This window comes from Amycolatopsis keratiniphila subsp. keratiniphila, assembly GCF_001620365.2.
Classification (GTDB): Bacteria; Actinomycetota; Actinomycetes; order Mycobacteriales; family Pseudonocardiaceae; genus Amycolatopsis; species Amycolatopsis keratiniphila.
This window is the reverse complement of sequence record NZ_LQMT02000031.1, coordinates 56,262-112,923: the sequence shown is the minus strand read 5'-3', so window position 1 is coordinate 112,923 and position 56,662 is coordinate 56,262. Positions and strand designations below refer to the sequence as shown.

Here is a 56,662-nt window from a genome sequence, read left to right as displayed (position 1 = left end):
AAAAGGACTGTCCAAGGCTTACAACTCCTTGACATAATCGGATGTATGGATCTGGTATCGATCGAGGAAATCCGTGACGCGGCGAGCCGTGTCAAAGGCGTCGCGGTGCGCACACCTCTGCTGGCACAAGGGTGGGCGCCGTTGTGGCTCAAACCGGAAAGCCTTCAGCCGATCGGCGCTTTCAAGGTGCGAGGGGCCTACAACGCGATCGCCGCGCTGACCGAAGATCGGCGCGCTCGCGGCGTCGTCGCGTTTTCCAGTGGCAACCACGCGCAAGCGGTCGCCTACTCGGCGAAGCGTTTCGGGATTCCCGCGGTGATCCTGATTCCGGATGTCGCCCCGCGCGCCAAGGTCGAAGCCACCAAGGCGCTCGGCGCCGAGGTCATCGAAGTCCCGATCGACGCCCAGGAGTCCTCCGCGCTCGCCGTCGCCGAGGAACGGGGGCTCACCATGATCCCGCCGTTCGACCACCCAGACGTCATCGCCGGACAGGGCACCGTCGGCCTGGAGATCGCGGAAGACCTGCCGGACGCCGGCGTCGTCCTCGTCCCGCTCAGTGGCGGCGGGCTGGCCTCGGGCGTCGGCACGGCGATCAAGGCGCTGCTGCCGGACGCGAAGGTCATCGGCGTCGAGCCGGAGCTGGCGGCCGACACCGCCGAAGGCCTGCGCGCGGGCAGGCGGATCGAGTGGCCGATGGACCTGCGGGCGCGGACCAGCGCCGACGGCCTGCGCGCCCAGCCGTCGGACCTGACCTTCGCCCACCTCCAGTCGGTACTCGACGACGTCGTCACCGTTTCGGAGGAGGAGATCCGGAACGCCGTCCGGACGCTGGCGCACCGCGCCCGGCTGGTCGCCGAGCCGAGCGGCGCCACCGCGACCGCCGCGTTCCTCTCGCACCGCGACGCGCTGCCGCCGGGCAAGGTCGTTTCGGTCGTTTCGGGCGGCAACCTGGACCCGGCGACCCTCGCCGACCTCCTCGCTTAGGACGACACGCGTGATTGGGTGGACGACACGACGTGATGTCCGTCTGATCACGCGTGTCGTCCGTCTGATCACGCGTGATGCCCGGGACGGACGTGTGTCGGGGGCGAGTCGACCCCGCAATGGAGGCATTCGCCGGGGTGCGGTGACTCGTCGGTGTCTTCGGCCGAGGGGGTGTCTAGGACACCGTTGTGGATGCCGAGCGCGATCAGCCCGCCCCCGATCGCCAGCGCCGCGCACACCAGCAACGCGGTCCGCCAGCCCGCGGTCAGCGCGACCGGATCGGTGTACGCGGCGCCGGACAGGCCGGCGACGGCGGGCAGGACGGCGATCGCGAGCAGGCCACCGGACCGGGCGATGGCGTTGTTGACCCCGGAGGCGACGCCGGCGTACCGGTCCGGCGCGGCGGCCAGCACCGTCGCGGTCACCGGCGCGACGACCGTCGCCAGCCCGGCGCCGAACACGACGACGGCGGGCAGCACCGATCCCAGGTACGAAGATCCCGGCCCGACACGCATCAGGAGGAGCATGCCGACGCCGACCAGGATCGGTCCGGCGACCAGCTGAGTCCGCGGCCCGATCTTCTGCGCGAGCGCGCCCGACCGGCCGGAGAACAACAGCATGATGACGGTGATCGGCAGCCCGGCGAGCCCGGCCGCGGTCGGCGAATAGCCCAGCGACACCTGAAGCTGCATGACCATCAGCATCATCACGCCGCCGAGCGCCGCGTAGACGACGAAGGTCAGCGCGTTGGCGAGGCTGAACGTCCGGTCGCGGAACAGTTTCGGCGGCACCAGCGGATCGGCCGAGCGGTGCTGGATCACCAGGAACGCCACCAGCCCGGCGACACCGAGCACGATCGCCACCAGGACGACGACGTCACCGATACCGCGTCCGGGCGCCTCCACGAGCGCGCCGGTGAGTCCGGCGAGACCGATCGCGCCGACGGCGGCGGCGAGGAAGTCGGGATGCCCGGTCGCCTCCTCGTCGCGGGACTCCGGCACGTAGCGCCGGGCGAGCAGCACGCAGACGGCGGCCAGCGGCAGGTTGATCAGGAACGCCAGCCGCCACGACCACACCTGTACGAGGACGCCGCCGAGCAGCGGGCCGATCGCCGCCGCGATACCGCCGAGCCCGGACCAGGCGCCGATCGCGCGGGCCCGGTCGTCGTGGGCGAAGGACGCTTGGAGGATCGCGAGGGAGCCCGGTGTGAGCAAAGCTCCCCCGATCCCTTGGAGGATCCGGGTCGCGACGAGCATCTCGGTGGTCGTCGCGGCGGCGCACAGTCCGGAGGCGACACCGAACCAGACGACACCCACGATGAACATGCGACGGCGGCCGTAGCGGTCGCCGAGTGATCCGGCGACGAGGATCAGCGCGGCGAGCGCGAGCAGGTAGCCGTCGAGGATCCACTGAATGCCCGCGACGGACGCATCGAGTTCGTCGCCGATCCTCGGGAGCGCGACGTTGATGATCGTCCCGTCGAGCATCGCCATACCCGAGCCGACGATGGTCGTGGCGAGCACGCCGCGCGCCACCGGCGTCCCCCACCGGATTCCCGCCGCCGTGTCAGTCATGGGATGACTGAATCACGACGATCGGTACCCCGGCCACCGGGAAATCGGCGCGGATTCCGGGAAAGCGATCCTTCCCGGAATTACCTGACTCGTCAGGGAAGCAACGTGGTGACGAATTTGTAACGGTCACCCCGATAGATCGCCCTCGCGAACTCGACGGGTTTTCCGTCGGTGGCGAAGGAATGCCTCGAAAGGAGCAACATCGGCATTCCGACGTCGGCGCCGAGCATCTCCGCCTCGTGCGGTCCGGCGAGGGCGGTCTCGATCGTTTCCTCGGCCCTTTCGAGCTCGACGCCGTAGTGCTCCCTCAACACGGCGTACAGGGAGCCACCTGCGGAAACGTGTTTGCGCAAACCGCGGAACCGGCCGAGCGGGAGATGCGTGGTCTCCAGCGCCATCGGCTGCGAATCGGCGAGCCGAAGACGGCGAAGGCGAAGAATCTTCGCGCCCACCCGGATTCCGAGCAGTTTCGCCAGATCGGCTTCGACGGGCAGTTCGTCGATCTCCAGGAGCTTGGAAGAAGGCTTGAGGCCCTGCTTGCGCATGTCCTCGGTGTAGGACGACAACTGCAGGCGCTGCGCGAGTTTCGGTTCGGCGGCGAAGGTGCCCTTGCCCTGCACGCGGTGGAGCCTGCCCTCGGCGGTGAGGTCGGCGAGCGCCTGCCGGACGGTGGTGCGCGAAACGGTGAATTCCCCCGCCAGTGCCCGTTCCGTCGGAATCGGCGAGCCCGGGGGCAACGCGTCGAGCAGATCGAGCAGATGCTGTTTCAGCGCCCAGTACTTGGGTTCGCGCTGTCCGCGCATCCCCGCCGTAGCGCCCGCCTCACTCGCGGTGGTTGTCTCCAACATGACCGACTCCCTAAGCCTTCCCACTCGAACGCGCACCGTCCCCGCTAGGAAACGTACCCTTCTCCACAAACGTCCATTCGGGCTAGCATTGGTCTAGACCTACTCGGGGGACGAAGTACGTCCCGGTGGAAGGGAACGAGATGACCGAACAGCGCCCCGGCGAGCACATGGCCGCGGAGATCTCCCAGCAACCCGCCATTCTGGCAGGAATCGTGGAGCGACAGGCCGAAATCGCCGAGGTGGCCGAAGCCATCTCCAAGCGCCCGCCCAGGTTCGCACTGCTCGCCGCCCGGGGCTCCAGCGACCACGCCGCCCTGTATGCGAAGTACCTGATCGAAGTACTCCTCGGTCTCCCCTGCGGTCTCGTCTCGCCCTCCACCGCGACTTTGTACGGCGCCCGTCCCGATCTGCGGGACGTTCTCTTCATCACAGTAAGCCAAAGCGGTGGTTCTCCGGATCTCATCGAGGTCACCGAAACCGCGCGTCGCCAGGGAGCGCTGACCGTCTCGGTCACCAACACCCCCGAATCGCCGCTGCGCGCCGCCGCCGAACTCGGCGTCGACATCGGCGCGGGGCTGGAAAAGGCCGTGGCCGCCACCAAGACCTACTCGGCCACCTTGCTTTCGCTTTACCTTCTGATCGACGCGGTCCGCGGCGGCAAGGGCGAGGACGCGGAGAAGCTGGGCGAGCTCGCACAGCAGACCCTCGACGGCTCCGTCGAAGGCGTGCAGCGCGCGGTGGACCGCTACCGCTTCGTCGACCGGGTGCTCACCACCGGCCGCGGCTACTCCTACGCCTCGGCACTGGAAGGTTCCTTGAAGCTGGCGGAAACCAGCTACCTCGCGGCCCGCGCGTACAGCGGCGCGGACCTGTTGCACGGCCCGGTCGCCGCGGTCGACGGCGAGACCGCCGTGCTGGCCGTGACGAGCCAGGGCCACGGAGTGGGCGCGATGCAGGAGGTCCTCGAGGCCGTCGGCAAACGCGGCGCGGACGTGCTGGCGGTCGGTTCGGCTTCGGCCGACGTCCCGGCGGCGCTGCGGATCGGCGTCGCGCCGTCCGCCGAAGAGGTCGCCCCGATCCTGGAGATCCTGCCCATCCAGCGGATCGCGCTCGGCCTTTCGCTGGCGCGCGGCGGTGACCCGGACAGCCCCCGCGGGCTGCTCAAGGTGACCAAGACCCGGTGAGTCACGTCGTTGGAGTGGACGCCGGAGGCACGTCGACGCGAGCGATCGTCGTCGACGCCTCCGGTGCCGTCCTCGGCACCGGGCGCGCGGGCGGGGCGAATCCCAACTCCCATCCACCGCACGAGGCCGCGTCGCGGATCGCGAGCGCGGTCACCGGCGCGCTGGGCGAACTCGACCCGGCCGCGACGGCGGCGTGCGTCGTCGGCATGGCGGGCGTCAGCAAACTGAGCGATCCGTCCATCGCGGAGATCTTCGAAGCCGCTTGGAAGGACGCGGGAATCGGTCCGGTGCGGACGGTTCCCGATCCGGAGGTCGCCTACGCGTCGGCGACCTCCTCGCCCGACGGTTCGGTTCTCGTCGCGGGCACCGGGTCGATCGCCGGCCGGATCCGCGGCAGGCGCATGGTTTCCACCGTCGGCGGCTACGGCTGGTTGCTCGGCGACGAAGGTTCGGCGTACTGGCTCGGCCGTGAAGCCGTTCGCTCCACTTTGGATGTTCTGGGCCGCGGTGGCGAACCCGGTCCGCTCGCGCGCGCCGTGCTCACCGAAGCGCTCGGACCGTCCGCAATGGACCCCGCGGCCGGAGCCTCGCTGTGGCGCGCGCTCATCACGAGCGCCAATTCCGAAGCACCGATCCGGCTCGCGAGATTCGCCCCGTTCGTCAGCGAGGCCTACCGCGAAGGCGACCCGGCGGCGGACGAGATCACCACCCGCGCGGCCGCGTTGCTGGTGACGAACGTCATGACCGCGCGGGATCCCGGGGAGAGGACACCGGTCGTCCTGGTGGGCGGCGTGCTGTCACCGGAGGGCCCGGTCGGAGCGAAGGTCCGCGCCGAACTCGCCGGTCTCGATGTCCTGACCAGCACCGACGGTGTGCTCGGCGCCGCATGGCTCGCCGCCGTCGACGCCTACGGCGAAGGGGCACCGCGGCCGGTGTCACCCTGAAAAAACACCCGGGACAAGCCCGAAAAGACCAAACCATCGACTCCGGGGCCGAACTCCGGGTACCGTAGGACCCGGCCCCCGGACCCTCCCCCCTCGCCGGGGGCCGCCTTATGTCCTGGGCAGCCCACCAGGCGCGGAATCCGAGGGATTTTCGTTTTCCTCCACCACCCGAAGACCGGGATGTTCCGGCGGCAGCGTGCGGTAGAGCACCCAGCCGCTCACGGCGACCGTCACCGCGACCAGCGGCCAGGACAGCACCGTCCGCGCGATGCCGAGCGCGACCACCTGCCCGCTCCACCACAGCGAGCCGTACACGGCGACCCGCAGGGTGTACTGGAGGAAGACCCACACCCAGCTCGCCCGCGAATACGCGCGCAGCAACGCGGGATCGCGGCGCCAGCGGGTCTTCTGCCCGATGACGAGCCCGACCACGACGCCGAGCAGCGGCCACCGCACCACGATGCTGGCCGCCCACAGCAGCGCGCTGGCCACATTGGACAGCAGCTGGATGAGGAAGAAGTCTTCGGCGCGGCCGGTGTGCAGGGCGATCAGCGCGGCGGCGATCACCGCGGCGAGGCTCACCACGACCGCGCGGGCCTTGTCGCCCCGCGCGACCCGGTACCCGCCGAGCAGCACCGCCACCCCGATGGCCGCACCGGAGCCCCAGGCGATCGACTGGCCGGCGATCAGCCAGCCCAGGACGAAGGCCGCGGGCGGGATGCTCGCGTCGATGGCGCCACGCCGCCCGCCGAGGATCTGGGCGAGCGACTCGCGCGGGGGTCGTGAGGTCACCCATACAGCCTGCCGGATCTATGAGCCCGAACACCCGGGCGGGGAGACGTTCGCCACATACCGTGTCCGGTTTACGCCCGCTTGAGGGGAATCTCCGCAGCCCAGGAGTGTACATCCCGGTAATGGAGATGCATGGACGTCCGACAAAATAAGAGACTGTGTCAACGGGCTGAACCACGGGTTTCGGCCAGGTGGGATTGCAGGGGCGCTCTCAGCTGTTAGTTGTGGTGTACAAGTACCAACCGGGGGCACACGGACGGAAGGGGACCCAACGTGTACGGATTCGACAGCTACGTGGCGATAGGTGACAGCTTCACCGAAGGACTCAACGACGACTTGCCCGACGGCACCTTCCGGGGCTGGGCGGACAGGCTGGCGGAGATCCTCGCCGAAGGCAGGCCCGACTTCCAGTACGCGAACCTGGCCCTCCGCGGGAAGATGCTCGACGAGATCCTCGAAGAGCAGCTGCCCATCGCCCTCGAAGTGAAGCCCGACCTGGTCACCCTGTGCGCGGGCGGCAACGACATCATCGTGCCCGGCGCGGACGTGGACGCCGTCGCCGCGCGGCTGGAGGCGGGGGTCGCCAAGCTGCGCGAGGCCGGGATCCCGGTGCTCATCTTCAACGGGCCGGACACGAAGTACCTGTCCGTGATGCACGTCCTGCGGGGGAAGGTCGGCATCTACAACGCGCATCTGTGGGCGATCGCCGACCGGCACGGCGCCAAGATGGTCGACATGTGGGCGATGGCCCCGCTGCACGACCGCCGTGCCTGGAGCGACGACCGGCTGCACTTCACCCCCGAGGCCCACCGGCGGATCGCGCTGCGCGCGGCCGAGGTCCTCGGCGTCCCGGTCGCCGACGACTGGCGTGAGCCGTGGCCGGCGTCCGAGCAGCCGAGCACCTGGATCACGTCGCGTCGTTCGGACCTCGAATGGACGAAGGCGCATCTGCTGCCGTGGATCCGGCGTCAGCTCAAGGGTGAGTCGATGGGCGACGGCCTGTCCCCGAAGCGCCCCGAGCTCGCACCGCTGCTCCCGCTGGAGCAGATCGAGTCGGGGACCGTCACCCTCCCCGCCAAGGATCTGCGGGAGATCCACCACCACGCGAGCTGAACCGCGGAAGTACGTGAAGGCCCCCTTCATTGCGTCTAGCGCAGTGAAGGGGGCCTTCACGTACTTCTAAGGCGGCATCACCCGAACGGGTCATGTCCCGTTCGTCCGATGCACCCACGCCTGACGCGGCTTACAGTCCCTTCATGCCCGGTACACGCTGGAGCCGCTTGCTGCCTACAGCGCTGCTGGTCACGCTCGCCTTGACGGCGATCACCGTCTGGTCGGCCTCGGACGACATCGAGGCCGAGCTGGCCGCGCGCGCGAAGGCCGCGCTCGCCGACGTCGGCGTCTCCGGCGGTCAGGTGAGCTTCTCCGGCCGCGACGCGAGCCTCACCGGCTTCCCGCCCGACAAGGCCGCGCAGGCGATCGACGCCATCCAGCGGATCGACGGGGTCCGGACGGTCGAGATCTCCGGTGACACCGCCCCGCCCGCCGGCCCGGTGACCACCAGCGGCGAGCCGTCGAGCCAACCCCCGCCGAGCCCGCCGCCCAGCACGACGCCGACCTCGGCCAAGCCGACGGACAAAGCCGGGTTCCAGGCCGAGATCGACCGCCTGCTCGCGGCCACGCCGATCACCTTCGAACCGGACACCACCGACCTCACCCCGGACGGCGAACGCGGCGCACTGGAGATCGCCAAGCTGCTCACGGACGCGCCCCGCGACCTGAAGTTCCGGATCACCGGGTCGGTCGCGACCGGTTCGGACCGGAAGCTCGCGCTTAACCGGGCGCTCACGGTGGAGCGGCTGCTGGAGCGCAACGGGGTCAAACGCGACCAGGCGTACTCCCCTCAGCGCAAGAACTCCGACGGCGCGAGCGGCGAGGGCCGCCGCGTCGACATCACGGCGGAACAGAGGTGATGGCCTGATGCTCTGGCTCTTCGGGCAGATCTGGCTGTGGCTGCTCATCTCGTTCGCCCTCGGCTGCGGTGTCACCTGGCTGCTGATGCGCGGCGAACGACGCGAGCGGCCCGCGGCGGAACCGGTGGCCCCCGAGCCGGTGCGCGAGTTCCCGGTCGAGCGCGAGCCGGATCCCGAGCCCGTGCCCGAGCTGCTCTCCACCGAACGGACGCAGTTCCTGCCGCCCGCGCGGATCCAGGACGACGACGAGCCGTACGACCAGGAGGCGGAAGGCCACCGCGAGGGTCAGCTGATCCCGGAACCGGTGCGGGCCTACCACCCGGAGCAGCGGGAACCGGCCGCCCGCAACGGTGAGGGCGCGCACGAGCCCGAACCGGTCTGGCCGAGCGACGAGGACTGGCCGCCCGCCAGGGAGGCGCCCGAGCACCGGCCGGGGCAGGGCGGCTGACACTCGCCTGGTAAATTCGGCTACGCACTGTGAGCGGGACGCCGGGTACGTTTCTTCGATCGGGAGCTCCGGCACACGAAGGAGGCTCCGATTGGCGCTCCCCTATTGGACGCCGCACAACCTGCTGCCTCCTGGCCGCCATCCCGCCGATCTGGCCGATGTCTACGAGCGGCTGGTCTTCGACGCGCCACACCAGAACGACCGTGAAATCCTGTTCAGCGCGCTGAACAGCTACCTGGGTGTCGCCCGGCGGATCATGCCGACCGGCCGCGCGTGGATCGGCGGCGATCTGACCGCCAGGACCCCGCATCCGCCGCGCGGGCTCGACGTGGTGCTGTTCCCGGACGAATGGGGCGCGCTCAAACGGCTGGACGACGCGGGCCGCTCGGCGCTGTACGGGCTGCTGACCTTGCGCGGGGTCATCGTCGGCCAGCCCGCGATGTATCTCGACCAGGTCCAGCCCGTCGGCGGCATGCTCGACGGTTTCCTCTGCCGCCCCGGCGACGAGGAGATCTGGGAAGAAGTGTGGGCATCGGGTGGCAGGGGAATTCCGGAAGTGATCTGGTGAGGAACGAATTCCGGCGTATCGCCGACGAGATCCCCGGCGGCACCTGGCTCGACGACCTCGCCCGCGCTTCGGCGATGGCCGCGTACGCGAAGTTCGAGCGGACGTCGCGTTCGCCGCTGCTCCGGGTGTCCGTGATCGGCGAATCGCATCTGGACGCGTACACCTTTTCCGACATCAGCCGCGCGTTGCAGGACGCGACGGCGAAGATCGGGCACATCATCCGCAATCCGTCGGGCGAGGTGACCTTCGTGCAGCCCGCGGACCGGGAGAAGGCCCCGCTGATCCAGCGCGGCCAAGCGGGTAACGCGATCTTCTTCGGCTTCCCCGAACCGGCGCTCGACGACGCGCTGATCCACGACGGGATCGAGTCGCTGTCCGAACGCGCGGTCAAGGAACTGTGCGACTTCCTGCCGGCCAACGGCTCCGACGACGGCGCGCTGGACGCGGTGCTGCTGCAGCGCGACACCGTCCGCAACGCGGTCAGCGACATCGTCAACGCGGTCAGCAAACACGCCGGGATCGGGATGGCGCTGACCCCTACGACCGGCGACGAACTGACCCGCAGCATGACCACCGAGCAGGCCCGGATCCTGTCCGGGAGCCTGCGCGAGTCGCGCGAGGCCGTCGGCTACGAAACGGTCAGCGGCAGGCTCGACGGGGTCCGGACCCGGCGCCGGATCTTCTATCTCGAACGCGAATCGGGCGGCACGATCCAGGGCGCGGTCGCGCCGGATCTGCTCGACGAGATCAAGGAGAACCTGGACCGGCCGGTGACCGCGCGGCTGCGCGTCGTGCGCACCACGACCATCGACGGCCGCCGCGGCCGCCCGGTGCACGAACTGCTGGAGATCACCCCGGAAGTGAACCTGTTCGATCAGTGATCGGGTTTCCGACAATTCTCGTCAGAAAATGTCGATGACCGCTTGATCATCGTGGAATGATGACTTTTTCCGGCAGGTAACAATTTCGGCCATTGCCCCGAACGATGGGTTAACGTCTTCGGACGGAAGCCTCCGAAAGGGCACGTATGCCGACCGATCCACCTCTCCCGCACCCGCCTGCCACCCGCTACGGCTCCGGGTTCGCCGCGCACGGAACACGGCACCGCAAACCCAAGAACGGCCTGGTCATCGCAGGTTTCCTGGTCGGACTGGCGGCACTCGGGGTCGCCTTCGTCCCGGTCGCCGGGATCGCCGCCTGGCCGCTCGGCGTGATCGGTTTGATTCTTTCCGTGATCGGTTTGACCAAAATCAAGAAGGGCGAAGCGGACAAGAAGGGAATGGGGATCGCGGGGCTCGCGCTTTCCATCGCCGGGCTGCTGGCCGCGGGCGGGTTACTGGTCTACACCAGTTTCTTCGCCACCGGCGAGTCGGGCTTGCACATCCCGGCCGTCGCCGGGGACAAGAACACCGTCGAGTTCGTTGTCAGCGCCTCGGGCGGCGCGACCGTCCGGTTCGGCTCGCTCAACGACCAGCGGACCGAGACGACCCCGGCCAGCACCGACGAATGGCGCGGCACGGCGTCCTTCAACTCGGGCGACTACCTGCTCACCGTCACCGCGGACACCCGGAACTCGTCGGTCAGCAACCAGATCGCCTGCACGATCCTGGTCAACGGCCAGAAGGTGGCGGAGAACAAGGGGCAGACCATCGCCCTGTGCACCGCCGGCACCGGCTGACCACCCGCCTGGCGGCCGGCCGGTATCGCCCCCACCTCCACCGGCCGGACCGCCACGAGCCGCTCCTGGCGGCTCTTCAGACGGGCCGAGAAGGGCCCGCCCGAGCGCCGATCCCTACCGCATGCCCCTCCCCTAGGGCTCGATCGACGCTGAACCGGACCCTACGCGCGTGTGCGGCGAGGCCACTAAGAATCCGCTAAGGATCACTCACGGACTTTCGCCGAGGTCCGTGAGTTCCGCACGGACCAATGCCGCGAGTTTCGGATTGGCGTCCGCGAGGATCTTCAGCGCGAGCGCGAACTGCTCGCGGGCACCGTCCACATCCGACCCGGCCCGCAGCACCCGGCCCAAGGTCAACCGCAGTACACCCTCCTGGAGGACGAACCGCCTGCTGATCGTCAGGTCCACGGCCTCCCAGACGTACCGTTCGGCCGCGGCGAGTTCGCCGATCCGCATGCTCAGTTCGGCGAGATTGTTCAGCGAGACGACGACGTAGCTGTCGTCGCCGAGGGTCCGGTCGATCTCCAGCGAGGCGACCTGATGCCCGATCGCCTCGATGAACCGCCCGGCCCGCTTTTCGGCCTCGGCGCAGTTGTTGAGTGCCTGCCCGCGGAGTTCGAGGTCGCCGGTGCGCTCGGTCTCCTCGACCGCCTGCCGCAACGTCCTGATCGCCTCGTCGTACCGGCTGAGCAGGGTCAGCGCGGAGCCGAGGTGGATGTTCGCCGAGACCATCAGCCTGCTGTCGCCGATCGCGCTCGCGAGTTCCAGCGCGCGTTCGGCGTCGGCGAGGCAGCCCTGCGGCAGTTCGAAGGTGAGCGCGATGGCGCACCGCGAGATCAGCATCCAGCACCGGCCGAGGACGTCACCGGATCGCTCGGCGGCCTCCAGCCCGATCCCGACCAGCCTCGTCCATTCGTCCAGCAGCGGGTACACCGCGCGATAGGTGTGCGCGACCCTGGCCAGCCGCCAGACGTCGTCGTGCCGTCCGGCGGCGCGGGCGGCTTCGAGGACTTCGAGCAGGTTCTCCCATTCCGAGGTGAACCAGTCCTGCGCGTCGTCGAAGGAACCGATCGGCGGCGTCTGCGCGTCGGTCAGCACGTCGGTGAAATCGAGGGGGTCGACGATCCGGAGCATCTTGCGCCGGGCCCGGTCGCCGACGGCCTGATAGAACCGCACCGAACGCGACAGCACGGCCTCCCGGTCGGCCTCGTCGAGTTCGTTCTCGGCAAGTTCGCGGAGGAACAGCCGGACCAGATCGTGCGGGACGAAGGAATCGCGGCCGGTTTCGGCGAGCAGGTTGTGCGCGGCCAGCACCCGCAGATGCCGCCGCGCCTCGGCGACGGTGATCCCGCCGATCGCGGCCGTCAGATGCGAACCGGCCGAAACGCACTGGACGACGCCGAGCCGCAGGAAGGTGTCCGCGACCTCGGACGGCAGGCCGCGGAACGAGACGTCGAACGCCGCGCGGACCCCGTCGTCCGGCCCTTCGACGTCGAGCGCGGCCAGCCTGGTGCGCTCGTTGCCGAGCTCGTCGACCAGATCCTGCGCCGACCACTGCGCACTGGCGGCGAGCCGGGCCCCCGCGATCCGCAGCGCCAGCGGGAGATAACCGCACAACCGGGCGAGCGCGTGGTTGAGGTCGTAGCCGGCGGGCCCGGCGAGTTCCTCGATCAACCGGACGGCGTCACCGGGCGCGAGCGTGCCGAGCACCCGGAGTTTGGCGGCGTTGGACACGGCGAGCCCGTCGAGGCGGGAACGGCTGGTCACCAAGGCCATCGACCGCGAACCGGGCGGCAGCAACGGCCGGACCTGCTCGGCGGAGCGGGCGTTGTCGAGGATCACCAGCATCCGGCGGCCGGCGATCATCGACCGGTAGAGGGCGACGCGTTCGTGGACCTGTTCCGGGACGCCCTCGGCCGGGACGCCGAGCCCGAGCAGGAACTGGGTGAGCAGCTCCGCGGGCTCCAACGGCGGATGCTGCGGGTCGAAACCGCGCAGCGCGGCGAAAAGGATCCCGTCGGGGAAGCGGCGGGCCGCCCGATGCGCCCACCACACCACCAGGCTGCTCTTGCCGATCCCGGCGGTCCCGGTGACCACGCCGACCGCGGTCTCGCCCGCTTCGGCCCGCTCGGCGAGCTCGTCGAGCCAGGCCAGGTCCGCCTCGCGCCCGGCGAGGTTCGGCACCGCGGGCGGCAGCTGCTGGACGGGCGCCGTCTCGGACTTCGGTTCCGCGACGACCTTGACCGGCAGGTCGTCGTTGAGGACGCGTTCGTGCAGCCAGCGCAGGTCCGCGCCGGGTTCGACGCCGAGGGTGCGCAGCGTCGCCCGGGACACCGTGCGGTAGAGCTCGAGCGCGTCTCCGCGGCGCCCGGCGTGATACAGCGCGCGCATCAGCTGACCGGCGGTGCGCTCGGCGAGCGGGTTCGCGCGAATCAGCGGGCTGAGCTCGACGATCAGTTCCGCGTGCCTGCCGAGTTCGAGATCCGCGTCGACCCTGGCACCGTGGACGGCGAGCCGCAGATCCTCCAGTTCGGGGGCGCGGACCGAACCCGGCACGCCGGCCAGCGCGGGCCCCTGCCAGAGCGAGAGGGCCTCCGCGAGCAGTTCGGACGCCTTGTCCGGCTCCTCCGTCGAAGCCCGCTCCAACAGGGACCGGGCACGGTGGACGTCGATCCGGTCGGGCTCGACCGTGAGCTGGTAGCCGGGCGGCGCGGTGAGGATCCGGGCGCCGCGCGGGTGGTCGCCCTGGATGTCGCGGAGCACGCGGCGCAGATGCGAAACGTTGCCGTGGACGATCGTGCGGGCGGTGGCGGGCGGATCGTGACCCCAGAGCGCGTCGATGATCTCGTCGAGCGCGACGACCTTGTTGACCTTCAGCGCCAGCAGCGCGAGCAGGCCGCGGACGCCGGGTCCGCCGACGGGGACCGGCCGGTCGCCGTCGAGGAGGCGCACGGGACCGAGGAGCTGGAAGCGGGCAGGGGAACCGCTTTCGGCCATGACAAGCCCCCCTCCCTCCGATCTCTCCCCTTACCGGAGTAGCCAACCTACCGCGCGAAGGGCCCGCCAACCAGAACGCGGCAGGTCGTGAAGGCTCGATACGGACAAATGCCCCAGATTTCTTCTGTCCACTGTGGACTTGCTGGGGCGCTCGTGTCCTGAAGGCCCCCTTTGGGACGTTGAACGTCTCAAAGGGGGCCTTCAGGACAAAGGTGCTCAGCGCCGGGGCTCGCCTGAAGTACATGAAGGCCCCCTTCACTGCGCTAGACGCAAGCAAGGAGGCCTTCACGGAACGAAAAAAGGCTCCGTGCCATCAGTCCCGATCTGATGGCACGGAGCCGGGGGATGTCCGACTTGGGCCGCCTGGGGGCGCGACCCACATCGGACATCGGCGTCCACGTCCGTCCGGGTGGGCTCACCCCGAGCGAAGAACCCGTTCGGTCGTCGACAACACCTACGTGAGCGAGCCCACTGGCCCGCTCACGTGGCGACAACGTAACAGGGCGCACACCGACGGCTACAAGCACCCCGTCATGGCCTTCGCGACCTGCTGTTTCGCAAATCGGGTCAGCGCGTCAGCGGGGTCGAGTCGCGGCCGGCGATGAAGGCGGGACGCGGTTCGATCGCGGCGTACGGCTCCTGCAACGCGTTCTCGACGCTGTTGAACACGACGAAGATGTTCGACCTCGGGTACGGCGTGATGTTGTTGGACGAACCGTGCATCACGTTCGAGTCGAACCAGAGCGCGGAACCGGCCTGCCCGGTGAACTGGTCGATGCCGTATTCGGCGGCGAGCGCGGTGATGTCCTCCTCGCTCGGGACGCCGACCCGCTGCTCTTTCAGCGAACTCTTGTAGTTGTCTTCCGGGGTTTCCCCGGCGCACTGCACGAAGGTCCGCTGCGAACCCGGCATCACCATCAGCCCGCCGTTGAACGGGTAGTTGTCCGTGAGCGCGATGGAGCAGCTGACCGCGCGGGGCACGGGCATGCCGTCCTCGGCGTGCCAGGTCTCGAAGTCCGAGTGCCAGTAGAACCCGGTGCCCTTGAAGCCGGGCATGTAGTTCACGCGGCTCTGGTGGATGTAGACCTCGGAGCCGAGGATCTGCCGGGCCCGGTCGAGCACGCGCGGGTCGCGGACGAGTTCCGCGATCAGCTCGCTGGTCTCGTGGACGTCGAAGATCGAGCGGACTTCACCGGTCTTGGCCTCGGTGATCACGCGTTCGTCGCCGCTGTGGTCCCCCGACGACATCCTGACGAGTTCCTGCCAGTAGGTCTGGACCTCGCCCGGCGACAGCAACTGGTCGACGACGGTGTAACCACGCGTTTCGTGGTTGGCGAGCGTGGCCGCGTCCAACGGACCGTCGGCCTCGGTGCCCCAGACGGTGGGGTGCGTCCTGGGCAGGTGTTCGGGCTTACCCGTGATGCGGGTCGGGTAACTGTCGTCGACTCGGGTGTCGGTCAGCGTCAATGCAGTCGCCTCCTCGAGCGATTTCTAGGGTTCGGTGACGAGCGGGTACACGCCGTTTTCGTCATGTACCTCACGGCCGGTGATGGGCGGGTTGAACACGCAGACGCACTTGATCTCGGTCTTGGGCCGGACCTGGTGCTTGTCGTGGTCGTTGAGCAGGTACAACGTGCCCGGCTTCAGCTGGAAGACCTCGCCGGTCGCGGTGTTTTCGAGCTCGCCTTCACCGGAGGTGATGAACACCGCTTCGATGTGGTTCGCGTACCAGAAGTCGTTGACCGTCCCGGCGTACAGCGTGGTCTCGTGCACCGAGAAGCCGACGCCTTCCTTGGCCAGCACGATGCGCTTGCTGCGCCAGTTCGGGGTCTTGATGTCGGCGTCGGTGTCGGTGACCTCGTCGAGGGTTCTGACAAGCAACGGAAAACTCCTTCTCGTTCCTGGTTGGGGCGGTCAGTTCAGGACAGTGGCGACGGCCTCGTCGATGATCGACAGACCCTTCGTGAGCTCGTCGTCCGTCAGGGTGAGCGGCGGCAGGACCTTCATGACCTCGCCGTCGGGGCCGGAGGTCTCCATCAGCAGACCGCGCTCGAACGCGGCGGCGCAGACCTTGCCCGCGAGGTCGCCGTTGGCGAACTCGATACCCCGGGCGAGGCCGCGGCCCTTGGCGAACAGGTTCGCGTCCGGGTACGCCTCGACGATGCCCTGGAAGGCGGCGGCGATGCGCTCGCCCTTGGCCTTCGTCGACTTCTCCAGCTCGTCGTCGCTCCAGTAGACGCGGATCGCCTCGGTCGCGGTGACGAACGCCGGGCTGATGCCGCGGAAGGTGCCGTTGTGCTCACCCGGCTCCCAGACGTCGAGGTCCGGGCGGATCAGCGTCAGCGCCATCGGGATGCCGTAACCGCCGATGGACTTCGAGAGGCAGACGATGTCGGGTTTGATGCCCGCGTCCTCGAAGCTGAAGAACGGGCCGGTGCGGCCGCAGCCCATCTGGACGTCGTCGAGGATCAGCAGGATGCCGTGCTTCTTGCACAGGTCGTCCAGCGCCTTGAGCCACTCGATGCGGGCGGCGTTGATGCCGCCTTCGCCTTGCACGCCTTCGACGATCACGGCGGCGGGTTCGTTCAGGCCGCTGCCGGAGTCTTCGAGCAACTTCTCGAAGTAGAGGAAGTCCGGGATGGAGCCGTCGAAGTAGTTGTCGTACGGCATCGGGGTGGCGTGCACCAGCGGGACACCCGCGCCGCCGCGCTTCATCGAGTTGCCGGTCACCGAGAGGGCGCCCAGCGTCATCCCGTGGAAAGCGTTGGTGAAGTTGATGACCGATTCCTTGCCGGTCACCTTGCGGGCGAGCTTCAGCGCGGCCTCGACGGCGTTCGCGCCACCGGGGCCGGGGAACACGACCTTGTAGTCGAGATCGCGCGGCTGGAGGATCTTCTCCTGGAACGTCTGGAGGAAGTCCCGTTTCGCCACGGTGAACATGTCGAGCGCGTGCGTCACGCCGTCACGGGCGATGTAGTCGATCAGCGCCCGCTTCAGCGCCGGGTTGTTGTGCCCGTAGTTGAGCGCGCCGGCCCCCGCGAAGAAGTCGAGATAGGCCTTGCCGTCTTCGTCGTACAGGTAGCTCCCCTGGGCCCGGTCGAACACCACGGGCCAGCCACGGCTGTAACTGCGTACTTCGGATTCGAGTTCCTCGAAAATGCTCATCACGTTTTCTTTCTCCCTGAGATCCCCGGATTTACGTTCTATTGACTGCTGAGCGGACCGATTCGGTACAGGTCCTCCTGCTCATGCGTTCCTTCCTCGGCCGGGAAATCCGTCGCGGAGAACAGATCCTGGCGTTCCACGGTGGTGTCCCACCGCTTGGCGAACGAGGCGAACAACCGGATCGAAGCCTCGTTGTCCGGGGTGATCGTGGTTTCGAGGTACCGCACGCCCTGGGCGGTCAGACGGCCGAACAGCTCGTCGAGCAGGGCTCCGGCCAGGCCTTTTCCTTGCTGGGACGCGTCGACCGCGACCTGCCAGACGAAGCCGGTGTCCTGCTTGCGGTATCCGATCACGAAGCCGACCGGGACGCCGTCGACTTTCGCGACGACCGAGGTGTCGGCGAAATCGTGGCACCACAGCAAATAGGCATAAGGCGTGTTGAGATCGAGCTTCTTCGAATCGCGGGCGATTCTCCAGAGCGCGGCACCGTCTGCCTTGGTCGGAGTTTCGATCAAGTGCTTTCCGGACATGTCCAAGAAACGTACCCGAGGATTCGGGCGCGGTCAGATCCGCGCGGCAGCGGCAACGCGGCTACCTGCAACAACCTCGAAACACACGTGAGAAAGGTAACTGTAACGTTTGAAGCGCAGCACGTGTGGGTAAGGCCGCTTCGGTGCGGTCTCACTGCACGTGACGATACCAACCGTTACCACTTCGTCGCACGGTCAGGACGCGATTCGGGTTCCGATTCCGCTATTCACGACGGCGCTTGCGACCGGCGAGTGAACCGATCGGCGTCCAGATGGCGGGCAGGACGAGCAGCAGGCAGACGACCAGCCACCACACCGGTGCCTCGCCGCGCCGCCAGCCCGCGACGACGCCGCCGAGCCAGCCGAAGAGCGGATCACGCACCGGTGGCAGGAACGCGGCGAACAGCAGGGCCGCCACCACCAGCACGCCGAGCACCGTGAGCACCATCCGCCACGTCTTCCGCAACGTCATCAGGCTGACCACCAGGAACACGACGGCGCCCGCGGCGACCGGCACGCCGACCCACTGCAGGACCGGGCCGCCCTGTCCACCGAGGACGAAGCCCGCCAGCACGGTGATCAGCGCGGCGAGCACGTTCCACGGTGACGGCAGGGTGGCCGCACCCCGCGTGATCCACCACGCGCTGCGCCCGGCGGCCTTGGCGAAGGTCGCGGCGGGCTGGACCGATTTCGGCACCCGGGTCGCCCCCGCGGCCGCGTTGAGCCCGGCGGCGCCCGCCTTGACCAGCGTCTTCGTCAGGAGCATCGTCCCGCGTTCGTGCTCGAACCGTTCGCCGGAGACCTGGCACGCCTGGAACGCGCGCTGGGTCTGTTCGTCGGTTTCCGGCTCGTTCTCGATCATCCGGCGGAACCGTTCCGACGGTTTCCCGTTCCCCTTGGCCGTTTTCGCGTCGTGTCCGCAATGGAGGCCGACACAGGGCAGTTCCTCGCGCGCGATCTCCAGCTGCCGCACCCTGGCGACCACCATCGCCGTCACCGGCATGCTGATCGGCAGGGCGGCTTTCCCTTCGACATCGGCGAGTTCGCCGTCGAGACCGAGGAAAGCCAGCTCCCCGGCCAATTGCGCGCGCAGGGCGTCCGCTTCCTCTTGGGACAGACCGTCTTCCGTGCCCGGCTGGCGCCAGCCGATCCCCTTGAAGGTGTCCCGCACCTGCGCCCGGAACGCCTCGCGCCCGACGACGTCCCGCAGCAGCCGCAGGCGTTTCGGGTCGAGCAGGCACTGCACCAGCCAGCCCGCGCCGTCGACGCGGCCCCACATCCAGTCGTTCGCGCGCCAGGAAGCCTTGTAGAACGCGCCGAAGTAGTCGGCCTGCATCCCGGTGAGCTTGTCCCAGGAGCGGCGGCGCTTCATGTCCATCAGCGTCCGCGAATCCGCGCTCACCTGGACGAGATCGACCCGCTGGTCGACCGACGGCGGCTGCGCGAGCAGTCCCCGGGTCGCGATGTGGAGACGCACCAGCCGCGAGGTGACGATGGGATCTCCGGCGCTCGTGTCGTCCGATGTGAGTCCTGTCCAGGCCAGCAACGTGCTGACCGTATCGGCGGCCTCGGTGTCGGGTTTCGCTTGTGCCAGCGGCAAAAGGATCGGCGTCGCCTGCCGGAGCGCGGCGACGACGAGCGGCCACGCCTCCTTCAGCGTGTCCGACCGGCCGAGGCCCGCCCATTCCGTGGCAAGGCCTTCGATCCACGCGGCGAGCGTGACGTCGGCCGACGGCGGGCCCTGTTCGGCGACCCAGCCCGCGAGCCGTTTCCCGCGCGCGGCCTTGTGGCGCGCTTCGTGCAGCAGCACCCGGCAACGGTTGAGCTGCACCGCCTGCGCCGGCGACGGATCGAGCCGGAAGCCCGCGTTCACCAGCTGGAGGCCGGTGGCCACCGAATCGTCGAGTGCGGTGGTGCGGAAGGCGACCAGGTCCGCGAGGTCGCAGGTGTCCTTCGGCGGCTCGGTGGGCAGGCCGTCGCGCAGCCCGGCGGCCGCGGCCGCGCGCAGCTGCGCCGCCGTGCCGGACGCCCACTGGCGGCCTTGATCCTCCACATCGGACAGTGAAAGCCTGCGGGTCGCCTCGCGGACCAGCGCGGTGGCATCCTCCTGCACCCGGCGGTCGCGGTAGTCGTTCATCAGCCGCTGGTCGACCAGCGTGTCCGGCCCGCCGCGCACCCCCATCGCGGCAAGGGAGACCCGGGTCCCCCTGGTGCGGACGACGGCGTCGTTGTGCCTGGTCAGGTCTTCCAGTTCGGCGCTGATCGTCTGGCTCAGCACGGTGCCGACGACCTTGCTCATCGCGCTGCCCAGCAGCGGCGGACGCTCGGGATCGACCGCGACCCGCTCGGCCTCGCGTTCGGCCGTCGGCACCACGTAGAGCAGCAGCCGCCGGACGTCCGAATGCGACTGCCGTTCGAAGATCTCCCGCAGCGCCGGCCGCAGCGGCTTGTTGAGCAAGACACCACCGTCGGTGAGCCAATGCGACCGCGTGACGTCGGTGTACTTCGTCATGTCCGGATGCAGCGGGCCGGTCTTCTCGCCGATCGGCATCCGGGAGAGCTCGAACGCACCGGGGAACGACGCGGTGGACCGCGCGGCGAGCGCGAGCGGACCGACGACGTCATCTGTCCACAAAGGAGCGTCGAAGCGGAACAGCAGGCGATGTTCGGTGTCCCGCACCAGGTTTCCGAGCGCGTCGTCGAAGCGGGTCGTCTCGCCGTCGATCATCGTGCCGGTGAGCAGCACGGTGATGTCGGGACAGTCCGGTTTCACCGTCGCCTTGTCGGTGATCCGGTGCAACGCGTCCTTGAGATCGCCGAGCAGCACCTTGTCGCCGTCGAGCAGCGAACGCGGTTCCTTCTCACCGGGGTCGCGGATCAGGTTGTCGAGCGATCCCGTGCTGATCCACGTGTCGCGCAGCACCTGCGGGCTCGACCGGAAGGCCTCGGCCAGCCCGAGGCACGCCGCGTTGATACCGCCCGCGCTCGTGCCGGTGAGCACGTCGAGCGAGACGGTGGCGTTGAGCAGGTCGAGCAAGGCCCGGTACGGGCTCTCCGATTGCGGTGTTCTCGACGCCTGCAACAGATGCGAGGTCTCGGTGGCGACCCCGCCCATCCAGACCGCGAGACTCGCCCCGCCCACCATGGTCATCGCCAGCCGGATCTCCTGCGGCCACGGGCTCCCCGCGTCGGCCATGTGCGCCCTCCCCAAGGCTTTGGTGCAGGGGGCACTCTAGCCCGGACGGCGGACCCGGTGTACCGCCGAAGAGGCAGCCATCCGCGCATTTCGTCCTCTGAATGCGGGAAGGGGTCAAGCGGCGAAGTGCTCCAGCAGGAGAACCTGGGCCTCACCGACGGCGAAACCCAGGACGGCGCCGGTCGCGATCAGGATCCATTCGTCCTGCTGGAACGCCGGCCGCAGCAGGCCCTCGAATTCGCGCGGCGACAGCTCCTTCATCTTCGTCACCAGCACGTTCCGGATGTCCATCGCGTCGGTCGCGTAGTCCTCGATGTACCGCATGGTCTCGGGAAGCTTGTCCATGATCTTCTCGGCGATGTTCAGCTTCATGTCCTGATACCGCCTGCTGCCGACGGCGAACACCACCAGCGGTTTCCCGACGCCGACGCGCCGCCCCAGCTGTTCGTCGAGCTGCCGTTGGATGAGCCCGAGCACCCGGTCCGACAGCGGGCCGCGCAGCACCGCCTCGATCACGTTGTGCGGGGTGATGATCTCCTTCGCGATCAGCGCGCCGTACGCCTCCGCGACCTCGCCGCGCCGCTTCAGGAACAGCCCCTGCCAGCGCACGCCGAAGTACCGGCGTTCCTCGATCGGATAGAAGATCATCCGCAGCGCCAGCCAGTCGGTGAACCAGCCGGTGAAGAGCCCGAACAGCGGCATGATCAGCGGGAACTTGAACAGCACCCACGCGATCATCTGGATGACGCCGATAAGCCCGCCGAAGAAGATGCCGGAGCGGGCGATGAACTTGAACTCCTTGTCGCCCGCTTCCTGGAAGATCCGGTTCAGCAGCCGTTTGTCCTTGACCAGTGCGGTGACCACCATGCCCTTGAGGTCGAACACACTGTCCACATCGGACTTGATGAGTTCCAGCACGGCCGCGACCATCCGCGGCGTCTCGGCCTGGACGCGCTGGATCACCAGCCGCTGCATCCCCACCGGCAGGGATTCCCACAGCCCCGGCTGGTAGTGGGCGGCGACGTCGCGCACGATGTCCTCGACGGCCGCCTGTAGTGGTTTTTCGATCTCCTTGGCGATTCTCTGCGGATCGAGCCGGGCGACGACCTCCGCCGGTTTGATCAGCTGCTCGGTCATCGTGTCGCAGGCGATACTCGCCATCCGCGCGGCGCGTTTGGGCACGATGCCCTGCCAGCCGAGGAAGGGTTTGATCCCGATGAACTCGACCGGCTGGAACATCATCCGGATCGCGACGAGTTTGGTGGTGTAGCCGATCAGGGCGGCGACGATCGGGATGGAGACGTAGATCGGCCAGTGCTCGCCGAAATCGGCGAGGATCCCGTCGAGGAACGCACCCATGCCGGGGTCAACCGGCGCTCGGGTCGCAGGCCTGCCAGAACTGGGCGCCGAGCCGGGAAATGTGGACCGTGCGTTTGACGAACTTGGCCCGCTTCACCGACTTCTCCGCCTCGCGGACGGTCTCGTCGGTCAGCAGGATCTCGTACTGCGTCTCCAGCGCGGGCACCTCTTCGTCCAGCTCGACCAGGCCGAGCCCGATCAGCCTGGTGAGGTAGCCGGGCACCTGGTCCGGCAGCGACACCCCGGCCGCCTTGCCGACGGTGGAGGCGTTGCGCAGCACGAACCGCCCGGCGGCGCCGAGGCTGGTGCGCTCGGCGACGTCGACGGCGGGGAACGGCGAGCCGTCGGAGAGCGCGGAAAGGATGCGGGCCTCGTCCGGGGTGAGCTGCCGCAGGATGATCGCGTAGAGGTATTCGCGCGCCCGCTCGCGGCCGAAGCCGATCGAGTGGTTGAGCAGTTCGGCCATCGCCGCGCGGAGCGGTTCGAGCTGGGCGCGGGTGTGCACGAGGGTGATGGTGGCCTCGACCGGCCGGGAGCCGTTGGTGTCGGGCCGGTTCATCGCGGACGCGGCGGTGAGCGCGGCGTGGTACGGGTCGTCGACCTCGTCGAGACGGCGGCGCAGCTCCGAGAGCAGCTGCCGCTCGCCCTGTTTGACGATCTGTTCGGCGATCTCGACGCCGGGGAGTTTGCGGGTGAACTCGAAACCCGTGCGCGCGGCCCAGCCCGCCAGCTGTCCCGCTCGTTTGGCGAAAGCGGCCAGGTCTTCACCGGCGGGTCGATCGTTGCTCACGGGCACTCCCCTCGCGTTCGCGCTGATGCTACCTGCGAGTAGGCCGAATGGCCGAAAATGTGATGGACCTGGGTGTTTGGATGGTCACCATGAGCTTCACGCGCTGGGGTCCGCCGATCGACGTCCTCCCGCTGTTCGCGCGGGAGGAGCAAGCCCTGCTGGACGTGCTGACCGGTTTGGACGCGGATCAGTGGGCCGCGCCGACGGTGTGCACGGGCTGGACGGTGCACGATCTCGCCGCCCACATCCTGGGCGACAAACTCGGCAGGCTGTCCCGCGATCGCGACGAGTACCGGACGACGGCGCCCCGGGAGGGCGAGCGGTTCGGGGACTTCATCGACCGGATCAACGACGAATGGGTGGTCGCGTGCCGCCGGCTGTCACCCGAAGTGCTGTTCGCGATGCTGGTGGACAGCACCTCACAGATCGCCGAGATGTTCGGCCGCGCCGACCTCGACGCCGTCGGCGACCCGGTGAGCTGGGCCGGGGACGAGCCCGCGCCGGTGTGGCTCGACGTCGCCCGCGAGTACACCGAGTTCTGGGTGCACCAGCAGCAGATCCGCGAGGCCGTCGGCGCGCGGCCGCTGGACGATCCGGACTTCCGCGGGCCGGTGGTCGACACCTTCATGCGGGCGCTGCCGCATACCCTGCGTGACGTCGACGCCCGCGCCGGCAGGCAGGTCGCGTACACCGTCACCGGTCAGGGCGGCGGGAAGTGGACGGCACGGCGGACCGCGGACGGCTGGGAACTCGACCGCGTCGCGCCGACGTCACGGGCACCGCTGGCCTCGGTGACGACGGACGCGGACACGTTCTGGCGGCTCTGCACCCGGAACCCGGCGGACCGCGCCCGCGTCACCGCCGAGGGCGACGAAAACGTTTGCGCAGCCCTGCTCGGGATGACTTCGATCATCACATCAGCGTCTGTGGGTGAACCCGCGTCCGCGATCGACGTCGGCAGGNNGCCCTGCCACCGCGATAGCGGGGCCTACGGCCGGGGCGGGTTCACACGCTCGGTCATTTTTCAGGCCCACCTTCAGCTCCGCCATCACATCAGGTAACGGCTCACCTTCTCCGGCCGGATGACGAGCCGCACGAGATCGAGGGTCTGGATCCCGGCGAGCTCGCCCGCGTGGGCCGGGTCTTCGAGGTCCCAGTAGCGCTCGGCGAGCCGGGCGGCCAGCTCGTGCGCCCCGTCGGGCTCCACCGTGGCGCGGCCGGAGACGGAGACCCAGCGCTCTCGTTCGCCGACCGGCGCGGCCACGATGATCGACGCGCGGGGATCGTTCTTCAGCCGCCGCACTTTGGGTGACTCGCGGGGCGTGAAGAGCTGGATCGTGCCGTCGGCGGTGGCCTCGAACCACACCGGCCGGACCGGGCCGTCGGCCACGGTCAGGAATCCGTGCAGGGGGCGGCGAAGGAATTCGAGGTCGTCGGGAGTCAGCATGAGCTCGATTCAATACGGAGAGCTCGGACGTGCCCATAGGCGAATGCCCGGATCACCTGTCCATTCGTCTAACCTCGGCCGCGTGGACGTGTTCAGTGACCTGATCCGCGGTGTGCGGTCCCACGGCTCCTTGTTCGGCAGTACGACGCTGTCCCCGCCGTGGAATCTGCACTTCGTGGACGGCGCGCCGCTGACCCTGTGCGCCGTGCTCACCGGGGCGGGCTGGATCGTGCCGGAGGATGGTCCGCCCGAGCCGCTTCGCGCGGGCGAGTCGGTCGTCGTGCGCGGTCCCGCGACCTTCTCCTTCGTGGACGAGATCGGCACCTCGGCTACCCCGCTCGCGTGCGGCGAGCACTGCGCGACGCCCGAGCAGGGTGGGACCCGGCACCGGCTCGGCTGGGTCGACGACCCCGGCGGCGAGACGACCTTGATCGTCGGCGCGTATCCGGTACGCGGCGAGATCGGCCGCCCGCTGCTGGACGCGCTGCCCGTCGTGCTGAGGGTGGACGCCGGCGGCGCGGGTGACCCGGTCTTGGAGCACCTCGCCGCCGAAGCCGCCGTCGACGCCCCTGGTCAGCAGGTGGTCCTCGACCGGCTGCTGGACTGGATGCTGGTCTGTTCCCTGCGCGAGTGGTTCGACCGGCCGGGCGGTGAGCCGCCGGCGTGGTGGTCCGCGCAGCGGGATCCGGTGGTCGGCGACGCGCTTCGCCTGCTGCACGCGGAACCGGCGGCACCGTGGACGGTCGGCTCGCTGGCCGCGCGGGCCGGGGTCTCGCGGTCGACGCTGGCCAAGCGGTTCGCCGATCTGGTCGGCGAACCGCCGCTGACCTACCTCACCCGCTGGCGGATGACGCTCGCGGCGGATCTGCTGACCGGCGAGCAGTCCGCGACCATCTCGGATATCGCCCGCACCGTCGGCTACTCCGACGCCTTCGGGTTCAGCGCGGCGTTCAAACGCGTGCGGGGCGTCAATCCCAGCGAGTTCCGTCGCGGGGTCCCTCAGCGCAGCTGATGCCTGGACTTCTTGGCCTGCTTGCGCAACTGCAGGATCCGGGCGCCGCCGACGAGCGCGACCAGCGCGCCGCCGGCGATCACCGAGAACAGCATCGCGACTGCCAGCGGCATGCTGCCGGACATGCCCAGGAAGTGGACGGTGGCCGTGTCCTGGTTCTGCAGGATGAACACGAGCAGGAACACCAGCACGATCAGCGCCACGATGACGGCGATCCAGGTGCCGCTCACCCGCGTCCGTTTGAGTTTCGGCCCGGCCTCGAATTTACCGCTGTGGCGTGCGCCGCCCGCGGTATCGGACGGCTTGACGGGAACCTGGGCGGCGCCCTCCTCCGGCTGCGTCATGCTGGACAGTGTCCGCCGAAGCGGGCTTGATCGCGCTCTCAAGCGTCCGAACGGGTGACCTCGTCCGCCGCGCGCAGCACGCGCAAGGTGTTCTTCCCGGCCAGTTTCGCGCAGTCCTCTTCGCTCCAGCCACGTTCCAGCAGCGCGGCGAAGAGCACCGGGTACTTCGAAACGTCTTCGAGGCCTTCGGGCAGCGTCGCGACTCCGTCGTAGTCACCGCCGAGTCCGATATGGTCGACTCCGGCCACTTCGCGCGCGTGCTCGATGTGCGCGACGACGTCGTCGATACCCGCCTTCGGCTTCTCGGGACCGCCTCGCTCCGCGGTGAACTTCGTGCGCTGGTCGATGTTCCGGTAGTCCTTGCCCGCGGCTTCCATGTCCAGGCGCAGCCGGTCGTCCCACTCGGCGACCTTCGGCGAGATGAAGCCCGGCACGAACGTCACCATCGCGACGCCGTCCTTGGCCGCCAAGGTTTCCAGGACGTCGTCGGGGATGTTGCGGGGATGGTCGTTGACCGCGGTGCAGGAGGAGTGGCTGAAGATCACCGGCGCGGAGCTGACCTCCAGCGCGGCGCGCATGGTGCTCGGCGCGACGTGCGAGAGGTCGACGAGCATGCCGATCTTGTTCATCTCGCGGACGACGTCGCGGCCGAAATCGGTGAGCCCGCCGTGCTCGGGCTCGTCGGTCCCGGAGTCGGCCCAGGTGGTGTTGTAGTTGTGCGTCAGTGTCATGTAGCGGACGCCGAGACGACGCAGGATCCTCAGCACGCCAAGGGATTCGGCGATGCTGTGGCCGCCCTCGGCACCCAGCAGCGAAGCGATCTTGCCGTCGCGGAACGCGGCCTCGGCCTGGTCGGCGGTGTCCACCAGGGCCAGGCGATCGGGGTAGCGCTCGGCCATCTGATGCACGATCTCGATCTGTTCGAGCACCGCCGTCACCGCGCTGTGCCCCTCGAACTGACAGGGCACGTAGACGGACCAGAACTGCATCCCGAGCCTGCCTTCGGCGAGCTTCGGGAAGTCGGTGTGGAGATGCGGCTGACGGACCGTGAGATCCGTGCCTGCCACGGCCTCGACCGGATCGGGCCCGGTCGTCACCCGCAGCTCCCATGGCAGATCGTTGTGCCCGTCCGCGAGGAGGACCCTGTCGAGCAGGGCCTGGGCGCGGACGAGGTCCCCGTTGGTCATCGGACGATTTTACGTTCGCGTGCTTTGCTCTCCACGCTGCCCGTTGAGCCACCCCGCGGCCGCTACCAAACCGTTGCCGGTGACCTGGTGCCCTCCGGGGTGCCGGTGGGCGGCGACGTCCGCGCCGCGTTCGCGAAGGTCGCGGACGAGCTTTTCGGCAGAACCCAGCGGAGCCATCGGATCTTGTTCGCCGTTCGACAGGAAGACGCGCGTCCCGGACAGGTCGTTCCGCGGCGGCTCCGGCAGCGGCGACATCGCCGCGAACAGCGCGGACTCCCGGACGGCGTCCGGGCGGAGCAGGGTCACCGCGGCGGCGATGTTGGCACCGTTGGAGAACCCGATGGCGACGAGCCGCCGGTCGCCGAGGCCGTACTCCTCCCGCGAGGCGAGCACGAAATCGGCCAGCTGGTTCGCGCGGAAGACGACGTCCTCGTGGTCGAAGACACCCTCGGCCAGCCGTCGGAACCACCGCGCCGCACCGTGTTCCGACACCGGCCCGGCCGGCGCGAGCAGCGCCGAGGCCGGGCTCAGCTGCCGGGCGAGCGGCACGAGGTCGTCCGGCCCGCCGCCGGTGCCGTGCAGGAGCAGCAGCACCGGCTCGTCGGTCGCTCCCTCGACGTACTTGTGCTCCAAGGTGCTCATCGCGGGTTGTTCTCGCCCGGGAGGTCCAGCTTCGGCAGCATGGCCTCGATGTCCTCGCGCTTGGGCTCCAGCCACGGCGGGAGTTTCAGCGCGCGGCCGAGTTCGAGCAGCGGCTCGTCGATCGCGAAGCCGGGTTCGTCGGTCGCGACCTCGAGCAGGGTGCCGCCCGGCTCGCGGAAGTAGATCGAGCGGAAGTACTGACGGTCCAAAATGGACGTCACGTTCACGCCGTCGTCGATGAGCTCGTCGCGCCACGCGGCCTGGGTCTCTTCGTCCGGCGCGCGCCAGGCGACGTGGTGCACGGTGCCCGCGGCCACCAGCCCGCGCGGAGCGTCGGGGGTCACGAGGACGTCGACGAGCGCGCCTGGGCCGCCCTCACCGGCGGAGAACCGGAGGCGGTTGCTGTCCTGGTGTTCGAAGGACAGGCCGAGGCCGTCGGTCAGCATTCCGGCGGTCGCGTCCTCTTTGGACACCGACAGCGTGACGGAGTGCAGGCCGCGGATCGCGTGCTCGGCGGGCACGAGCTTCGTGTCCCACGGGTCGCGCGGGTCGCCCTGCGGATGCGCGACGAGCGCGAGCTTCAGGCCGTCCGGGTCGGCGAAGGTGAGCGTCTCCTCGCCGTCGGAGTTCCGGATCTGGCTCGTCTCGACACCGCTCGCGGCGAGGTGCTGCTTCCACCAGCCGAGCGAGGCCTCCGGCACGGAGAACGACGTCGTGGTCGCTTGTCCGGTGCCGTGGCGGCCCTTCGGCGCGTCCTTCCACGGGAAGAACGTCATCAGCGAGCCGGGCTTGCCGGACGCGTCGCCGTAGTAGAGGTGGTAGGTGCCGGGGTCGTCGAAGTTCACGGTGGTCTTCACCAGCCGCAGGCCGAGGGCCCGGGTGTAGAAGTCCGCGTTGCGCTGGGGGTCGCCACCGATGGCGGTGACGTGGTGCAGGCCCGAAGTCTTGATCGACATGGTGCCCTCCTCTGGAGCCGGTGAAATCAAGCTAGCCCGATAACCTCTCGCGCGCAAGATATATTCCTGGAAGAGTTCTTGGTGTACTCTCGCCCGCGTGACAGCCGAGGAACCGCAAGACGACGAAGTGGTCACGTGGTGGGGCCTGGTGATCGAGGGCTACCTGGCCACGCAGAACAAGCTGATGGGCGAGATCGCCGAACGGTTCGGCCTGGCGCCGGCGTCGTTCGACATCCTGCTGCGGCTCGTGCGCTCACCCGAGCACCGGATGCCGATGACGCGGCTGGCCGTCGAGGCGGCGTTGTCCAGCGGCGGGTTCACCAAGGTCGCCGACCGCCTGGTCGCCGCGGACCTGATCTGCCGGGTGCCCAGCCCGGACGACCGCCGGGTCACCTTCGCCGCGCTCACCGAGCACGGCCTCGACGTCGCGGAAAAGGCCCGGGAGGCGTGCGCGGAGATCCTGCGGCGCATCGTTCTGACCCCGCTGGGTGACGACGCGCACGCGCTCGCCGAAGCCATGCGCACCCTCCGCACCGTCAACGGCTCCTGAGTTCCGCCTTCAATCACGCGAGTTCGCCGCTCAATCACGCGTGTTCGCCGTCTGATCACGCGTGTCGTCCATCCGGTCACACCGGCTCGGCGTGCCACATCGGCGAACTCGCGTGATTGGAGGCGGAACTCGCGTGATCAGAGGGCGAACTCGCGTGATCAGACGGACATCAGCCGGGGAGGGGTGAAGCGGGATCGGGCTGGTAGGCCCGGACCTCGTACATGTCCCGCACCAGTTCCCGGATGACGTTGCGCCGGATCTTCCCGGTCGCCGTCTTCGGCAGTTCGCCCAGCTCGACGATGCCCCGCGGCCGTTTGAACGACGCAAGCCCGGCCCGGCAGAACTCGATCAGCTCGTCCGGGTCGAGCCGGTGCCCCGGCACGCCGACCACGCACGCGACCGGTTTCTCGATGCCGTCGGCGTCGAAGGTGGCCACCACCGCGACCTCGGCGACCGCCGGATGTTGCCGCAGCCTGTCCTCGACCTCGGTGGGCGAAACCCAGATCCCGCCCGGTTTCAGCATGTCGTTGAAGCGCCCCAGACAGGTGTAGCTGCCATCGGCGTTGCGCACGAAGCTGTCGCCCGTTCGCAGCCATTCGCCCTGGAAGACCTGCTTCGTCGTCTCGTACCGGGCCCAGTACCCGGTCGCGATCGACGGCCCGGCGACGAACAGCTCACCGGGCTGCCCGTCCGGCACCGGATCGCCGTGCTCGTCGCGCAGCGCGATCTCGTAACCCGGCACCGGCGTCCCGGTACTGCCCGGGCGGACCTGGCGCGGCCGGTTGGACAGGAAGATGTGCAACGCCTCGGTCGAGCCGATCCCGTCCAGGATCTCGACGCCGAACCGGTCGCGAAACCGTTCGTACAGCACGGCCGGCAGCGGTTCGCCCGCCGAAACCGCTTGGCGCACCGAGGCGAACGTGTCGTCGGGGATGTCGCTCGCGAGCAGCGCGGCGTAGAAGGTCGGGACGGCGAAGAACAGCGTCGGCCGCTCCGCACGGGCCCTGGCGGCGATCAGTCCCGGGGTCGGCCTCGCCGGTTCGAGCAGCGTCGTCCCGCCTGCCGCGAGCGGGAAGAACGCCGAATTCCCCAAGCCGTAGGCGAAGAACAGCTTCGGGACGGAGAGAAACCGGTCGTTCGGCCCGATGTCCAGCACGCCGCGCGCGTACGTCTCACAAACCGCGCGGATGCCGGCGTGCCGGTGCATCGCGCCCTTCGGCTTGCCCGTCGTCCCCGAGGTGTAAAGCCACAGCGCGGGCGAGTCCTCCCAGGTCGGCGCCGGTTCGAAGCCGACGTCGTCCATTGTGGACAGATCGCCCCACTGGTGCGTGCGGATCCCGGACGGCAGATCGGCCGCCTTCGCCCTGTCCAGCACGACGTCGGTGACCTCCGGCGCCAGCCCGAGCGCGACCGTCGCCTGCGACGCGAACTCGCCGGAGACGCACAGGACCCTGGCCCGCGAATCGGCCAGCATCTTGCCCAGGTCCAGCCCCGTGACCATGGTGGACACCGGCACCGCGACCGCCCCGGCCAGCATCGCGCCGAGGATGCCGGTGAGCAGCTCGACGTCGTCGGCCATGCAGAACAGGACCCGTTCCTCCGGGCGGACACCGATCGCCTTCAGCCCCGCCGCGACCCGGCGGGTTTCGGCCGCCAGCCCCGCGTACGTGAGACTTCGCCGCGGGGAAACGACCGCGTCCTTCGCGCCCCGCCCTTCCGCCAGATGCCGGTCGAGCAGGTAGCTCGCCGCGTTGAACCCGGTAGCAGCAGCGGTCACGGGCGCACCTCTATCGCTCAGCTCAGGTAAACGTATTCGTAGTCGAACGGTTTCCCATTGATGCCCTGGCGTGGCGGCGCCACCCAGCTCGCGATCTTTCCTCGCTCGTACACCGGGTGCATCAGCGATCGGACGAAGGTCAGGTCTTCGGGAGTGGGCAGCCACTTGCGTTTGCCGGCCAGCCAGGTCCGCTCGTCGACTACGGTGCCGTCGGGCGTCACATGGTGGCCGGAGTTTATGCCGACTTCGCGATTGAATCCAGGGTGCGGGAGGACGAATCGGAAGTCGATACCCGCCTCGTCCAGGATCTTGTTCCAGCGGTTGACCCCGGTCTGGCAGTCGGCGCGGTACTCCTCCCGCAGGTCGAGGTTCAGCAGCAGGATGGCCGCGTGTTCCTCGGTCTCCCAGGTGCCGTCGGCTTTCGGCCGGGACAGCGATCCGGCGGCGTCGGTGAGCTTGTGGTCGTCCTTGCGGCGAGGCTCCTGCCAGCGGCCTTTCAGCCCGGCGGTGTAGTAGTTCGCCGCGTTGGTCGACGTCTCCCCGCCGAACAGGTCGAGCGAGACGGTGTAGTGGAAGTTGAGGTAGCGCTGGATCACGTCCAGCGGGATGCCGCCGTGCCCGCCGATGTCGAAGGTGTCGTGCTCGCGGATCAGTTCGGCGCTGCGGGTGACCACCCGGTCGACCCCCGTGGTGCCGACGAACATGTGGTGCGCCTCTTCCTTGAGCATGAATTCACAAGTGCGGGAAAGCGGGTCGAAGCCGCTTTCCTTGAGGGTGCCGAGCTGATATTTGCCATCGCGATCGGTGAAATAGGTGAACATGTAGAACGCGAGCCAATCCGCGGTCTCCTCATTGAAGGCGCCGAGGATCCGCGGGGCGTCCGGACTTCCGGAATTCCGGAGCAGCAATCCTTCCGCCTCGTCGCGGCCCTCACGCCCGAAGTAGGCGTGCAGCAGATACACCATCGCCCACAGATGACGGCCTTCTTCGACATTGACCTGGAAAAGGTTCCGCAGGTCGTAGAGGCTCGGCGCGGTGAGGCCCAGCAATTTCTGCTGCTCGACCGACGCGGGTTCGGTGTCGCCCTGGATGACGATGAGCCGCTGCAGGTCGGCGCGGTACTCGCCGGGAACCTGCTGCCAGGCCGGCTCGCCCTTGTGCTCGCCGAAACCGATGACGCGGCCGGGGTCGGGCTCCGCGAGGAAGATCCCCCACCGGTAGTCGGGCACGTTGACGTGGCCGAAATGCGCCCAGCCGTCCCGTCCGACACTCACCGCGGTGCGCAGGTAGACCCCCTGTGTCCGCAGGGTGGGGCCCATTTCGCCCCACCAGTCCAGGAACTTCGGCTGCCAGCCCTCCAGCGCCCGCTGCAGGCGGCGATCGTCGGAGAGGTCGACGTTGTTGGGGATCTTGGCGTCGTAATCGATCTTGGTGGGCATACGCTGTTCAAACCCGCTTCCTGTCGAAGACGGCCTTCTGACCAGTACCGTAGCGACGCAACGCACCCTCGGGACCGGATGCGTTCGGACGAGTGAAGATCCAGTTCTGCCAGGCGGCGAGCCTGCCGAAGATCTTGCTTTCCACCGTTTCGGGACCCACGAACCGGTGATTGGCCTCCATCCCGGTCAACGCGTCGGGGCTGAGCGAAGCCCGTCCTTCCAGCGCGATCCGGATCTCGTCCTCCCAGTCGAGGTCGTCCGGGGCGTCGGTGACCAGGCCGAGTTCGTTCACCTCCGCCGGGGTCAGCGCTTTGCCGCGCACCTCCGCGAGCCTGGTGACGTGCTCCGGGTCCCCGAAGAAACGGGATTCGAGGCGGGTCAAGCCGTTGCCCATCGGGAAGCGGCCGAAGTTGGCTTCGGACAACGTGATCGCCGCACGTTCTTCACTGTCTTCGTCGTCGATCGGCGGACCGTCCAAGATGTACTGGCGGTCGGCGGCGAGCGCGAGTTCCAGCAGCAGCCCCGCGTAGCAGCTTCCCGGCTCGATGAGGGCGATCAGGCTGCGGCTGGTGACGTCCAGCCGCTTCAGCGTCCGTTTGAAGTAGTGGACGATTTCGTTGCTCAGACAGTCTTTCGCGTCGAACACGGCGCGTTCGTGTTCGAGGACCTTCGCCGGATCGCCTTCCGTGCGGAGCACCCATGTGCCGAGTTCGGGTTCGTTGGTGCGCAGACGGAGAATCGCGTCGTCCAGCTCGCGCGTGACGTCCAGCAGCCAGCCGTCGTCGTCTTCGGGGCCCTTGACGGTGATCGTCGCTTCGCTCCCACTGCGGGCGATGTCGACATAACGATGCTTGAGAGGCTTCAGTTCGACACCTTCGCCGTCGAGCCGCTCGCTCGTCCGCGCGAATTCCTTCGCCTTGGCCAGCACGGCCTCGCGGAACCCTTGCCGTGGCACGAGTTCGTCGACGAGGCGCCAGTCGACGGCGGTCCGCCCCTTCACTCCGTCGGGGCGGGTGGCGAAGACGTCGGCGAGGTCCCGCCGCACGCCGCGTTTGTCGACCACCCGGGTGAGCCCGCCGGTGCCGGGGAGGACGCCGAGGAGCGGCACCTCCGGCAGCGCGACGGTCGAGGAGTTGTCCTCGACCAGCAGGATCTTTTCGCAGGCGAGCGCGATCTCGTAGCCGCCGCCGGCGCAGGTGCCGTTGACCGCCGCGACGTAGACCTGACCCGAGTGCGCGGCGGCGTCCTCCATGGCGTTGCGGGTCTCATTGGTGAATTTGCAGAAGTTCACCTTCCACTCGTGCGACGACGACGCCAGCATGCGGATGTTCGCGCCGGCGCAGAAGACGTTGTCCTTCGCGCTGGTCACGATGACCACGCGGACCTCGGGATGTTCGAACCGCAGGCGTTGCGTGGCGTCGTACAGCTCGATGTCCACGCCGAGGTCGTACGAGTTGAGCTTGAGCTCGTAACCCGGGACGAGGCCGCCGTCGGGGTCGACATCGAGTTCGAGCCACGCGACGTCGCCGTCGGTGGTCAGTTTCCAGTGCCGGTAGCCGCTGGGATGACGTTCGAACGTCACCGATGTGGTCCGCGTCACCCTTCCAATTGTCTACATTGCACTGATCAGCGTCAATGTTATGTAGAAAGTTGGTCACGGAGCAGGTCGAGGAAACGGGCCCAGTCGGCCCCCTTGCGAATGACTGACGACAGGGCTCCGACCAGGAGATAAGCGTCCGCGACCGTGAAATCCGCGCGGAGGCGGCCGGCGGCCTGATCGTGGGCGATGATCTCGGCGACCACCGTTTCGAGGCCCTCGCGGGCGGTGCCGCGCGGCTCGCTCCCGGGCCGCCCTCGGGCCGAGTCGATGGCGGCGGTGAGACCGCGATCGCCCGCCAGCACCTCGCCGACGTGCCGGAAATAGCGCTCCAGACCGGATTCCTCGCCGAAACAGTGCGCCCTGGCGTACTGCTCGATCTCCGCGAACCGGTGCTCCGCCGCCGCCTCGACCAGAGCCTGGCGATCCGGGAAGTGCCGGTACACGGTCCCCACGCCGACCCCGGCCGCACGGGCGATCTCCGGCATCTGCACATCGTCCCCGCGCTCGGCGAACAACGCGCGCGCGGCGTCGATCACCCGTGCCCGGTTGCGCTCCGCGTCCGCTCGCGGCTTGGTTGACAACCCGCCTCCCTCGCGATTAAGTGGAAACGGAGTCCGTTTCCGATTGAAGGGCAGCATAGCATGTCGAAGGACCGATTTCTCCTGCTCAAACCCGGCGAAGCCCGGCCCGGCCGCGTACCGCTGCCGCCCGCGTTCAGCGTCAAGGCGATGACCGAGGACACCGAGACGAGGTTCTCGCTGCTCGAAGTCACCGTCGCCATGGACATCCCGCGGCATGTGCACCACGAGGCCGACGAGTGCATCTACGTCCTCGAAGGCGAACTGGGGATCGATTTCGACGACGAGACCCATATCGCGACGAAGGGCACTTTTGTCCTGCTACCGCGCGGAGTTCCCCATGCCTTGCGCCGCGTCTCCGAGCCGCCGCGGGTTCTGCAGATCTCGTCCCCCGGCGGCTGGGAGCACTACCTGGAAGACCTCTTCGAGGCGGGACCGGCCGTCTTCACCGAAGGTGCGATCGACCCGGTGAAGATCAACCGGGTCGCCGCGCCCCACCGCATCACGTATGGGAGCCGACCGCCACGGGAACGCGGTTGAGCTTCGTCGCCGCCCAGGTCACGAAGGCCCACAGCAGCAGCGCCGCGGCCAGGTCGGTGTAGATCGTGGCGAACCAGAAGGCCGGGATCCGCGGCACGGCGATCAGGAAGTGACCGAGGCTCGCGAGACCGGACAACGAGTAGACCATCAGGAACGCGAGCGCCCGCCAGTAACGTCCGCGCAGGTAGTCGCGGTAGCCGGCGGCGCCGAACGCGGTGAAGAGGACGTACGCGACGACGACCAAGGCGGCGGCGGCCCCCACCGAAATCCCCTCGACCTGCGGGTAGTCCGCCGCCCTGACCACGTTGTGCGCGTAGTGCAACGTGGTGGTCAGCAGCGTGAAGGCCAGGATCAGGCGTAGCGCGGTGAGACCGCGGGCTTGCAGAGCTTCCATGTTCGCCCCCTTGCGATTTGATAGATCGCTCTAGCGAGAGAGTAGCCCAAGGCGGGGTGTGTGGAAATAGGGACGTTGAGTGTCCCTATTTCCACACACCCTGCACTCTGCGTAGCGATGCTGACTGGCTGTGAGGGCTAGGCAGGCAAGTCCGTTAAACCTCCCTCAGGTTCCGGCGGACGAGGGCACCCAATGTGGCATTGGGGACGCTGAGCGTCTCCGATGCCACATTGGGCGCACTGAATGAGGACTGCGTTGTCTCGGCGCCGCATCGAGCCGCGACTCTGAGAAGGCAAGTCCGTGAAGGCCTCCTTGAGGGACTCTGGGTCCTTCAAGGAGGCCCTCACGGACCGGGCGATCGCCACGTTCACGCCACATGCACCAGTAGTCACAAGGGCTGCCGACGCACTTTCTTCCCAAGTACGTGAAGGACCGGCGCCGAGCACCGCTTCGGCTCTCGGAAATGTCGGTGGGTGCGCGTAGAGAAGGAGGAGTGCCCGAAACGACCGTGCCCCTGATCGGGGTCGAGAACCTCAAGATGCCCGAGTGGGCCGCGGTCGACGAGACCGTGGCCGAAGCGGGGATGGTCAAGGCCATCCGCACGCTCCCGTCCGCCGTGGCCATCGTGCTGCGGCTGGCGTGGCGGACCTCGCCGCGGCTGACCCTGCTCGCCGGCGTCGTCCACCTGCTTTCCGGCTGTGTCACGGCGTTCGGCCTGCTGGCCACGGCGAACGTGTTCATCGCGCTGCTGGAGAGCGGGCCGACGCCGGAACGCGTGCTGCAGTCGCTGCCCGCGCTGGTGGTCGTCGTCGGCACGTATGGCTTGCGCGCGCTGCTCGACACGGCGGTGGCCGCGGTCGAGGGCGCGCTCCGGCCGCGGATCGTGACTTCGGCGGGCGACGAGGTCACCGCCGCGATGGTCCGGGTGCGGCTGCTGGCCTTCGAGGACGCCGATTTCCGGGAGCTGGCCAGGCAGGGCGCGCGGTACGGGGTCCGGTCGATCGAGATGAGCCTGCGCTGGCTCGCGGATCTGACGTCGGCGCTGATCTCGCTGGTCGCCGCGCTGGTGGCGGCGGGTCTGCTCAACCCGTGGCTCGCGCCGGTGCTGCTGCTCGCCGCGGTGGCCGACGGCTGGGCGGCGGCGAAGGTCGCGCGCCTGAACTACCGGCATTACCTCGACACCGTCGGCCGCAACATCCGGAAAGGGATCGTCGAAGAGGTCGCCACGTGGCGCCAGTTCGCCCTTGAACGGCATGCCCTCACCCTGCAGGAGCCCTTGCTCCGGGAGTACCGGCGGATCACCGAAAGCCTGATGCGCGAAGAGGTCCGGCTCGCGCATCGCAGCAACATGGTCCGCCTGGCCGGACGCGCGGCGGCCGGGGTGGGCACCGCGATCGCTTATCTGGTGCTCGGTCTCCTGCTCTACGGCGGGCAGATGGAGCTCGCCCTCGCCGGGACGGCCGCGCTCGCCATGCGGACGGCGTCGAATTCGCTGTCCATCACGATGCACGCGGTGAACTCGCTGTACGAGGAGTCCTTCTACATCGCCTTCTTCCAGCGCTTGCTCGTGGAATCCGTGAAACGCGGCCCGGTGAAGGGTGGCGTCGCCGCTCCCGAAGACCCCGCGGAGATCCGGCTGGAGAGTGTCGGGTTCACCTATCCCGGCCAGGAAACCCCGGCACTGCGCGAGGTTTCGCTGACCATCCGGCGCGGCGAGGTGATCGCCCTCGTCGGCGAGAACGGTTCGGGCAAGACCACGCTCGGCAAACTGCTCACCGGGCTCTACCCGCCCACGGAAGGAAAGGTGTACTGGGACGACGTCGATCTCGCGGGCGCGGATCACGAGTCCGTGCACGCGAACATCGCGGTGATCGCCCAGGATCCCGCCGAATGGCCGATGACCGCGGAGCACAACGTGACCGTCGGCAGGCTCGGCCGAGACGATCCGGAGCGAGTCGCCTGGCAGGACGCGATCACCTCCTCCGGCGCCGACGAGGTGATCGAATCCTTGCCCGCCAAGGAGAAGACGGTGCTGTCCAAGAAGTTCGACGACGGGCAGGACCTCTCGGGCGGGCAATGGCAGCGGATGGGGATCGCCCGCGGGATCTACCGCGACGCCGCCGTCCTGGTCGCCGACGAGCCGACGGCCGCGCTCGACGCGAAGGCCGAGGCCCGGGTCTTCGCCGGTCTGCGGCACGCGAGCAGGCGCACGACGATCCTGGTGACCCACCGGCTGGCCAACATCCGTTCCGCGGACCGGATCCTGGTGCTGGAGAAGGGGCGGCTGATCGAGCAGGGCACGCACGCCGAACTCATCGAGGAAGGAGGGCTCTACCACGAACTTTACGAAATCCAGGCTCGCGCGTATCGCGGCGAGTAGGCACACTGGCGTGATGCCGGAGAAGATCGCCGAGGTGAACGGCGTCCAGCTGTGCCACGAGACGTTCGGCTCGCCGGACGGCAGGCCGCTGCTGATGATCATGGGCCTGGCCTCCCAGATGATCTGGTGGGACGACGAACTCTGCGAGAACCTCGCGGCCGAGGGGTTCTTCGTCATCCGCTACGACAACCGCGACGCCGGCCGGTCCAGCCGGATGACCGGCCGGGTGAACCTGCCGCTCGCGTACGCCTTGCGCACGGCGCCGTATTCCTTGGCGGACATGGCGGGCGACGCCGCCGGGCTGCTGACCGAGCTCGGTGTCGCGAGCGCGCACGTCGTGGGCGCGTCGATGGGCGGGATGGTCGCGCAGACGCTGGCCATCGAGTATCCATCACGGGTGCGGTCGCTGACGTCGATCATGTCGACCACCGGCAACCGGTTCGTCGGGCGGCCGAGCGCCAAGGCGATGGCGATGCTGCTTTCGGCGCCCCCGCGCGGCCGGGAGGAGTACGTCGAGCAACTCGTGCGCACGTTCCGCGTGATCGGCTCGCCCGGTTACCCCTTCGACGAGGCCCGGATGCGCGAGCGCGCGGAGCGGTCGTTCGATCGTGGCGTCAACCCCGGCGGGACGGCTCGGCAGCTGGCGGCGATCGTTTCGAGCCGGGACCGCTTCCGCGCGCTGCGGAAACTCGACGTACCCGCGCTCGTCGTGCACGGTTCGAAGGATCCGCTCGTGCACGTTTCCGGCGGCCGGGCGACGGCCCGCGCACTGCGGGAGTCCGAAGTGGACATCGTCGCCGGCATGGGTCACGACCTGCCGCGCGCGATCTGGCCCCGGCTGACGCGCGGCCTGCTCCGGACGGCCGACCGCGCCGACGTCATCGAGAGATGAGGCAAGCCGTGGCGGGCTTTCAGAGCGCCGCCAGCTGACGTTGCGAAAGCCACTTTCGCAACGTTGAAGGTTGCGAAAGTGGCTTTCGCAACACGCCACCCTGCGAAGACAGTCGAGGCCGCGCCGACGTCAAGCCCCGGCGAGCGTGACCGAGCCCAGATTCGAGAAATGCGCCGCCACCCGGGCACCCGGCCCCACGTCGACCGCGTCGGTCATCCCGCCGGTGAACACGAGCCAGCCCGGCTCCAGCGCGCGCCCGCGCGCGCCGAGGACGTTGGCCGCCAGCGCCAGCGCCTCCGCCGGATGCCCCAGCACCGCCGCCCCGGTGGCGGTGTCGACGATCGCCCCGTCGACTTCCAGTAGGGCCGCCTCCAGCGAGAGATCCAGCGAAGACGGCTGTGCGCCCACCGGACCGAGCGTGACGTAGGCGGAAGAACCGTTGTCCGCCACGACGTCCGGCAGTTCGAAGCGATAGTCGCGGTAGCGGCTGTCGATGATCTCGATGCCGCCGTAGACCCGGTCCACCGCCGCCATCGCGGTCGCCGCGGTCACGCCAGGCCCCGAAAGACGTTGTCCCAGAACGAAAACCAGCTCCGGCTCGGCACGCGGATGGAGCAGCGACGGCACCGGCACCCCGGCGGGGAGCACCAACGCGTCGGTGAGCCACGCGAGCAACGGCGAGTCGATGCCCATGCGCTGCTGCTTCACCCGCGAGGTCAGGCCGAGCTTGACGCCGATCAGCGTTTCGCCGCGCTCCAGCCTGAGCCGGAGTGCCTCGTCCTGGATCGCGTACGCGGTGTCGACGTCCAGCTCCGGCCACGCGTCGGTCAGCGGTTCGCGTTCTTCCCCGGACAGCAGGGCTTCCGCCGTCTCGCGCACGTCAAGGCTCACGGCCGTTCCTCCCCGGAGAACTTCGCGGTCACACTGCCGAGCCCCGCCATCGTCGCGACGACGGTGTCACCCGGATTCACCGGGATCGCCCGCGTCATCGAACCCGGCAGCACGACATGCCCCGGTTCGAGCGCGACACCGAGCGGGCCGACCGTGTTCGCGAGCCAGACCAGCGCGTTCACCGGCGAACCGAGCACCGCGCCACCGGCGCCGGTCGCCGCGATCTCGCCGTTCTGGTGCAGGACACAGCCCACCAGCCGCAGGTCGATGTCGCCGATCGCGGTCGGCCTGCTGCCGAGGACGACACCGCCCGAAGACGCGTTGTCCGCGATGGTGTCGACGATGCTGATCTTCCAGTCCCGGATCCGGGAATCGACGATCTCCAGCGCCGGGACGACGAAGTCCACCGCCCGCAGCGCGTCCGCCACCGTGACGCCGGGGCCGCGCAGCCGCGAGCCGAGCACGAACGCGATCTCCGGTTCGATCTTCGGCTGCAGGAATCCGCCGATCGGGATCGGCTGGTGTTCGAGGTGGAACATCGAAGCGGTCAGATGGCCGTAGTCGGGCTGGTCGACCCCCATCTGCCGCTGCATGGCGGCGGAGGCGAGGCCGACCTTGTGCCCGCGCACGCCGTCGCCGTGCTCGGCCCAGTGCCGGACGAGCCGCTGCTGGACGCGGTACGCGTCCTCCAGCGTCGCGGCGGGATAGGTCTCGATGAGGGGCGCGATCGGCTTACCGGTCTCGTACGCGCTGAGCAGCGCGGCCGCGGCCTCCTGCAGCGTGCTGGCGTCCATGGGCTCCTTCCGACCAGTCGGACTCTGCCCCGTCACTCCGGCCCGCACAAGACGGCCGTTCCACTGGCCGGTACGACGAGATTAGGCCGAAAGGGTCTCGCACGACCCCGATCATCACCTAGCCTGCTCCCATGTCCGATTGGGCGCTCTCCAGGGCGAAGGCCAGGATCGACCGTCGCGAGGAGCTCGACGAGCTCACCGCGCGCATCCGTTACGAGGTGCGGGTGCACCTCAACGAGCCCACCGCGCACAACGCCTACGACGAGCTGACCGACATCTTCGCCATCGGGCACGCGGAGTGTTCGGCGCTGCTCAAGCACCGCCGGGTCCTGCCGCTGTGGGAGCGGCTGCTGCTCCAGCGCTACACCCGGCGTCTCTACGGCAAGGCCGTGTCGGCGACCGTCGGTGATCTCCCCGCCGACGCGGGGCCGGCGCCCTCGGCCGCGTTCGGGCCGGAGATCGCTTCCCTGACCCCGGATTCCGGCGACACCGGCGCGAAGTTCGACCTGCAGGGCCGCGGCCTGGTCAACGTCTTCCGGATCGCCGCCGGGCGGCACGGCGAGATCTGGCCGGACCGCCACGACGTCGCGACGACATCCGCGCGCAGTGTCCTCACCTGTTCCGCGGTCTTCCTGCGGCGCCGCTTCTGGCACGTGGTCTGGCCGGTGTACCGTGTGCGCGGGCTGCGGCTCTGGAAGCTTTAGGAATTCCCCGGGGCCGGTGGCGGTTGTACGGGGTATGACCGATCGCGCCACCGAGATCCTCGCCGGATCGAAGACGATCGCCGTCGTGGGCCTGAGCCGCGATCCGGCCAAGGCCTCGCACGGGGTCGCCGCCGTACTGCAGGCACACGGGTTCCGGATCATCCCCGTCCACCCGTCGGCCGACGAACTGCTGGGCGAGAAGGTCTATCGCTCGCTCACCGACATCCCGGAACCCGTCGACCTGGTCGACGTCTTCCGTCCGTCCGAAGACACTCCGCCGATCGCCGAACAGGCCGTCGCGATAGGCGCGAAGGCGCTTTGGCTCCAGCAGGGCATCGTCTCCGCCGAGTCCCGCCGGATCGCCGAAGAAGCCGGTTTGGACTACGTCGAAGACCGCTGCACCGCCGTCGTCCGAGCGGTCGCGAATCTCTCGGTGCGTTAGAAACGGACCCCGGGCCGAACCCTCGCCGCGATTTTCCGGCGAGGGTTCTTTCATATCCGTGAACAGAAAAATGACCCCTGATGTCATACGCCGAATCGGACCCGCCGAAGGGATTGGTCCAAACCGGTGATCTTGACGGGAAGCCCGCGAGCTGGGAAAACTTGTCCGGTCGTCAGTTTGTTAAGAAACCTTCCCAAGGGTCCGGTGAACTGTTAACGTCCGAATCCGCTTAGCGGAAACAGGTGCCGATGATCGGCACCCCGGTCCTACGGAGGGCGAAGTGGGCACACCACGCGGGCTGGATTCCAGTGGCACACTCGAGCGGGGTCTCGCGGTTCTCGAGCACGTCGGCCAGAACCAGGAGATTTCCACCAACGCGATCGCCAGGCAACTGGGTCTCTCCCGGAGCGCCGCCTACCGCATCGTCGGCACCCTCAAGAACCTCGAATACCTCGAAGCCGATCGCGCCACCGGCCGTGTGCGGCTCGGTACCCGGCTGGTCGAACTCGGCGCCCGCGCGATGGCGGCGACCGACCTCCACCGCTGCGCGCCGCGTTACCTCGCCTCGCTCGCCGAGCGGAGTGGCGAGACGACGTATCTCGCCGTCCCGGACAACGACACGATGGTCTACGTCGCCACCGAACGCAGCGCCAACGCCGTCACCCTGGCCTGCCGCCTCGGCACCCGCCGTCCGCAGCACGCGACGTCGCTGGGCAAGGCGTGGCTGGCGGCACTGCCCGAACAGGACCGCGTCGAACGCATCCGCCGGATGAAACTCGACAGTCTCACGCTCAAGACGATCAACGATCCCGTCCGGCTGCTCGACGATCTCGCCAGGACGAGCCGTCGCGGCTGGGCTGTGGACGACGTCGAAAACGAACCGGACGTGGGCTGCGTGGCCGCCGCCGTCCGAGACCACACCGGACGGCCGATCGCCGCGATCAGCGTCGCTGGCCCCGCCGGCCGTGTACTCCGCCGCACCGACGAACTCGGCGCGACGGTGGCCGGAACCGCCGCCGCGTTGTCGCTCCGCCTGGGTTACGTGCGCGCGCAAAGGGGCTGAGGTGGGCTGGCTCCAGGACTACCAGCCGGCGGGCGGGCTGTGGCTGTCGGCCGCGTTGGCGGCACTGCCGATCATCGTGCTGCTGGTGACGCTGGGAGTCCTGCGCCGCTCGGCGCAACTCTCGGCGGCGCTGGCGCTGATCACCGCGCTGCTGGTGGCGGTGCTGCTCTACCGCATGCCCGCCGGGCTCGCCCTCGATTCGGCCGCCATGGGGCTGGTGTTCGGGGTGTGGTCGGTGGCCTGGATCGCGTTCCACGCCGTGTACTTCCACAACGTCACCGTCGCGACCGGACGATTCGACGACATCAAGGCGGTCCTCGCCGGATTCAGTGAGGACCGCCGCCTCCAGGCGCTGTTGATCGCGTTCGGCTTCGGCGCGCTGCTGGAAGGGATCGCGGGCGGCGGCTCGCCGATCGCGATCACCGCGGCGATGATGGCCGCGCTCGGTTTCCCGCCGGTGAAGGCGGTCGTGCTCGCGTTGCTGGCGAACACCGCGCCGGTCGCGTTCGGCGGCCTCGGCAATCCGCTGATCGTGCTGGGCAGGCTGACCGCGCCGATCCTCGGGATGAAACAGGAACAGGCGACGGAGCTGTTCTCGTCGATGGTCGGGCGCCAGCTTCCGTTGCTGGCGCTGATCGTCCCCGGTTTCCTGATCGTGGTCCTCGCGGGCTGGAAGCGGATGATCGAGGTCTGGCCCGCCGTGCTGACGGCCGGGCTGTCGTTCGCGGTCATGCAGTTCGTCACCTCGAACTTCATCAGCCCGAGCCTCGTCGACGTCGTCGCAGCGCTCGCCGCGATGGCCTCACTGTGGATACTGACGCGGTTCTGGCAGCCGTCGGCGGTTTGGCGTTTCGACGGCGAAGAACCGGTGAAGACCGGCGCGAGCCTCGGCGCGGCGAAAGCCGGACGCGGCGCGCTGTACGCGTGGGCGCCGTACATCGTCCTGATCGCGGCGATCTTCCTTTCCCGGATCGGCACGATCTTCAAGAACCTGCCCGAATGGCTCGACCTGACGAAGCTGCTGCACAAGGCCGACTGGGTGTTCGCGTGGCCGGGGTTGCACAAGGAGGTCGTCCAGCACGCGCCGATCACGCCCAAGGACACGCCGTACGCGGCGACGCTGACCGTCGACTTCCTTTATTCGCCGGGAACGGTGGCCTTGATCGCGGCGATCGTGGCGGGGTTCGCGATGGGCGCGAAACCGCGGCTGCTGCTGGCGACCTACCGCCGGACACTGCACCAGATGCGATGGGCGCTGGCGACGATCTTCATGATCCTCGCGATCGCGTTCGTCATGAACTACTCGGGTGCGACACAGACCCTCGGCCTCGCGCTCGCGACCACCGGGGTGCTGTTCCCGTTGTTCTCCGCCTACATCGGCTGGCTGGGTGTCTTCCTCACCGGCTCGGACGCGTCGACGAACAGTCTCTTCGGGCCGATGCAGGTGATTTCGGCGCAGCAACTGCATGTCGACCCGATCCTCGCCGGCGCCACCAACACCTCCGGCGGCGTGATGGGCAAGATGATCTCGCCGCAGAACCTGTCCATCGGCGCCACCGCGATCGGCCGGTCCGGGAAGGAAGGCGCGCTGCTGCGGCAGACGTTCCTGTGGTCGGTGGCGCTGACCGGCGTGGTCGGGGTGATCTCGTTGCTCCAGGCGACCGTGCTGCGGTTCATGATCCCGTCGTGAACGTGAATTCGAGAATGTCCACAATGGTCATCCGATCTTAACCGGCCATTGGGCTGGATGGATGAACACCGGATCCGTTCACCGGAATGGGAACTACCGTTGTCCCCATGCCCATGACGCTGATCAAAGGTACGTTCCAGCTTGTCGGAGCCTCACCGGACGGCGATTCGGTGCGGTTCTATCCCGAAGACCCGCAGGCGACCAAGAAGGCGGGCCTGAAGGTCCGGCTCAATTCGCGGGGCGGGATGCAGTTGCGGCTCGACGCGATCGACGCGCTCGAAACGCATTACCAGGCCAGGGGAACCGGCGGGATGTGGCACCAGCCCGCGGAATTCGCCGACGCCGCCGCGGCGAACCTGCTGAAGTGCCTCGGCTTCAAAACGGTCGAACGCGACGAGCGGGGAACGGTCACCTCGTCGACCCCGATCAAGGTAGCCGGTCACATACTGACGCGATTCGCCGACAAATACGGACGAGCCGTGGCGTTCGCCTTTCCCGGGCAACGGCCGGGCCGGTCGGCGGACCTTTCCAAGGTCCATCTCGACGTCAAAACGCTGAAGAACTCCGCGAACTACCGGCAGGTCGCGGACGGCCTCGTCTACCCGACGTTCTATTCACTGCTTTATCCCGATCTCCGTGACGCCTTGGCCGAAGCCGCGGTGAAAGCCCGCCAGAACGGGCTCGGGCTGTGGCCTCAGGACGTCACGAACTCCGGGTTCAAGCTCGCGTCGCGGCGGCAACTCGCCGACGAACTGGTGATCCTGCCGAAACTGTTCCGACGGCTCGTCGACTACCTCGCGCTCGACGAAAGCGGCGGGGTCTCGCTGACCGGCTTCTCCGACTTCCTCGATTCCCGCAACGACCGCCTGTTCACCGTCCCGGACGGGCACGCGACGGAATTCGAGACCTTGGTGAGCGTGAAGCGGCAGACCGTGAGCCTGACGGTCGAGCCGGAGCGGATCGTCTTCATCGAGGCCTGACCCACACGTGTGGGCAAAAAGACCGTACCTCCCTCCCCTGCGGCCGTGCTCATCTGAAAGGTGGGAGAGGGAGCCGATGGAAGGACACGGTTCACGACGGCCGGAGGAGGCCGGCGGGCGGATGGAGACGACCTCGAAACACGTCGACGCCGTCCGCGTCCTGGTCGTGCGTTACTGCCGGGCGCGGATCGGCCGTCGTTCGGGCACCTACGACATCGCCGACGCGATCGCCAAGGACAGCTGCCGCGAGATCGTCGCCGGTTCGGCCGGGGCGCGCGCCCTGCTCGCGTTCGCCTACGACGTCACGCACGGTCTGGTCGACGACTTCCACCGGACCACCGCCGAACTGCCGAACCCGCTTTCCGGGCTGCCGGGTCAGCAGCGCGAGATCATGGTGCTGCGGTCGCTCGTCGGGCTTTCCGCCGACGACACCGCGCTCGCGCTCGGCTGCTCCGTCCAGGCGGTCCGGCTGGGGCAGCACCGTGCGCTGACCGCGCTTCGCCCCGCCCCCGCCTGACGCGTTTCGTCCTCTGGATGCGGTGGTTCGCACCACGAACCATCGCATTCAGAGGACTAATCGCGAGGGGTGCAGTCGGCGGCGCGGTTCAGGAGCAGGGTGCGCTCCCGGTCGTTGCCGGTCATCTCCGCCGCGCGCTCGAACTCGGCGCGGGCCTCGTCGAGGCGGCCGAGCTTCGACAGGAAGTCGCCGCGCACGCTCGGCAGCAGGTGATACGACTTGAGCGCGGGGTCCGACGTCAGCTTGTCGACGATCTCCAGGCCCGCCTCCGGCCCGACGGCCATCGACAGCGCCACCGCGCGGTTCAGTTCGATCACCGGCGACGGGTTCAGCTTCCCGAGCCCTTCGTACAGGACGGCGATGCGCGCCCAGTCGGTCTCCTCGCCCGTCCGCGCCCGCGCGTGGCAGGCGGCGATGGCGGCCTGCGCCGCGTAGACGCCGAAAGCGCCGCCCGTGAGCGACTCGGAAAGTTCCAGCGCGGCGAGGCCGCGGCCGATCAGGAGCCGGTTCCACTTCGTCCGGTCCTGATCCATCAGCAACACGGGTTCGCCGCTCGGCCCGACCCTGGCGGCGGACCGCGAAGCCTGGATCTCCATCAGCGCGACGAGCCCGTGCACCTCGGGTTCCTTCGGCATCAGCCCGGCGAGGATACGCCCGAGCCGCAGCGCCTCCTCGCACAGCGCGGGCCGCATCCAGTCCTCGCCCGCCGTCGCCGAGTAGCCCTCGTTGAAGATCAGGTAGATGACTTCGAGCACCGAAGAAAGGCGCGCGACCCTGTCCGCCCCCTCGGGCACCTCGAACGGGACCTTGGCGTCGCCGAGCGTCTTCTTCGCGCGCACGATCCGCTGCGCGATGGCGGTCTCCTTGGCCAGGAACGCCCGCGCGATCTCGTGCGTCTGCAACCCGCCGATCATCTTCAGCGTCAGCGCCACCCTGGCCTCGGTCGAAAGCACCGGGTGACAGGCGGTGAACACCAGCCGCAGCAGATCGTCCTCGATGTGGTCGTCGAGGCCCGCTGTGAAGTCGGGTTCCTCCTCGTACTCCTGCTCGCGGCCGATCTCGCCGAGTTTCTTCTCGTACCGCTCGTTGCGCCGGAAGGTGTCGACCGCCCGGCGTTTCGCCGTGGTCATGAGCCAGGCGCCCGGATTCCTCGGGACGCCCGACTCAGGCCACTGTTCGAGCGCGGCGACCAGCGCGTCCTGCGCCAGCTCCTCCGCGAGGCCGACGTCGCGCGTCATCCGCGCGAGACCGGCGATGAGGCGGGCCGATTCGATCCGCCACACCGCGTCGATCGCCGAACGGGAGTCTGTCGTTGCCGTCACGCCGACCAATCAACATCGTCGGCGCGACGACCGCAACCCTGGCCGCGTCCGGCGAGGCTTGTTCGATGGGCTTCGTGATCCAGGCGGTTCCTGACGGTGCGGGCGGATCGCCCTCGTACCGGGTCGTACTCGGGCGCGTCCGCCCGTGCCGTCAGGGACCACCTGGGCGCGAAGACCGCGAACAAGACTCGCCGGACGCGGCCTAATTCGCCTCGGCCTGCTTCCGCAGGTTCTGCTCGTGCTCGACGATCTCCGGGGTCGCGTTGTCGAAGTCCTCCATCTCCGCGATCCGGCGGATCTCGATCTCGCCCTCGCGGAACGGCGCGCGCTTCATCCATTCGATCACTTCGGCCCGGTCCTTGACCTGCAGGATCCAGAAACCCGCGATGAGTTCCTTGCTCTCGGCGAACGGCCCGTCGACGACGCGCGCCTCGGTGGTGCCGGAGTACTGGATGCGGAAACCCTCGGCGCTGGGGAGCAGGCCTTCACCCGCGAGCATGACGCCGGCCTTCACCAGTTCCTCGTTGAACTTCCCCATCTCCTGCAGCTCTTCGGCGCTCGGCTGCGCGCCCGCCACGTCGGTCTTCTCGTCGCTCTTGACAATCACCATGAACCGCATCGAAGTCTCCGTTCCCGGCGGGGCTCGTCCCTGCCACATCTACGCGTCGATCGGGCACCCCAGGTTTCGACACGGTCCCCGAACTTTTTTCCGCGAGTATTCGAGCAGCCGGAAAACCGCAGGTCAAGCCCACATGAGAGAATCTGCGATCGTGTCCGCACTCCCCGACGCCCTCCGCTCCGCCCTCGACGAAGAGCTGGGCAAGTACCCGCAGAACAGGCTGACGCAGTCCGTCGAGCGGCTCAGCACGCGCTACCGCGAGAACGCCCCCGCGAGCGCGCCCATCCTCTCCTCCGAAGCGGACGTCGCGGCGTACGCGGGCTACCGGATGCCGGCCACGTACGCGGCTGTCCACGCCGTTCTCGCCGAAGCAGCCCTTCGCGCCCCTGGGTTCGCTCCGCGTACACAGATCGACATCGGCGGCGGAACCGGTGCCGCGATCTGGGCGGCGGCCGACGTGTGGCCGTCGCTGGAGGAGAGCACCGTCGTCGAGCAGGTACCCGGCGCGATCGCGCTGGGGCGGCGGCTCGCGGAGAACGCCGGGGACAAGGCCGTCCGGGGCTCGACCTGGCGGCGCGGCCTGATCGACCCGGCGGCGCCCGCGCCCGAGGCCGATCTGGTGACCCTCTCCTATGTCCTGGGCGAGCTGCCCGAAGCACGCCGGGCCGACACCGTCCGTTGGCTTTCGGCGAAGACCTCGATGCTGGTGCTGATCGAACCCGGTACCCCCGCGGGCTACGAGCGGATCGTCGCGGCGAGGGATCAGCTCGTCGAACTCGGGCTCTCCCTGGTCGCGCCCTGTCCGCACGAAGGCGCCTGCCCGATCCCGCGCGGCAAGGACTGGTGCCATTTCTCCGCGCGCCTCCCGCGCACCGGCCTGCACCGCCAGCTCAAGGCCGGGACGCTCGGCTTCGAGGACGAGAAGTTCTCGTACGTCGTCGCCTCCCGCACGGCGCCGGACCGCGCCGACGCCCGCGTCCTGCGGCATCCGGCCAAACGCAAGGGCATGGTCAGCCTGTCCCTCTGCGCCGACTCCGGGCTCACCGAAAGGATCGTCACCAAACGGCACGGCCCGGCCTACCGCGCGGCCCGCGACGCGGAATGGGGCGACGCCTGGCCCGATCACTCCACAGTGGACTGACGGCGCCGCGCCGGATTGCCGATGGCGGTGAGCAGCGCGCCGAGCGCCGGATTGTCGTTGCCTCGCCGCCACATCAGGTCGAGTTCCACCGGACGGCCCTCGACACCGTCCACCGGGCGGAGGACGACACCTTCGAAGCGCAGCGTGCCCGCCGCCGCGGGCACCAGCGCGACCCCGAGTTCCGCCTTCACCAGCGCGAGCACCGTATGCACCTGGCAGGGGTATTGCGTGTACTCCGGCGTCACCCGGGCGGCGCGGAACACCGCCACGAGCAGATCGTGGAAGTACCGGCCTTCCGACGGCGAATACATGATGAACGGTTCGCCGTCGAAATCCTTGACTTCGGGATTCTTCTTGCGCCGGGCCAACGGATGCGCCGACGGCAGCGCCGCGAGCAGCGGTTCGCGCCACAGCGGCAGGGTCACGATGTCGGCGCCGGCGACCGGCGGCCGGATCATGCCGAGGTCGATCCCGCCCGCCAGCAGCTCCTCCACCTGCGCCGCCGTCACCATCTCCCGGAGCACGAGATCGACGCCGGGCACTTCGGCGTTCGCCGCGGCGATGACCCGGTCGAGATACGAATACGCCGCCGTGGCGGTGAACCCGAGCGTCACGACGCCGACCTCGCCCTTCTTCACGCGGCGGACGTACAACGTCGCTTCCTGTGACGAGCGCAGTATCTTCCTTGCCTCGGCGAGGAAAACCCGTCCGGCGGGGGTCAGCCGGACCGTGCGGTGCGCCCGGTCGAAGAGCTCGGCCCCCAGTTCGCGCTCCAGCAGCTGGATCCGCCTGCTCAACGGCGGCTGGGTCATCGAGAGCCGCTCCGCCGCCCGGCCGTAGTGCAGTTCCTCGGCCACCGCGACGAAACTCACCAGCTGCTCCAGGGAAAACACCCATCCAGTCTAGGAATCGGCAAGGGCCGGACAAGCGCCGAACCGGTATCGCTCAGCGCGGGATTTCCACCGTGCGGTCGATGATCCCCGCCGCCACCGCGACGATCTTGCGATTGTTGCTCCGCGCGTAGGCGCGCAATACGCCGAACGCGTCGCTCACCGAAACGTGGAGCCGTTCGGCCAGCACTCCTTTCGCCTGTTCGATGATCACCCGGCTGTTCAACGCCGTTTGCAGCTGCGTGGTGACGATCTCCTGCCGCTGCAGCGACCGGTGATGCAGGATGCCGATCGTGGCGACGTCCGCCAGTGCCTGCCCCAGCCGCAATCCCTCGTCGTCGAGCACGGCGGGACGGGTGCCGAACAGGTTCAGCGCGCCGATCACCTCTTCCCGCAACCGCATCGGCAACGCGTACACGGAGCGGAATCCGGCGTTTTCCGCCTCCCGGGCGAACTTCGGCCACTTTCCCCGCGCACGCACGAGGTCCGGGCAGGCCATCGGCTCGACGTCCCGGTAGCAGTCCAGGCCCGGCCCTTCGGAGTTCTGCGACTGGAACAGTTCGAGCAGCCGGGTTTTTTCGTCGGAGGCGGCCACCATGGTGAGCCTGCCCCGAGGGTCGGTCAGCAACAGGCCCGCGGTGCAGACGCCGAGCAGCTCGACACATCTGAACGCGAGTACGTCGAGGTATTCGACGAGATCGAAGTCGTCCATCAGGGTGTCGGCCAGCTGCACGAAGGTTTCCCTCAGGTCGGCCGCCAGGTCGGTCATCTTTCCGCTGTCTCCTTATCGCACACATCCGTCATGGTTCGGGCCGGAACGTGACCCGGCGCCGCACCACGTCCTCGGCGACCTCGTCGAGCTTGCGGTCGTTGAGGTAGGCATAGGCGCGCAGGCGGGCGAGCGCGTCCGGAAGCCCGATCTCGAGCTGGGCCGACACCACGCCCGCGGCCTGATGCACCCGGGCGCGATGTTCGGTGAATTCACGATCGATCAATTCGCCGAGAACCGGCGCACCGGTATCGGCCAAGGCCAGGGTGATGACCGCTTCCGCGCAGACGAGCGCCTTCTCCAGCCCCTCCCGCGAGGGGAGCCCGGCGAATTCGCGATAACAGTCGACAGCACCCAAAGTGATCGCACCGACCTGAACAGGCACAGCGATGATCGATTTCACGCCGCAGTCGATGGCCTCGGGCGCGAACATCGGCCATCGGAGTGTCGCCTCCGAACTGGTCACATCGGTTACGACGACGAGCATACCGCCGCGGGAAACGTCCAATGCCGGTCCTTCACCCAAGGTGAACTGCAGCTCTTCCAATTCACGGCTTCGCGCATCGGTGGCGAAGACCGGCTCCGGCAAACCCGTCCCGGTGGCGAGCGTGAGCCCCGCACCCGCCGCCTCGAGCATTTCCCCGCAAACGACGCAGGCGTGTTCCACCGTCACCACCGAATCGGTTTCCGAAGCGAGGAAACGCATCTTCGACCAGACCTGGGCGGCGCGATCATGCCGTCGCAACGTCATGGCTTGCCTCCCGGGCGTGTCCGGATTCGGACGAGACCGCCGGGAGCATGAGCGAACAGCGCTCGCGCGCCACCACCATCCTCGCACGGTTTCGGCTCTTTGCCGCGCTTTCGACGACTTCTCGGCACCAATGCAGTAGCCCGAAGAGCCGTATGGCCGGTCCCGTTGGCGGTCAATGGTCCGTTCAGCCGGTTCCGGCTCCCCGGACCGGGCCTAGGGTGGAAGCCGAGACCGTTCGCCCCGGCCCTCGGCGATCGTGCTCGACGGCGAGCTCTGGAGGGGCCATGTGCGTTCGCATTCTCGAAACCCGTGCCAAACGGGGGAATCCGTTGTTCCGGCTGCTGATCCGTATTCAGCTCAAGGCGTCCTGGCGCTGAGCGCAGGCACGCAGCCTGCTGATCGCGCGATGTTTGGTCACCCGCACCCGTGACGACGTCGTACCGAGCGCCGCCGCGGTCTCGTTCGACGTCAGCTCGCCGATCACCCGCATCCCCAGCACCTCACGGTGGGAGACGGGCAGCATCCGCATCAGCCTGCCGAGCCGGACCCCGAGATCGGTCCGCAGCGCGCGCTGCTCGGGTTCGTCGGCGGCCCCCGCCGGCCGTTCGGGGAGTTCGCCGGTGAGCACCTGCCTGCTCCGCGCCGCCTTCCGGAAGACGTCGGCGACCTTGTTCGCCGCGATGGCGCGCAGGAGGAACAGGAACGAACCGCCGCGCAGGCCGTACCCGGGGACGGCGACCAGGACCGCGAGGCAGATCTCCTGTGCCACGTCGGCCGGTTCGAGGTAGGTCAGCTCACGGCCGCCGAGGCGGGTCTCGGCGTACTGCCGTGCCCACGCCGCGACGGCGGACATGAGGTCTTCCATGCCGTGCGGCTCGCCGTCCGCCGCGGCCTTGGCGAGGCCGTCCCAGCCGGCGGCGGAAATCCACGTCTCGCCGCCGCCGGTTCTTCGCATCGGAAATTCGTCGCTCATGTCCCGCTCCCCACGGATGAGAAAACCCGGCCGCCGGGGTCCAGGACGGAACCCGGACAACGGTAGTCGACGAATCCGGCCACCTCAATCGGCGAAGGGCCCGCGACGAATTGTCCGTCCCGGCGGAAAACCGGACAGATTCCCACCAGTGGTCTGGACATGTCGGCATCCCGCGACGTAACTTCCCGTGCTGAGACCCCTCGCCAAGGTCACGCCAAGGCCGGGAACGCGCCCCCGGCCGACACCCGCAAGCACCGCCGCGGCGCGTCCACGCTCCGCGGCGGGATTCCGCCGAGGAGTGAACTGTGCGCATCCGCAAGAAAGTCCGGCGCGTTTTGACCGCGTTGGCGGTCGCCCTCCCCCTGGTCACCGGTGTTTCGGCGCTTTCGTCGCCGACCGCGGCCGCCGCGGGCCCCGATCCGCTGCCGCTGACCGTGACGAACAATTCGAACCGCTCCGACGCGGTCCACCTCTACGTGCTCGGCACGAACCTCAACACCGGGAAGCTCGGCTACGTCAACGCCGCCGGCGCCTTCACGCCGTGGCCGCCGGGCGCGAACCCGCCGAGCCCCGCGCCGGACGTCTCGATCGCGGGCCCCGGCAACGGCGGCTCGACCACGCTGCGGATCCCGCGCATGCTCTCAGGCCGGGTCTACATGTCGTTCGGGCAGAAGATCAAGTTCTTCCTCACCCCGGACGGCCTGGTGCAGCCCGCGCCGTGGGCCGACGGCGACCCGAACCGCGACATCCTGTTCGACTGGAGCGAATTCACCTACGACAACAGCGGGCTGTTCATCAACAGCTCGCAGGTCGACATGTTCAGCGTGCCGCACGCCGTCGGGCTGACCAACGGGGCGGGCGCGAGCAAGGAGGCCGGCCGCTTGAAGCCCGGCGGCCGCGAAAACATCTTCAACGCCGTCCAAGGCCAGGCCGGGTTCTCGAACCTGGTGTACAACCGGCTGCGGGTCCTCGCGCCGGGCAAGGGGCTCGACACCGGCAAGTTCAGCGGCAGCTACCTCGACGGTTACGTCACGAGCGCCTGGAACACCTACAAGTCGACACCGCTCACCGTGGTCCCGTTCGAGGCCGAACCCGGCAAGAAGTTCACCGGCCGGACCGGCGGGGACGACGTCCTGCGCTTCACCGACGCCTCGGGCGCCCCGGTGGCGTCGTTCAGCAAGCCGAGCACCCGCGACGTCTTCAACTGCGACGGACGGCTGCACGCGCCGAACGACCAGGTCGTCGGCCCGATCGCGCGGACGCTGTGCGCGGCGCTGCACCGCTCGACGCTCGGCTCGCTGCACACGCAGCCGACGTACGACGCGGGCCAGTTCTACAAGCAGTCCGTGACCGACCACTACTCGCGGATCGTGCACGAGCAGATGGTCGACGGGAAGGCGTACGGCTTCGCCTTCGACGACGTCGGGCACTTCGAGTCGCTGGTGCACGACGGGGACCCGCGGACCGCGCGGATCATCCTGACGGCGTTCTGACGGTTCGGCCTCAGGCGGGGCGTATTGCCTGCTCGGCGTCTATCCGGGTGATTTCGTTGCTGCCGTGCATGGGCTGAAGGCTCCCTTCACCGCATCTGATGCGGCGACCGGAGCCTTCAGCCCCGGTCGTGAGTGGTGTTTCGGGCTAGGGCGAAGGGTGCCCTAAATACCGACTGAATTTAGCTGTGGCTGAACACGGGTCGGGTCCGTGAAGGCCTCCTTGCCTACCCTGAAGGTAGTGAAAGAGGCCTTCCCTACCTTCAGAGATCGCCACTGCAGCTCACCTGCACCAGCAACCACAGCAATCACCACGGCAGCGCGTGAAGACCCCCAACCCGGTGGTCGTGAGTGGCGTTTCGGCTTAGAACCCGAATCGCCACTCACGACCGGCTTTCGCAACACGCTCACGGGGCCCGTCAACGCGCCCCGCTCCCGATCCGCCAAGCCGACATACCGATCCCGCTCGGCACGAGCGAGAACGCCGGCGGCTCGGGAGCGTGGACGCGGGCCAGCTCCTCAGGCGTGTACCGCACGCATTTCCGGTGCCATTCCAGGATTCCGGCCATCCAGTCCTTCAGGTGGTCCGCGTATCCGGTGACCGCCGCGCGGACGTCGTCGCCGAGCCCGAGGTCGTCGCACATCCGCGGCAGGTCCTCGTCGGCGAGCTGCTCGAACTGCGTCATCCGCGCGTTCATCAGCCGGGCGGCGATGTCGCGGGCCTCGAGCCGGCCGACGTCCAGGAACCGCTCGGCGACGTACACGAGGTTGTGCACCTCGCCCTCGTATTCGATCTCCTTCTGGTACGAGAACAGGTCATTGGAGAAGGCCGCGTAGTCCTGCGCCGCCGTGTCGAGTTCGAACAGCACGCGGTTCCCGAAGAGCTCGGCGGGCACGACGTCGCCGAGTTCGAGGAGCGCGAGGCTCTTGGTCAGGTCGGAGCCGAACGTGCGGCGTCGCATCTCCACGTAGTCGACCGGATCGGGGACACGGTTCTGCGCCTGGTTGCCGACCTCCCAGGCCCAGCTGGCGGTCATGCTCTCGACCGCCCGCCGGAAGCCCGCCCGTGCGTGCGGGGACAGCGGTCCCGCGGTGCGGCCCCACAGGTCCGCGAGGCCCACCTCGATCGGGTTCGACGGCTTCGGCACCGGCTCACCTTCGAGTGGCATGAACAGGGAAAGCCGGTCACTGCACAGTTTCGCGGCGACCGCGTCCCGTTTCGTCCCGAAGACCAACGGGAAGTAGTCGTCGCCGTACGTGCCCCAGGTGAGCCAGTCGGTCGACAGCTTCAGCCCGTCGATGTCCGAGTCCGGATCGATCATCGCGGCGCAGTGCGCCAGGTCGATGCCGCGAAACCGGCGCTCGTCCCAGATCCCGCCTTCGAGCATCCCCATCCCGCGCGCCCAGCCGGGGGCGTATTCGCGCGCCGCGGCGAGATGGGGGCTGGTGCGCACGGCGTACGGCATGCGGAATTCCGGCAACGGCAGGTGTCCGGTCTTCGCGAACGGCGGCGGCGCCTGCTGCCGGTGCCGACGGCCGAGGCCCAGCTCGTCGGCACCGGAGTCCGCGCCCTCGTTCATGTACCGGCTCGACCGGGTGTGCCATTCGTGCCCGCCGGACTGCCAGTCCTGCAGCCCTTTGACGTACAGGCCGACCGCGATCTGCTCGGGCAGCGAGACGTCGCGCTCGGCGAGCAACGCCGGCACCTCGACGAGCGCGGTGTTCTCGAACTGCTGCAATCGCGAGGTCAGCAGGTCGTTGGTGAGTTCGGCGGCTTCCTGCGTCGGGCAGTCGAGGAACTTCTCGAAAACGAGGACCGCGTTGGAGTTCTCGCCCTCTTCACGCACTTCGCGTTGGTAGGAAAAGAGATCGTTGCGCAGGTGGACGGCGTCGGCGAAGGTGTCGCGCAGCACCTCCATCGGCCTGGTCGCCGCGATCCTGTCCGGCACCTCGGCACCGACGGCGAACTCGATGAGGTTCGCCGACCAAGGCGCCCCGCCGACGCGTCGCCGCATCTGGACGTATTCGATGGGGTTCGCGATGCGGCCGCGGTCGATGTTGTCCAGCTCCCAGAGCGATTCGACCATCAGGTTGTGCGTGCTGGTGACGAACCGCCGCCGCCAGGCCTCGGACATCGCGGGAATGGTGCGCGCCCAAAGGTTCTCGAGCCCGGCTTCGGCGGGATTCCGCGGTTCGGGCGACCTTTCCCCCGGCCCGGTCATGAACAGTTCCAAGCGGTCCAAATAGGCCTTCGCACCCTCGGTGTTGCGGGTGTACTTGAATTGTGCGAGGAAATCGTCGTCGAAGAAGAACACCCACACGTACCAGTCCGTGACCAGATCGAGGGACGGCCCGTCACAGTCCGGATGGGTGTGCGCGCAGAGCAGCGCGTAATCCATTTTCGCCAGCGCCTGCTCGGTCCAGACGACGTCACCGGACGGCGACGGCGAATCGAGCATCCCCATTTCCCTGGCCCAGGCCATACTGTGCGCCCGCGCCGCTTCGAGGTGCGGATTCATCCTGGCCGGATACGGCACGTAGAACTCGGGCAAGGTGAAAGCCTGCATCGGCGACTGCCTCCCGGGCCGGGGTCGGATCCGTTCCGACGTTTCCAGCCCGCCGCCGCGCCGGGCAACCGTCCACTCGAGCGATTCGGTGCGCCATGGAGTGAATCAGTCCCAGATGGACTCCGGATCGACATACGGCGCGAGCAATCCGGTCAATATCCCGTCACCGTTCCCGGTCAATTCGTCTTCGGCGATCCGGCGGGCGACGCCGACGAGGAAATCGGCGGCCTGCACCCGCGGATCGGTCCGTGAATCCACGAACTTCACCCCGGCCAATCCTGGACTCGCCTC

General features: G+C 68.5%; 52 protein-coding genes and 2 pseudogenes. 23 read left to right on the top strand and 31 right to left on the bottom strand.

What is annotated here, in order from left to right; translation table 11 throughout:
• Positions 1-45 precede the first annotated feature (45 nt).
• Positions 46-984: a threonine ammonia-lyase gene (locus AVR91_RS29885; RefSeq protein WP_063273054.1), complete on the top strand. Its 939-nt coding sequence runs from the start codon at positions 46-48 to the stop codon at positions 982-984.
• Positions 985-1,052: 68 nt separating this feature from the next.
• Here AVR91_RS29885 and AVR91_RS29880 read toward each other — a convergent pair whose 3' ends face one another.
• Both AVR91_RS29880 and AVR91_RS29875 read right to left on the bottom strand, forming a co-directional pair.
• Positions 1,053-2,558 carry an MFS transporter gene (locus AVR91_RS29880; RefSeq protein WP_063273053.1) on the bottom strand — a complete coding sequence of 502 codons (1,506 nt, stop codon included), beginning with the start codon at positions 2,556-2,558 and terminating at the stop codon, positions 1,053-1,055.
• A 92-nt stretch (positions 2,559-2,650) separates the two neighbouring features.
• Positions 2,651-3,406 (bottom strand): GntR family transcriptional regulator, encoded by a 756-nt coding sequence (locus AVR91_RS29875; RefSeq protein WP_005160527.1) that lies wholly within the window; start codon positions 3,404-3,406, stop codon positions 2,651-2,653.
• A gap of 140 nt (positions 3,407-3,546) precedes the next feature.
• On the opposite strand from AVR91_RS29875, the gene AVR91_RS29870 reads away from it, so the two are divergent.
• The gene (locus AVR91_RS29870) at positions 3,547-4,590 is read left to right on the top strand and encodes an SIS domain-containing protein (RefSeq protein WP_037336305.1); all 1,044 of its coding nucleotides are present in this window, start codon (positions 3,547-3,549) and stop codon (positions 4,588-4,590) included.
• The gene (locus AVR91_RS29865) at positions 4,587-5,534 is read left to right on the top strand and encodes an N-acetylglucosamine kinase (RefSeq protein WP_063273052.1); all 948 of its coding nucleotides are present in this window, start codon (positions 4,587-4,589) and stop codon (positions 5,532-5,534) included. Before AVR91_RS29870 ends, AVR91_RS29865 begins: the two co-directional genes overlap by 4 nt.
• Before the next feature lie 108 nt (positions 5,535-5,642).
• On the opposite strand, the gene AVR91_RS29860 is transcribed toward AVR91_RS29865, so the two are convergent.
• Entirely contained in the window at positions 5,643-6,326 is a 684-nt protein-coding gene (locus AVR91_RS29860; RefSeq protein ID WP_016337637.1) for a DUF3159 domain-containing protein, read from the bottom strand.
• Between the two features lie 273 nt (positions 6,327-6,599).
• Here AVR91_RS29860 and AVR91_RS29855 point away from each other — a divergent pair, with 273 nt between their 5' ends.
• The 6 genes from AVR91_RS29855 (at position 6,600) to AVR91_RS29830 (ending at position 10,993) form a co-directional block, all read left to right on the top strand.
• Positions 6,600-7,439 carry an SGNH/GDSL hydrolase family protein gene (locus tag AVR91_RS29855; RefSeq protein WP_063273051.1) on the top strand — a complete coding sequence of 280 codons (840 nt, stop codon included), beginning with the start codon at positions 6,600-6,602 and terminating at the stop codon, positions 7,437-7,439.
• A 143-nt stretch (positions 7,440-7,582) separates the two neighbouring features.
• On the top strand, positions 7,583-8,299 hold the full coding sequence (locus tag AVR91_RS29850) for an OmpA family protein (protein WP_228709388.1): 717 nt from the start codon (positions 7,583-7,585) through the stop codon (positions 8,297-8,299).
• Positions 8,300-8,306: 7 nt separating this feature from the next.
• Positions 8,307-8,747 (top strand): hypothetical protein, encoded by a 441-nt coding sequence (locus AVR91_RS29845; RefSeq protein ID WP_063273049.1) that lies wholly within the window; start codon positions 8,307-8,309, stop codon positions 8,745-8,747.
• A gap of 91 nt (positions 8,748-8,838) precedes the next feature.
• Positions 8,839-9,315 carry a DUF6932 family protein gene (locus AVR91_RS29840; protein ID WP_063273048.1) on the top strand — a complete coding sequence of 159 codons (477 nt, stop codon included), beginning with the start codon at positions 8,839-8,841 and terminating at the stop codon, positions 9,313-9,315.
• Entirely contained in the window at positions 9,312-10,196 is an 885-nt protein-coding gene (locus AVR91_RS29835; RefSeq protein WP_063273047.1) for a hypothetical protein, read from the top strand. The genes AVR91_RS29840 and AVR91_RS29835 overlap by 4 nt, the downstream gene beginning before the upstream one ends.
• Before the next feature lie 146 nt (positions 10,197-10,342).
• Positions 10,343-10,993: a DUF4190 domain-containing protein gene (locus AVR91_RS29830; RefSeq protein ID WP_063273046.1), complete on the top strand. Its 651-nt coding sequence runs from the start codon at positions 10,343-10,345 to the stop codon at positions 10,991-10,993.
• A gap of 207 nt (positions 10,994-11,200) precedes the next feature.
• On the opposite strand, the gene AVR91_RS29825 is transcribed toward AVR91_RS29830, so the two are convergent.
• The 8 genes from AVR91_RS29825 to AVR91_RS29790 form a co-directional block, all read right to left on the bottom strand.
• A complete protein-coding gene (locus AVR91_RS29825; protein ID WP_063273068.1) occupies positions 11,201-13,990 on the bottom strand; it encodes an AfsR/SARP family transcriptional regulator in 2,790 nt (929 codons plus the stop codon).
• A 567-nt stretch (positions 13,991-14,557) separates the two neighbouring features.
• Positions 14,558-15,457, bottom strand: a complete 900-nt coding sequence (gene thpD, locus AVR91_RS29820) for an ectoine hydroxylase (protein ID WP_063273067.1) — start codon at positions 15,455-15,457, stop codon at positions 14,558-14,560.
• 24 nt (positions 15,458-15,481) lie between these two features.
• Entirely contained in the window at positions 15,482-15,871 is a 390-nt protein-coding gene (locus tag AVR91_RS29815) for an ectoine synthase (protein ID WP_007033454.1), read from the bottom strand.
• 33 nt (positions 15,872-15,904) lie between these two features.
• The gene (ectB, locus tag AVR91_RS29810; protein ID WP_063273066.1) at positions 15,905-17,155 is read right to left on the bottom strand and encodes a diaminobutyrate--2-oxoglutarate transaminase; all 1,251 of its coding nucleotides are present in this window, start codon (positions 17,153-17,155) and stop codon (positions 15,905-15,907) included.
• A 38-nt stretch (positions 17,156-17,193) separates the two neighbouring features.
• Positions 17,194-17,685, bottom strand: coding sequence for a diaminobutyrate acetyltransferase (gene ectA, locus AVR91_RS29805; protein WP_063273065.1), 492 nt, complete (start codon positions 17,683-17,685; stop codon positions 17,194-17,196).
• 223 nt (positions 17,686-17,908) lie between these two features.
• Positions 17,909-20,881 carry a patatin-like protein gene (locus AVR91_RS29800; protein ID WP_063273064.1) on the bottom strand — a complete coding sequence of 991 codons (2,973 nt, stop codon included), beginning with the start codon at positions 20,879-20,881 and terminating at the stop codon, positions 17,909-17,911.
• A gap of 114 nt (positions 20,882-20,995) precedes the next feature.
• Positions 20,996-22,240 carry a DUF445 domain-containing protein gene (locus tag AVR91_RS29795; RefSeq protein ID WP_063273063.1) on the bottom strand — a complete coding sequence of 415 codons (1,245 nt, stop codon included), beginning with the start codon at positions 22,238-22,240 and terminating at the stop codon, positions 20,996-20,998.
• A gap of 7 nt (positions 22,241-22,247) precedes the next feature.
• Positions 22,248-23,030: an Abi-alpha family protein gene (locus AVR91_RS29790; RefSeq protein WP_016337650.1), complete on the bottom strand. Its 783-nt coding sequence runs from the start codon at positions 23,028-23,030 to the stop codon at positions 22,248-22,250.
• Positions 23,031-23,092: 62 nt separating this feature from the next.
• Here AVR91_RS29790 and AVR91_RS29785 point away from each other — a divergent pair.
• Positions 23,093-23,977, top strand: a pseudogene (locus AVR91_RS29785) (maleylpyruvate isomerase family mycothiol-dependent enzyme); the annotation flags it as partial.
• Between the two features lie 101 nt (positions 23,978-24,078).
• Here the strand turns inward: AVR91_RS29785 and AVR91_RS29780 are convergent.
• Positions 24,079-24,477: a pyridoxamine 5'-phosphate oxidase family protein gene (locus AVR91_RS29780; protein ID WP_063272445.1), complete on the bottom strand. Its 399-nt coding sequence runs from the start codon at positions 24,475-24,477 to the stop codon at positions 24,079-24,081.
• 82 nt (positions 24,478-24,559) lie between these two features.
• On the opposite strand from AVR91_RS29780, the gene AVR91_RS29775 reads away from it, so the two are divergent.
• Complete coding sequence (locus AVR91_RS29775) at positions 24,560-25,489, top strand: AraC family transcriptional regulator (protein ID WP_063272446.1); 930 nt, start codon at positions 24,560-24,562, stop codon at positions 25,487-25,489.
• Here the strand turns inward: AVR91_RS29775 and AVR91_RS29770 are convergent.
• The 4 genes from AVR91_RS29770 to AVR91_RS29755 are packed head-to-tail and all read right to left on the bottom strand — an operon-like array spanning position 25,477 to position 28,618.
• Positions 25,477-25,833: a LapA family protein gene (locus tag AVR91_RS29770; RefSeq protein WP_016337654.1), complete on the bottom strand. Its 357-nt coding sequence runs from the start codon at positions 25,831-25,833 to the stop codon at positions 25,477-25,479. The genes AVR91_RS29775 and AVR91_RS29770 overlap by 13 nt on opposite strands.
• A 38-nt stretch (positions 25,834-25,871) precedes the next feature.
• Positions 25,872-27,020 carry a dipeptidase gene (locus AVR91_RS29765; protein WP_063272447.1) on the bottom strand — a complete coding sequence of 383 codons (1,149 nt, stop codon included), beginning with the start codon at positions 27,018-27,020 and terminating at the stop codon, positions 25,872-25,874.
• 9 nt (positions 27,021-27,029) lie between these two features.
• Positions 27,030-27,662 carry an alpha/beta hydrolase gene (locus tag AVR91_RS29760; RefSeq protein ID WP_063272448.1) on the bottom strand — a complete coding sequence of 211 codons (633 nt, stop codon included), beginning with the start codon at positions 27,660-27,662 and terminating at the stop codon, positions 27,030-27,032.
• Complete coding sequence (locus tag AVR91_RS29755) at positions 27,659-28,618, bottom strand: ring-cleaving dioxygenase (RefSeq protein ID WP_063272449.1); 960 nt, start codon at positions 28,616-28,618, stop codon at positions 27,659-27,661. The genes AVR91_RS29760 and AVR91_RS29755 overlap by 4 nt, the downstream gene beginning before the upstream one ends.
• A gap of 97 nt (positions 28,619-28,715) precedes the next feature.
• On the opposite strand from AVR91_RS29755, the gene AVR91_RS29750 reads away from it, so the two are divergent.
• Positions 28,716-29,168: a MarR family winged helix-turn-helix transcriptional regulator gene (locus AVR91_RS29750; protein WP_016337658.1), complete on the top strand. Its 453-nt coding sequence runs from the start codon at positions 28,716-28,718 to the stop codon at positions 29,166-29,168.
• Between the two features lie 169 nt (positions 29,169-29,337).
• Here AVR91_RS29750 and AVR91_RS29745 read toward each other — a convergent pair whose 3' ends face one another.
• The 4 genes from AVR91_RS29745 to AVR91_RS29730 are packed head-to-tail and all read right to left on the bottom strand — an operon-like array spanning position 29,338 to position 34,565.
• Complete coding sequence (locus AVR91_RS29745; RefSeq protein WP_063272450.1) at positions 29,338-30,945, bottom strand: benzoate-CoA ligase family protein; 1,608 nt, start codon at positions 30,943-30,945, stop codon at positions 29,338-29,340.
• Between the two features lie 17 nt (positions 30,946-30,962).
• On the bottom strand, positions 30,963-32,384 hold the full coding sequence (boxB, locus tag AVR91_RS29740; protein ID WP_063272451.1) for a benzoyl-CoA 2,3-epoxidase subunit BoxB: 1,422 nt from the start codon (positions 32,382-32,384) through the stop codon (positions 30,963-30,965).
• Between the two features lie 7 nt (positions 32,385-32,391).
• The gene (gene boxC / locus AVR91_RS29735; protein ID WP_063272452.1) at positions 32,392-33,984 is read right to left on the bottom strand and encodes a 2,3-epoxybenzoyl-CoA dihydrolase; all 1,593 of its coding nucleotides are present in this window, start codon (positions 33,982-33,984) and stop codon (positions 32,392-32,394) included.
• A gap of 38 nt (positions 33,985-34,022) precedes the next feature.
• The gene (locus AVR91_RS29730; RefSeq protein ID WP_076857464.1) at positions 34,023-34,565 is read right to left on the bottom strand and encodes a TetR/AcrR family transcriptional regulator; all 543 of its coding nucleotides are present in this window, start codon (positions 34,563-34,565) and stop codon (positions 34,023-34,025) included.
• A 60-nt stretch (positions 34,566-34,625) separates the two neighbouring features.
• On the opposite strand from AVR91_RS29730, the gene AVR91_RS29725 reads away from it, so the two are divergent.
• On the top strand, positions 34,626-35,102 hold the full coding sequence (locus AVR91_RS29725) for a cupin domain-containing protein (RefSeq protein WP_063272454.1): 477 nt from the start codon (positions 34,626-34,628) through the stop codon (positions 35,100-35,102).
• Here AVR91_RS29725 and AVR91_RS29720 read toward each other — a convergent pair.
• A complete protein-coding gene (locus AVR91_RS29720; protein WP_143254147.1) occupies positions 35,065-35,496 on the bottom strand; it encodes a hypothetical protein in 432 nt (143 codons plus the stop codon). The genes AVR91_RS29725 and AVR91_RS29720 overlap by 38 nt on opposite strands.
• Positions 35,497-35,989: 493 nt before the next feature.
• On the opposite strand from AVR91_RS29720, the gene AVR91_RS29715 reads away from it, so the two are divergent.
• Positions 35,990-37,876 (top strand): ABC transporter ATP-binding protein, encoded by a 1,887-nt coding sequence (locus AVR91_RS29715; protein ID WP_083737783.1) that lies wholly within the window; start codon positions 35,990-35,992, stop codon positions 37,874-37,876.
• Between the two features lie 13 nt (positions 37,877-37,889).
• Complete coding sequence (locus AVR91_RS29710) at positions 37,890-38,768, top strand: alpha/beta fold hydrolase (RefSeq protein WP_063272456.1); 879 nt, start codon at positions 37,890-37,892, stop codon at positions 38,766-38,768.
• Positions 38,769-38,897: 129 nt separating this feature from the next.
• Here AVR91_RS29710 and AVR91_RS29705 read toward each other — a convergent pair whose 3' ends face one another.
• Together AVR91_RS29705 and AVR91_RS29700 are read right to left on the bottom strand one after the other, a co-directional pair.
• Positions 38,898-39,659, bottom strand: coding sequence for a 2-keto-4-pentenoate hydratase (locus tag AVR91_RS29705; RefSeq protein WP_063272457.1), 762 nt, complete (start codon positions 39,657-39,659; stop codon positions 38,898-38,900).
• Positions 39,656-40,453, bottom strand: coding sequence for a 2-keto-4-pentenoate hydratase (locus AVR91_RS29700; protein ID WP_063272458.1), 798 nt, complete (start codon positions 40,451-40,453; stop codon positions 39,656-39,658). Before AVR91_RS29700 ends, AVR91_RS29705 begins: the two co-directional genes overlap by 4 nt.
• 131 nt (positions 40,454-40,584) lie before the next feature.
• Here AVR91_RS29700 and AVR91_RS29695 point away from each other — a divergent pair, with 131 nt between their 5' ends.
• From AVR91_RS29695 to AVR91_RS29670, 6 genes are all read left to right on the top strand, one after another.
• Positions 40,585-41,157, top strand: coding sequence for a hypothetical protein (locus AVR91_RS29695; protein WP_063272459.1), 573 nt, complete (start codon positions 40,585-40,587; stop codon positions 41,155-41,157).
• Between the two features lie 34 nt (positions 41,158-41,191).
• On the top strand, positions 41,192-41,599 hold the full coding sequence (locus AVR91_RS29690; RefSeq protein ID WP_063272460.1) for a CoA-binding protein: 408 nt from the start codon (positions 41,192-41,194) through the stop codon (positions 41,597-41,599).
• 280 nt (positions 41,600-41,879) lie between these two features.
• A complete protein-coding gene (locus AVR91_RS29685) occupies positions 41,880-42,662 on the top strand; it encodes an IclR family transcriptional regulator (protein WP_016337669.1) in 783 nt (260 codons plus the stop codon).
• 1 nt (position 42,663) lies between these two features.
• Positions 42,664-44,352 (top strand): L-lactate permease, encoded by a 1,689-nt coding sequence (locus AVR91_RS29680; RefSeq protein ID WP_063272461.1) that lies wholly within the window; start codon positions 42,664-42,666, stop codon positions 44,350-44,352.
• Between the two features lie 107 nt (positions 44,353-44,459).
• Entirely contained in the window at positions 44,460-45,332 is an 873-nt protein-coding gene (locus AVR91_RS29675; protein WP_016337671.1) for a hypothetical protein, read from the top strand.
• Between the two features lie 121 nt (positions 45,333-45,453).
• Positions 45,454-45,849 (top strand): sigma factor-like helix-turn-helix DNA-binding protein, encoded by a 396-nt coding sequence (locus AVR91_RS29670; RefSeq protein WP_063272462.1) that lies wholly within the window; start codon positions 45,454-45,456, stop codon positions 45,847-45,849.
• A 56-nt stretch (positions 45,850-45,905) separates the two neighbouring features.
• Here AVR91_RS29670 and AVR91_RS29665 read toward each other — a convergent pair whose 3' ends face one another.
• Both AVR91_RS29665 and AVR91_RS29660 read right to left on the bottom strand, forming a co-directional pair.
• Positions 45,906-47,180 carry an RNA polymerase sigma factor gene (locus tag AVR91_RS29665; RefSeq protein ID WP_063272463.1) on the bottom strand — a complete coding sequence of 425 codons (1,275 nt, stop codon included), beginning with the start codon at positions 47,178-47,180 and terminating at the stop codon, positions 45,906-45,908.
• 193 nt (positions 47,181-47,373) lie between these two features.
• Positions 47,374-47,790, bottom strand: coding sequence for a YciI family protein (locus tag AVR91_RS29660; protein WP_063272464.1), 417 nt, complete (start codon positions 47,788-47,790; stop codon positions 47,374-47,376).
• Between the two features lie 133 nt (positions 47,791-47,923).
• On the opposite strand from AVR91_RS29660, the gene AVR91_RS29655 reads away from it, so the two are divergent.
• Complete coding sequence (locus AVR91_RS29655) at positions 47,924-48,931, top strand: small ribosomal subunit Rsm22 family protein (RefSeq protein ID WP_063272465.1); 1,008 nt, start codon at positions 47,924-47,926, stop codon at positions 48,929-48,931.
• On the opposite strand, the gene AVR91_RS29650 is transcribed toward AVR91_RS29655, so the two are convergent.
• From AVR91_RS29650 to AVR91_RS29635, 4 genes are all read right to left on the bottom strand, one after another.
• Complete coding sequence (locus tag AVR91_RS29650) at positions 48,913-49,824, bottom strand: LysR substrate-binding domain-containing protein (RefSeq protein ID WP_063272466.1); 912 nt, start codon at positions 49,822-49,824, stop codon at positions 48,913-48,915. The two genes, AVR91_RS29655 and AVR91_RS29650, sit on opposite strands and share 19 nt — an antisense overlap.
• A 52-nt stretch (positions 49,825-49,876) precedes the next feature.
• Positions 49,877-50,590, bottom strand: a complete 714-nt coding sequence (locus tag AVR91_RS29645; protein WP_063272467.1) for a GAF and ANTAR domain-containing protein — start codon at positions 50,588-50,590, stop codon at positions 49,877-49,879.
• 31 nt (positions 50,591-50,621) lie between these two features.
• Positions 50,622-51,341: an ANTAR domain-containing protein gene (locus tag AVR91_RS29640; protein WP_063272468.1), complete on the bottom strand. Its 720-nt coding sequence runs from the start codon at positions 51,339-51,341 to the stop codon at positions 50,622-50,624.
• A 352-nt stretch (positions 51,342-51,693) separates the two neighbouring features.
• Complete coding sequence (locus AVR91_RS29635; RefSeq protein WP_063272469.1) at positions 51,694-52,314, bottom strand: sigma-70 family RNA polymerase sigma factor; 621 nt, start codon at positions 52,312-52,314, stop codon at positions 51,694-51,696.
• Between the two features lie 305 nt (positions 52,315-52,619).
• Here AVR91_RS29635 and AVR91_RS29630 point away from each other — a divergent pair, with 305 nt between their 5' ends.
• Positions 52,620-53,807: a beta-1,3-glucanase family protein gene (locus AVR91_RS29630; protein WP_063272470.1), complete on the top strand. Its 1,188-nt coding sequence runs from the start codon at positions 52,620-52,622 to the stop codon at positions 53,805-53,807.
• 416 nt (positions 53,808-54,223) lie between these two features.
• On the opposite strand, the gene AVR91_RS29625 is transcribed toward AVR91_RS29630, so the two are convergent.
• On the bottom strand, positions 54,224-56,371 hold the full coding sequence (locus AVR91_RS29625) for a terpene synthase family protein (protein ID WP_063272471.1): 2,148 nt from the start codon (positions 56,369-56,371) through the stop codon (positions 54,224-54,226).
• Positions 56,372-56,476: 105 nt separating this feature from the next.
• A pseudogene (locus AVR91_RS43970) lies at positions 56,477-56,662 on the bottom strand (DUF3800 domain-containing protein); the annotation flags it as partial.

What these genes read in the sequence shown, in the direction of transcription:
- AVR91_RS29760 (WP_063272448.1), bottom strand. Translation starts at nt 27,662, where the DNA reads ATGAGCACCTTGGAGCACAAGTACGTCGAGGGAGCGACCGACGAGCCG.
- AVR91_RS29645 (WP_063272467.1), bottom strand. Translation starts at nt 50,590, where the DNA reads ATGACCGACCTGGCGGCCGACCTGAGGGAAACCTTCGTGCAGCTGGCC.
- AVR91_RS29770 (WP_016337654.1), bottom strand. Translation starts at nt 25,833, where the DNA reads ATGACGCAGCCGGAGGAGGGCGCCGCCCAGGTTCCCGTCAAGCCGTCC.
- AVR91_RS29635 (WP_063272469.1), bottom strand. Translation starts at nt 52,314, where the DNA reads ATGAGCGACGAATTTCCGATGCGAAGAACCGGCGGCGGCGAGACGTGG.
- AVR91_RS29640 (WP_063272468.1), bottom strand. Translation starts at nt 51,341, where the DNA reads ATGACGTTGCGACGGCATGATCGCGCCGCCCAGGTCTGGTCGAAGATG.
- AVR91_RS29700 (WP_063272458.1), bottom strand. Translation starts at nt 40,453, where the DNA reads ATGGACGCCAGCACGCTGCAGGAGGCCGCGGCCGCGCTGCTCAGCGCG.
- AVR91_RS29710 (WP_063272456.1), top strand. Translation starts at nt 37,890, where the DNA reads ATGCCGGAGAAGATCGCCGAGGTGAACGGCGTCCAGCTGTGCCACGAG.
- AVR91_RS29800 (WP_063273064.1), bottom strand. Translation starts at nt 20,881, where the DNA reads ATGGCCGACGCGGGGAGCCCGTGGCCGCAGGAGATCCGGCTGGCGATG.
- AVR91_RS29755 (WP_063272449.1), bottom strand. Translation starts at nt 28,618, where the DNA reads ATGTCGATCAAGACTTCGGGCCTGCACCACGTCACCGCCATCGGTGGC.
- ectA (WP_063273065.1), bottom strand. Translation starts at nt 17,685, where the DNA reads ATGTCCGGAAAGCACTTGATCGAAACTCCGACCAAGGCAGACGGTGCC.
- AVR91_RS29625 (WP_063272471.1), bottom strand. Translation starts at nt 56,371, where the DNA reads ATGCAGGCTTTCACCTTGCCCGAGTTCTACGTGCCGTATCCGGCCAGG.
- AVR91_RS29870 (WP_037336305.1), top strand. Translation starts at nt 3,547, where the DNA reads ATGACCGAACAGCGCCCCGGCGAGCACATGGCCGCGGAGATCTCCCAG.
- AVR91_RS29845 (WP_063273049.1), top strand. Translation starts at nt 8,307, where the DNA reads ATGCTCTGGCTCTTCGGGCAGATCTGGCTGTGGCTGCTCATCTCGTTC.
- AVR91_RS29885 (WP_063273054.1), top strand. Translation starts at nt 46, where the DNA reads ATGGATCTGGTATCGATCGAGGAAATCCGTGACGCGGCGAGCCGTGTC.
- AVR91_RS29780 (WP_063272445.1), bottom strand. Translation starts at nt 24,477, where the DNA reads ATGCTGACTCCCGACGACCTCGAATTCCTTCGCCGCCCCCTGCACGGA.
- AVR91_RS29660 (WP_063272464.1), bottom strand. Translation starts at nt 47,790, where the DNA reads ATGCGGTTCATGGTGATTGTCAAGAGCGACGAGAAGACCGACGTGGCG.
- AVR91_RS29725 (WP_063272454.1), top strand. Translation starts at nt 34,626, where the DNA reads ATGTCGAAGGACCGATTTCTCCTGCTCAAACCCGGCGAAGCCCGGCCC.
- AVR91_RS29690 (WP_063272460.1), top strand. Translation starts at nt 41,192, where the DNA reads ATGACCGATCGCGCCACCGAGATCCTCGCCGGATCGAAGACGATCGCC.
- AVR91_RS29880 (WP_063273053.1), bottom strand. Translation starts at nt 2,558, where the DNA reads ATGACTGACACGGCGGCGGGAATCCGGTGGGGGACGCCGGTGGCGCGC.
- AVR91_RS29670 (WP_063272462.1), top strand. Translation starts at nt 45,454, where the DNA reads ATGGAGACGACCTCGAAACACGTCGACGCCGTCCGCGTCCTGGTCGTG.
- AVR91_RS29795 (WP_063273063.1), bottom strand. Translation starts at nt 22,240, where the DNA reads ATGGGTGCGTTCCTCGACGGGATCCTCGCCGATTTCGGCGAGCACTGG.
- AVR91_RS29850 (WP_228709388.1), top strand. Translation starts at nt 7,583, where the DNA reads ATGCCCGGTACACGCTGGAGCCGCTTGCTGCCTACAGCGCTGCTGGTC.
- AVR91_RS29695 (WP_063272459.1), top strand. Translation starts at nt 40,585, where the DNA reads ATGTCCGATTGGGCGCTCTCCAGGGCGAAGGCCAGGATCGACCGTCGC.
- AVR91_RS29825 (WP_063273068.1), bottom strand. Translation starts at nt 13,990, where the DNA reads ATGGCCGAAAGCGGTTCCCCTGCCCGCTTCCAGCTCCTCGGTCCCGTG.
- AVR91_RS29655 (WP_063272465.1), top strand. Translation starts at nt 47,924, where the DNA reads ATGAGAGAATCTGCGATCGTGTCCGCACTCCCCGACGCCCTCCGCTCC.
- boxB (WP_063272451.1), bottom strand. Translation starts at nt 32,384, where the DNA reads ATGCCCACCAAGATCGATTACGACGCCAAGATCCCCAACAACGTCGAC.
- ectB (WP_063273066.1), bottom strand. Translation starts at nt 17,155, where the DNA reads ATGAGCATTTTCGAGGAACTCGAATCCGAAGTACGCAGTTACAGCCGT.
- AVR91_RS29675 (WP_016337671.1), top strand. Translation starts at nt 44,460, where the DNA reads ATGCCCATGACGCTGATCAAAGGTACGTTCCAGCTTGTCGGAGCCTCA.
- AVR91_RS29875 (WP_005160527.1), bottom strand. Translation starts at nt 3,406, where the DNA reads ATGTTGGAGACAACCACCGCGAGTGAGGCGGGCGCTACGGCGGGGATG.
- AVR91_RS29830 (WP_063273046.1), top strand. Translation starts at nt 10,343, where the DNA reads ATGCCGACCGATCCACCTCTCCCGCACCCGCCTGCCACCCGCTACGGC.
- AVR91_RS29720 (WP_143254147.1), bottom strand. Translation starts at nt 35,496, where the DNA reads ATGGAAGCTCTGCAAGCCCGCGGTCTCACCGCGCTACGCCTGATCCTG.
- AVR91_RS29765 (WP_063272447.1), bottom strand. Translation starts at nt 27,020, where the DNA reads ATGACCAACGGGGACCTCGTCCGCGCCCAGGCCCTGCTCGACAGGGTC.